This window comes from Winogradskyella sp. PE311, assembly GCF_046545555.1.
Taxonomy (GTDB): domain Bacteria; phylum Bacteroidota; class Bacteroidia; order Flavobacteriales; family Flavobacteriaceae; genus Winogradskyella.
In genome coordinates, this window is record NZ_JBHZTH010000001.1 from 1,260,195 (window position 1) to 1,317,865 (window position 57,671).

Genomic DNA, 57,671 nt, shown 5'->3' on the forward strand with positions numbered 1-57,671 from the left:
TAAAAGCATGGTCTTAAGATTATTAATAATTCGTTTTCTATCATTTAAAATGGCAATCCTGTAGTTAGAATTTGAAAGAAAAAGAGATCCTCTATTAACCATAATTGATGAAATTGAAATGATTCTTACTAATTTTATATAATTTTTATGTAATAAGGGATATCTAATAAAGTAGTTAAAAAGTATATTTTTTGATTGATTATCCAGTATCTCTAAGGGTTTAAAAAAATAATTAAGACTATATATATATCCTATTAATGGCTTTTTTTGTATCTCTTCTGTTAGATGTTTGAAATCATGTTTTTCTAATAATAAAACACTATCGTAAAGGGATCTAAAACTAAATGTTTTATGAAGATGGCCATTATTATTAATTTGATGATTAAGCATGTTATGCAAAAACAAATGTGCTTTGGATGGTGTATTTATAATTGACTCTATATTTTTTTGGTTTAGGATATTTTCAGTTACTAAATTTTTGTTTACAAATTTGTTAAATAACTTATCGTGTAGTTCAATCGCACATATATGATCTTTTGATATTAACCTAGGCATATGTCTATGTGCAATAAAGGTATTTGCTATTGTTGTATCGGCACTAGTGTAACCAGAAGATTCAATTATTTTGGAAGCCTTATGAATATGATTTTTTTCAATCAATATATCAATATCACCTATCATACGTTCAGCTGAATCCTCATAATAATTAGCAGTTAATAATGCCGTTCCTTTTAAAAAAACATGGTTAATTTTATGTTCTTTCAATAGTTGAGAAATTTTAAGTGCTTGTGTTGTTATTGAAACATTTCTATTTCTATTGATGTCTGTCAATATTTCTAAATAATCCTTTAATTCATGTGGTAATTCCTTTAATAAGCCTTTCGCTTTAAGTCTGCAATAAATCGCTGGTAATATGAGATGTTTACTACCTTCCGTAACAATATAATCCCAATTAAATTTAGAGTTTTTAAGCTTTTTTTCTAGATAAGACGGTTGGGTTTCGAAACTGAGTATGTCAGCAATATTTTGATATGTTTCAGTTATATTACCCATTTTGAGCACGCATAATTTAAGATAAATATAGGGTTTATTTATTTTTGCTCAGTTGAATAAAAAGTTGTTTGGTACATTCAATAGCGTCTGGGGTGTTGCTATAAGTCATCTTATATATTTTAATACTTTCTAACCAATCTAAAAATTGTTTGGTGTGTTTCTGATTAGGTGATAACCATGAATCTGGAATGACTGTTTCCAAAAGCTTTTTTATAGATATGTTTTCTAAGGTTATGTCTGAACCTTTTTTGTAGTTAACCATAACTATAGCTTTACAAGGGTAATTATTTACTTGCCAATTTTTATTAGGAACATATTTAATCGGGCCTTTTAATTTATTAAGATACGTTGTTGGTAGATTATCAAAATTCTTAATAATGGGTCGTAGGATATCAAAGGCACCTTCTTTTATAGATATGGCTAATGGATTACTGTAAATATGATTATTTTTAGATAGCATTGGCGAAATGTCATCAGCTACTAATTTAAATCCGTTTGCTGCTAATAACGAACATAAGGTACTTTTTCCTTGTCCTGATTTGCCTACAAATAGAATAGAATTTGTAAAATCTGTAATAGTTGACCCATGAAATGTAGCAATCCAATCACTTTCTTTTTTATTATGAATTGTACACAGCAAATGCATAATAAACTTACCTTGTATAAGGTGATAATCTTTTTTTGCAGCTACTGTAATTAGATGTTCTTCTTTATATATTAGCCAATTATCATTTTCTAAGAAAATATCAAAAATTGAATTATTTTTTGCGTCTACTTTGGTTTCGAGATAAGCAATCGCCGGATGAATTATTTTTAGTGCTAATTCTGAGTCGTAATAAATCTTAATTTTTGTTTTATCAAAACTGTACTGTTTTACAATGTTGCGTTTTGTATTTGAGAATTTAATATTAGCCAGTACTTCTTGCTTTTCAATAGAATTACAGCGTTTTAAGTACGAGAGTATATTCTGAGATACATCAGATTCTGATGCTGTATTTGTAATACCTAACTTAAAATGAAAATCGAGTAATGAGTCTGATTCAAAATACGACTCTAAAATAGTCTTAAACTCTTTAGTTACTACACTATACTTATTTGACTTAGCATACCATAGTATCCATTGATTACCAACTAATTTTTGATACGTTGGAGATAGATCAAACTTCAAAATTTAAAAATAATATTAGCTAAAATCGTCACCTGGATCCGGAATCGAGGATTCTTGAGCTTTAAGAGGATTTAAAATAGCGAAAGTTCCGACAGCAGTTAGAGCTGCATATTTACCCATTTTTTTAATGGCGTCCTTACGAGTGATATTATCGGTATTACTGTCTTTTTTCATGGCTTTGGCCTAGATTTGATTCAAAAATAATAAAATATTTTATTTATTATGAGGTAAAAATAAAAAGGTTTCCGTTAATAAAATTACTAATTCATATAACCTAAACTAAATGAATCTTATAAAGTCTACGTAATTTTTTAAGACAAGGTTCTTTTTCCGTTGCAAATAAAGAACCTTTACGTCTTAAAGTTGAGATGTAATCTATTTTAAAATCACTTTTTTAGATATAGTTTGAGATACATTGCTTAGTTTCACAATATATACACCTGTGCTAAGATTATTTATATTTATAGCATGGTTTCTTTTAGAACTATCAAGTTCCGTCAAATGAACAATTCTCCCTTGTAAATCATATATATTTGCCGTGGTATTTGCTGATAACTGCCCAACAATTATTATTCTTTTCTCAGCGTCTTTTGTGAAAATACTTAAGTCATTTAGTTGATTTTCCGAAGATGATAAGGTGGTATTAGAAAATCTTAAAAAGAAACGTCCGGTACCATTTAAATTGCTAACAGGTGTAAATATGTAATTAGATGTGTTTAGTAATGTCGTTATGTTATTCAACGTATCATCTAAATATACGTTAATTACTCCTGGAATAGCCATTTCAGGTATGCTAAATGTTATTTGCTCTCCTTCATTGGCATTTACACCAATAGGAATTGTTACATCGTTTATATCATTATTGCTTAGCGATTGAATTGCCATATCTATACCTGTATTATTTTCTAATAAGTGAGAGTATATTGAAAATTGAGGTGCAATATCTCCAAAAACACTTGAGTCATATCCGTTGTCAAGACCTTGACTAGCATTGGGTGTGAAATAAAAATCCGTATGATAATTTTTGTCATTGCTAGTAGATTGAAGTCTTAAAAAAGAAATATTATCTGCGCTACTAGTATTTTGAGCATTTCTATTTGCTATAAAATCATCTGTATCACCAAAACTTCTCATTGCAGGTGTAAAGGAAACATTAGCACCACCAGTTTGAGATGCAACAAAAAATCCTTGACCGGGTGCAATTAATGCATCAGGATTCATTTCTAAAAATGCTTGATTCCATATCGCATAATTTGTTATTGAATCATCATAACCATAAACACCAAACGAATTGGTATCGAATACAGAAGTGCTGTTGGCTGCTAAAAATGCGTCTAGTCTAATATATGATGGATATGGATTTCCTATGAGATTCCATTCAGGAGAATTGGTACCACTAACAACAATTGGAGTATTGATGGCATCAGTTGTCATTTCGCCTTCAAAAACTAAGATGCCTACACTACTACTAGCGCTAGCTTCGTCTGTTGCAGCTCTATAACCGATGCTAGGATCTAAAGTTTGCGCTGCATCTGCAGGTACATCCTCATCGTAATTTAAAAATTCACCAATACCAGATTTGTCATACGGTCCAAATAATCTTACCGATGGATCAACCGGATTTGCAAATAAGTTTAATTCATTTTGTTGAAATTGAGCAAAATCTCCAAAAGTAGATCCGCTTAAAGGTGGGGAAATTAAATCATTACCTCCAGAGCCTGTAATAAAACGATTAGTATATCGTCTGTAAATGAGTGTAGAGTTGTTAACAACGTTATCTGCTATAAAGGTTCCAAACCTAGTAGAATTTGATCTAATAGTTAATTCACCATCGTTTGTAAATGTACCAGATAATTTTAAGCCTCCAGTTTGATTGATTACTAGTTTTGCACCGCTTGCTATATTTAGGTTATTTATCGTTGTATTTTCATCAATAATATCGGCATTAGAATTTGCGTTGCCAGAAGTTACAGTAATATCATCAAAAGGATGTGCAATTCCGCTAGGATTTGCAGGACTCCAACCAACACCATCTACATATGTATAATTAGTGGCAGGTGGAGCAACGCCTTCGATTTTAAAATTATCTAATTCGATGGTGTCTGAAGCGCTATTTAATGTTCCAGTTAGCACAAGACCAACTGTTGATGTACCATCTGCAATAGTTTCACTTATTGTACCAGATATATTTCCGTTATAAAATTCTACTGCAGGTTGGGTAATGCCATCTATTACTAGAGTATAGCTGCCAGTGTCTCCTACTGCTATTACATTAAAATCAAAGGAAACAGCTACTGAAGTATATCCAAACACATTAATAGCGTTGAAGGTAAATGTGTAAGGGTCTAAAGATGGTTCAGTATTTTCTCCCTCTAGATCTCTACCAAACGCAGAATTTCCCGAAAAATTAGGGTTATCTGTAGATGCAGTTTGAATAAATAAGCCTTCACTTGGAGAACTTGGATCTACGAACGTTTGGCTAGCGATATCGTTAGACCAACTAGGAGTGGTATTATCAAAATCTTCTATAGCTATAGTTTCTATACCATCATTATCTGCAATCGTTAAATCGAAAGTTGCATTAGTGCCAACAACTGCGTTATCGCCACCTGTAACTCCAGTAATACTGAGCGTTAGTGTTTCGCTGCCTTCTATTAATATATCGTCTGTAATAGTTATTATTACAGTTTTGTCTGTGTTATCTCCTCCTGCAAAAACTACTGCTTGTGTTGTATAGCCATCTATATCTGTATTGTTACCGCTAGTGAGTTCTACATTGAAGTTGGTAGCATTTATTGCATCTTCGTTTGATATAGATATTATTAAATCGAATGTCCCATCATCTTCACTTACAATTGCAGTACTGGTTTGAAATTGTACTGTAGTATTAGAGCTAAATGTTTGCCCATTATTTATAAGACCTCTTGTTTGAGTAGCAGGGCTTTGCCATGTAAAATCTGAGTATTGACTGCCTGTACCGCTTAATTGAAGCGACTGGTCAACAGGTGTATTACTAGGCTCTGAAACACCTATGTCTGTTGTAGTCAGTCCAATTGCTTCGCCATTAGTAGCCACAAATGTTCCATCATAAGATAAAAATTGCACCACGATGCCATTTGTACTACCGTCGTCATAAATTAATGCCATTCCTTCTGGCTCTCCATTTTGTAGAGAGAAGTTAATTGAGGCAATAGTAAAACCATTCACGATAGATTGATTATCTGGCGTGGTGTAGTAGTTTTCACCACCAACTTGAACTCCGCCGCTGTCACCACTATACGGTTGAATATACCAATTTGCTAGTGGGTAAGTAATTATGTCTGTGACGACTATTTCAACGCCTTCATTTACGTCACCACCATTATTATCATAATGTATTTCATTGATCCAAGCGTCAGCTGAAGTTTGAGAAAACCCAAAACTACTTATTAAAAGAATTGCCAAAAAAGCATGTAAATGTCTCATATGTCCTATATATGTGTTATTCGTCGATAAAAATCAAAACTTGGCTAAGCTTTTGAAAATAAAGGGGTTTCAAATATAATAAAACTGTAGAATTAACAAATATGGATCTATTATTATACTGTTAATTGAACCTTATTAAAAGATTGTAATAGGCCTTAATAGTAAATTGAATTGTTTTAGATTTGTAGAATTGCTGTTTTTATAAGTGAAGAAATTAAATTTAGAATACTATGAGCTTAGAATTACAGAAATATGAGTTATAGATTAAATAAGCATCTAAATATTATCTACCTGTTATGGGGTGCTAAATCATTTATTTAATGGAAACATTTTGTCGTAACAATTGTAACGTTTGTGGGTCGAGTAATTATAAAAAGAAATTTGAGTTTAGTTATACAAGCAATTATGTATTAGAAAAACTAGATATAGAAGAAAGTCCTAATACTTATATAATGATTTGTATTGATTGTGGACATAATTATGCATATCCGCAATTGCATCACTCTTTATTAGCAAAATATTATGAGGTTTTAAATTCTGAATTTTTTGATTTAGATAAGTTACCAAAAACAGATGTGTTGTTTAAAGAACACGCAAAAGTTCGAAATCTTGTCGAACAAAATACTACAAATGGTAATATTCTAGAAGTAGGGTCTGGATATGGATTCTTAGTTAATGGTTTTGATACTAAAAAATGGAATAAATATGCAGTAGAACCTTCTCCGCATGCATCAAGATATTTAAGAGAAAACTCTAAAGTAAATATTCAGAATACAACCTTTGAAAATGCTATCTTCAAAGATAATTATTTTGATGTTATTGTGCTTTTTGATGTGATTGAACACATACAAAACCCTCAGTTTTTTTTTAATAGAATAAAAGAGATATTAAAGCCTGACGGTTATGTTTATATTGGTACGGGTAATATTGAAAGTTTAAATGCTAAAATTGCACAAAAGCATTGGGCCTATTTTGGATCTTGGGAGCATATTTCTTTTTTTACAAAAAAAAGTATAAAATTTTTGCTAAGTAGTAATGATATGAAATTAGTAAAAATTGTAAAAAGGCCTTATAAAATAGGTTTTCATAATTACAGTAGTTTTTTTAAAAATATTGTAAAATGTTTTTTAAAACTTTTTAGTTCTGAGCCTAGAGTAAATGTACTTACAAACGATCACGTAACTATTATAGCAAAGAAAATTGAACACTAATAGAATAATTATCCGTTATATAAAGAGGACCAATTTTGATTAATAAACTTAAATCTAAATTAAAAAGATTATTTAATTTTATTGGTGTAGACGATTCTCGCACGATAAATATTAGTAGGCATGTGTTATTGTCTTTTTTTTATAAAGGTGGAAGTATCTTGTCTTCCTTTCTTTTAGTGCCATTAACAATAAATTTTTTGGATACTGAGAATTATGGTATCTGGTTAACACTAAGTTCATTTATTGCATGGTTTTCTTTTTTTGATATAGGACTAGGACATGGTTTAAGAAATAAATTTTCGGAAGCTAAGGCTAGTAATAATGGCCTTTTGGCTAAAGGTTATGTTAGTACAGCTTATTTTACAATTAGTATTATTTCTGTTTTATCATTTGTAGTGTTTTTAATTGTTAACTATTTTGTTGACTGGACTTTATTCTTTAACACTAATAAGATTTTATATAAGGATCTTAGATTATTAATGCCAATAGTCTTTGGTTTCTTTTGTTTACAGCTAATTGTTAAATTGATAACATCAATTTATTTAGCAGATCAGAAACATTCTATCCAAGGTAAAATTGGTTTTATTTCATCTTTTAGTTCATTAGTCATTGTGTGGGTTTTAACCCAAATGACACATAGTTCATTATTAGTATACGGAACCATATTTTCTGCCTTACCTGTATTAATTTTAATAGTGTTGAATTTAACTTCATTTTCAAACACTTATAAACAATATATACCATTATGGAGTAACTTTAAAAAAATCTATTTTAAAGATATTTTTGGATTAGGCCTATCCTTTTTTATTATCCAGATTTCTGGTATCGTTTTATTTTCAACTGATAATTTTATTATAACAAAACTCTATAATCCCGAAGAAGTTGTACCATACAATATTGCGTTTAAATATATGAGTATTTCACAAATGGTATTTTCTATTATCTTAACACCATATTGGTCTAGTGTTACTGATGCCTACACAAAAAAAGATTTCGACTGGGTTAAAAAATCTATGAAGAACTTGTCTAAGTTATCAATAGCCTTTATTTTTATTATACTTTTTATGCTTGCAGTTTCAAAATATGTTTATGAAATTTGGATTGGTCATTTGCTTATAGTACCATTTGAGCTTACATTAAGTATGGCCTTTTATTTTATAGTTACAGTACTTTTTGCACCTTATAATATTTTTTTAAACGGTATAGGGAAAATGAAATTACAGTCGATAATAGCAATTGTTATTTTAATTATTAATATTCCGCTTTCGATTTTTTTGGCTAAAATTTTAGGACTTGGGGTTATAGGTGTTATTTCATCTTCAATTTTATGTATTTCACTTTACTTAATATTTAGCCCAATTCAATATTATAAAATCATGAATAATAAAGCCAAGGGCATTTGGAATAAATAAGTAATAATAGATTCATTTTATTTAATAAAATATGATCATTCGAATATTTAATTATGGCTTAAAGCAAATTGATAAGATATATAATATATATAGCTTAAAAAGAGCGAAGGCTAAATACACTAGCATGCCAATAATAAACGGAAGGCTATTTGTTAAAAATAAGGGAACTATTAATATTGGAAAGGGTGTAAAATTCAACAGCTCATTAACATCTAATTATGTGGGTTTACAAAAGCCATGCACAATTTGTGTTTCGGAGAATGGGAATTTAAAAATAGGTGATTTTTCAGGATTTTCAGGGGTATCTTTGTTTTGTTCTATGCAAATAAAAATAGGTGATTATGTCAACTTTGGCGGTAATGTTTTTATTTGGGATACAGACTTTCATCCAATAGATTATGAGTTAAGAAGAGAGGGTTTTGATGGTGTGAAATCAAGTCCCATTAGTATTGGTAACGATGTTTTTATCGGTGCAAATAGTACAATTCTTAAAGGTGTAACTATAGGCGAGAAATCTATTGTAGGTGCAGGTAGTTTAGTTACTAAAGATATACCGGCAAATGAGATGTGGGCAGGAAACCCAGCTAGGTTAATTAAGAAAATTTGATTTCAAAATAGTGAATACAATACTTAAAATACCTGGTTTTCAAAATATATTCTTTAAAAGAAAGCTAAAGGTAGATATTGTGTTTTTTATAGTTGTTGTTGCTTTGCCGTCAAGCTTTTTTAATTTCATTCCAAAAACTATTTTTATCGACTTACGCCTATTATATTTATTAGTTGGTCTTGTTTATATAATATTGAATATTCAAAACACAAAAAAACTATTAAAGATTGTAGGTGCTAGGTGGTTACTTCTACTAATAGCTTTTCTGTTTTTCCGGTTTTTTTACTCCATAACTTTTCAGGATATTCCATTAATAGAGGTTCTAACAATCTTCAGAACTAATTTTAGCTATCCCATAATAACATTCGGATTTTTGTTATATGCTGTAAAAATGGATAATAATCGCATATTTAGGTTCTTCTTTTGGCTCTTTTTTGTAACCTTAATTACTGGTTTTATATATATATTATCTAACTTAATTGGTGTGAATTTTTATGCGAATGTTAGTAAAGAGTACTATTCCTTTAATGATACTGTCCTTATGCAAAATATGGCATCACTTCCTCTTTATAGTAAATTTCTATTTGTTTTTGGAATTATAGCTGCGGTTGTTATGACTAAATTCAGGAAGTATTATTTTATTTTTATTCCAATTTTAGTTACACTTTTAAGTATTGTTAGGTCAGATTTAATAGTATATATTTCTATTGTTTTGTTGGTGTTTTTTCTATTGAATTTTTCAAGGTTTAAAATTAAAAGTAGAAAGTTGTTGAAATTTTTGTTGATTGGCGTAATCACAAGTTTAGCTGCTTTTTTATTGTTTTCGTCACACATTGGCAGAGTAATAAATAAATTTGGATTAGATAAAAGCTCTGAGTTAAGTGCCGAAACATATACTGAAAAAGGGACTTTTAGAGTTAGATTAAATTTAATTGAAGAAGCAAACAAGCAAATATCTGAGGATATATTACTAGGTAATGGTTATCACAGAGAAGTTAAGAAAGGTCGTTATAGTTATGTTGTGGGAGGTGATACTTTAATTGCACCAGTAATTTATACAGAAGGTTATTTAGGATTAGTGCTAAGATTGGCTCCTGTAATACTGTTTTTAAGTTGGGGTCTTAGAAGAATAAGAAGCAAGTATGTTTTTACTGCCTTTACTTCCATTGTTATTGTAAGCCTTATTTTGGCAGAATTATTAAACATAGTCCAAACACGTATTTTTGTGCACTACAACGAGACCTTATTTATATTTTTTCTATTAGCGATAATAGACTATAATTACAATAACCCTAAACCCAATAGTAGTGGTCTATCCTAAAATATCAATAATTACAGTATCATATAACCAAGGTCAGTTTATAGAAGATAATATTAAATCAGTTATTAGTCAGAACTACCCTAATTTAGAGCATATAATAATTGACGCAGTATCCACTGATGGTACATTAGATGTTTTACACAAATACGATAAACATCTAAATTGGGTTTCAGAGGCAGATAGAGGACAAAGCGATGGGTTAAATAAAGGTTTTAAAAAAGCAACAGGAGATATTATTGGTTGGTTTAATTCAGATGATAGATTGCCGCCTAATGCTCTAAAATATGTTTCAGAATTTTTTAAAAATAATCCAGAAGAAATCGCAGTAGTAGGTGATCAAAAGTTAATTGATACAAATGGCGTAGAAATAAAAATTAATAAATCTAGAGAATATACTTATGATTTTTTACTAAATCATGCTAGAGGTATTACTCAAAATTCAATGTTCTTTAAGCGAAATGTTTTTGATACTACAGGTTATTTAGATGAAGGAATTCATTTCGCTATGGATAGAGATTTATTTATTAGAATAGCAAAGATAAAGAGAATACCTTATCTATCGAAAACACTAGGTGAGTTTCGTATACAGGCTGATGCAAAAACAGCTTTAGGAAGTTATTATTTTGCAAAAGACATGATAAAGATAAGGCGAAAGTATAAAGGTGGTTTTCTTAGTCCAGGTAATAGAAATGATATTTATATCATTATTACAGAACCATTAAGGAGAATAAAATGGGTAAGGCGATTTATCCAAAAACTAAAAGGTGTGAATTAATGAAAGTACTTTACATAATGTCTTCATATAATATCTATGGAGGAACTCCTAAAAAAACGTTAGATTTAATGAAGTTCTTTAAAGGAGATGCTGTATTGTATGTTTATGATAATTCTTATCCTGAATTTAAGCATATGTTTGAGAGCACAGGTGGAAAAGTGTACGAAGGGTTTTTTGGAAAAAATTACTTTAAGCATACTACCATGCTTCTAAAAATAATACGAAAAAATAATATCGATATTGTTCAAACTCAATTTAGTTTTGGAGAAACATTAGGTTTTTTAATTAAAAAATTTGATAAAAATATTAAGCTTGCAGTTGCTTTTGTAGGTTCTCAAAAACCCTCTTTAATTAAGTCCTTATTTTTAGCCAGAGTTTATAAAAAGGCTGATTTCTTTATTTATATTTCTAAATACGTTAAAAAAGAAAAAGAAAGACAATTTCATTTTCTGTTAAATAAGCCAAGTGAGGTGATATATAACGGTACGGAAGTTAGAGAAGATATAGGTGACGATGTAATTTCTTTAAAACGTATTTCATTATTAGATATAGCTGGTTTAACTGAAATAAAAAACATTAAAGTCTTAATTGAAGCTTTAAATATTTTGGTTAACATAAAAGGAATTGACAATATTAACCTTTATGTCGCTGGTGATGGCCCTCAAAAAAATGAGTTATTATCACTAATTAAAAAATATAATCTTATAGATTATGTAGAACTTTTAGGTTATCAACAGAATATAGGAAAACTATTAAATTCTTGTGATATTTTTGTGCATCCTTGTTACAAGGAAGGTTTTGGGATTGCAGTAGCTGAGGCAATGCTAGCCCAAAAACCAATAATAGCTTCTAAAGCCGGAGCTTTACCAGAATTAATTGAAAATAATAAAACGGGCCTACTTGTAGATGCTTTTAATGCAGAAGAATGGTCTAGTGCTATTATAAGGATAATAGAAAACAAGAAAGAAGCAAATGATTTGGCTTTAAATGCTCAAAAAAAGGCAAGGTTAGACTTTTCGATTTACGAGTACACTAGTAATTATAAGCAGTTATATCAAAAACTAATTTCAATTAAATGAAAGTAGTAATTCTGCATCCACCATTATATCCTGTCAACAATAAGTTGTTTAATGAATTAGGTAAATATTGTGATTTACATGTTATATGCTTTGGCAGTAATCCTAGGTATCATAAAGATTGGCCATCTTCTAAATTTATAAAAGATGATAATAAGTATAAACTTATTATTTTAGAAGGGGATTCTGCCGCATACAAACTTCAATTATCTCCAAAGTATATTAAATATATTATAAAAGAAAAACCAGAGATAGTGGTTAGTATAGCTTTTTGGGTGCCTTCTTTATTGAGTTCAATTTTAAAGTATTTTATAAAATTTAAATTTTGTATAATTACTGACGCTACAATTAATACGGATTCAAATATTTCGAAATTTAAAATACTACTAAGAAAATTAATAGTTTTTAATACTAACAAATTAATAGCAGGTTCAAAACTTACATCTCAATATTTAGGAACTTTAACTAAAAAAGCATCAAAAATTGAAGAATCACTTCAAACAATTGATGTTATCGAGTGGCAATCTATATATAAAAGTCTGCCTAATAAAAATGAATTAAGAGCAAAATTAAATTATAATAGTGATGATAAAATTTTGCTATCAGTAGGGCAATTAGATGATAATAAAAATATTGCTTCTTTAATAAAACAATTTCATAAACTTTCTGGTTACAAATTGATTATTGTTGGAGATGGACCTGGTAAAAAGGAATTAAAGCGCTTAACTTTAAAATTGAAATTAACAGATCAAATAAATTTTATCGATAGAAAGACTAATAGCGACCTCATTGAATATTATAAAATATCCGATATTTTTATTTTACCCTCTAAGAGTGATACATTTGGATTTGTAGTTTCAGAAGCTTTGGTAAGTGGTTTGCCTGTTCTTTGCTCAAAATATGCAGGTGCTTCTAGTTTAATAAAGGATGGGTTTAATGGATATATAATAAATCCGAAGGCATCTTATTCTGATAAAATAGGATTGGCGTTTAAAAACTTGAGTGTTCTTTCTACAAATGCGTTAAGTTGTATGTCTACGTATACATTAGAAAATAAGGCTATTGGCTTAAATGAGATATTTAAAAGTGTATTAAGTATCGAAAATGAGAAGGACAAAAAAAATAGTAAGAAGGTATAATTAGTAAATGGAAAATATTTCAAATTCAATTAAAACAAGTGAAGCTGATTTTTTAGTTGCTTTATTTGATGGATTAAATAAAAATGAAATAACCTATTGCGTATTAAGAAATTTTGATACCCTTCCTTATCATCTCAATGGTAGTGATATCGATGTATTTGTTAGTAAAGAAGATTTTGAAAAATTTCATGAAATTTTAATACAAATCGCAACCAAATTTGAAGGAAAAATAATTTCTAAATTAACGACACCAAGTGTAAAAGATGTCGCTATTTGTGGATTTTATAATAATGAATGGTGGGGAATTAGGTTTGATACATTTACATATATCGGCACAAATGAATGCGCAATAGTCTCTAACAAGTACATTATAGATAGAATAGAATTTCATAATAAAATTAAAGTAGTAAACAGAAATGATGCATTAATAATTGGTTTTGTAAAAGAAATTATTGGAGCTAAAAAATATAGTCATCGCTATTCTAAAGGTGCTTTAAAGGCTTACAATGCGGAACAAGAAAATTATACTAGAGCTTTTAGAGAAACTCTGCCAAAGGTTTTAGTAACAGATTGTTTAATACCGCTTTTAAAAGACGAATCAGTTTTCTCAAAGCATATATGTCATAAACTATATAAAGGTTATAGAAAAAAAGCGTTTATTAATAACCCAAAAAAACACATAGTTAATACCATTGGTAGCTTTGGTTATAAATTAAAAAGGTTAATAAAAACTCCTGGTTTTTCAGTTGCAATTATGGGTACGGATGGCTCTGGTAAAACTACAGTTATTAATGAGTTAATTCCTTTGTTAGAAAAACCATTACATAATAAAATTGTTTGCAGTCATATGCGTCCAAATACAATACCAAATATTGCTCAATTATTTGGCAAGCCTAAAGTAGATGGTCTTAATGAGAATCCACATCAAGGAAGTGCTTCTGGATTTCTTGGATCCTTTTTAAGATTATTGTATTATACCTTTGATTATATCTTTGGATATTGGACAAAAGTAAATATCACTTTGGCAAAAAAAACAACCATATGGTTTTTTGACCGTTATTACTATGATTATTTAATTGATCAAAAACGCGCACGTATAAATTTACCAAAATGGCTTATTAATTTTATTGAAGTTTTTATACCTGCACCAGACTTAATAATTTGTTTAGGAGCGGAACCTAATTTAATTTATGCAAGAAAACCAGAGTTACCATTGAATGAAATTAAAAAACAAATAAATAAACTTAAAACATTTAGTAAAACAAAAGAAAATGCAGTATGGGTTGATACAGGTGAAAACTCACTTGAGACTACAATTAACTTAACGATGTTGCACATAATTAATAAAATGTCAAACCGTTACCAATGATTAAATTTAGTGATTTTCTTTCGCAAGGTGATTATTTGTTTTTGCCATCAAAGAACAATTGTAAAGTTGTCTTAAATATAACGAATCAGCGGTTAAGCAATAATTCTTATAAATTATACAATCCCTTTTCTTTAAAAGGAAAGATTTTTAAAAGTGTTTTTAGACAAATAACCTTTGTTTTAAATAAACCGATAAAGCTCTTGTTAGGTAAAAAACATTTTCAATCTTCAGCGTTTATAATTGAATTACAGAAATTATTAGATACGAAAATAAACTCATCCTTATATATTGCTACAGCTAAGGATAAGGTTGTTTTACAACTACAAAATCGAGATAATTATGTAATTGGCTATGTAAAATTCTCATTAAATAATTTAGGTAATGATCATATAAAAAATGAGGTTAATGCAATTCAAATTTTAATAAAAGCTGGTATAGTAGACTCTAATTATTTAATACTTACAAATGAATATAAAGGATCTAATTACTGTGTCTTAAAAAATTTAGAAGGTACTATTAGTAGTATTTCGGAGGTGATTATTCAAGATATTTTAAAATCATTTAAACGTAAAACTCAATACACATTAGCTCTCCATCCAAGAGTTTTGAATATTAGAAAACAATTAGAGTTACAAAAACAATCAGAGATTATTAAAATACTAGATGACACCATAAATGACTGCAAAAGCGATTATAGATTGGTATACGAACATGGTGATTTTGCAGAATGGAATATTATAAAGATTGGTGAAGATTATCGATTATTTGATTTTGAATATTTTGTAAAAGACGGTTTAGAATACTTAGATTTATTTAAATTTTATTTTCAGAAAGCATCTTTGCTTGCTGGTTATAAAGGGCCTAGATTAGTTGCATATTTAGAAAAAAAAATAAATTTGTCGCATCGTTTTAAAACGCTTTTCATCATTTTTTTAATTAAAGAAATTTCTTTAAAAATAAAAGAAAACAAAAATAGTAATAAAGAATACACTATTCTTAAAAGTATACTGTAAATAGACTATTAAAAATGAAAACTATACATACCATTATTGCGTATGCTTGCGAAGATGCTGGTTCTGAGCCTAGTGTAGGATATCATTGGTCTAAATATATAGCACAACTTAAACCTGCAAATAACATTACTGTTATTACTAGGAAGAACAATGATATATCCCTATTAATAGAAAACTATAACATTAATAAAATTGAAATTGATTTACCAAGTAATTTAATTTTTATTAAAAAGATAATAGGGATAAGACTATATTATTTGATTTGGAAATTTCTTGTTTTTATTCATTTAATAAAAAATTTTTCAAGGTACAAACAAGGTATAGTTCATCACATTACATTTACTCCTATTTACTATCCTCCAATTTATTTTTGTTTACCATTTAAGTTTAATTGGGGACCAATTGGTGGTGGTGAAAGTTATCCTTTAGCATATTATAAATCTATGATGCTTGCAGATGTTATAAATGAAATTTTTAGATCCATTTTAAAATATTCCATTTATATAAATCCGTTGTTTTATTTTGGTTGTTATCGCTCTAGTCTAATAATAAGTTCAACAGAAGAAACTACACAATTAATACCCAAATTATATAGAAAAAAAGTGGTCACAGAGTTAATGGTTATTGATAATGATAAAAATGATTTAGTAGACATTGGTAACCAAACAATCATTATAGCTAATAGGCTTATTAATTGGAAAATGACACATTTATTTGTAGATGCTTTTGATGCATTTTTACAAATATCTGATACCCAGTATAAATTAATTATAATAGGTGATGGTAAATATTTTAGTAAAATTAAACCCTATATAGATAGTAAAAACATTAATCATTATAGTAGGTTTAAAGATAGAAATGATATGTTAGATGCCTTAAAGAAAAGTTCCTTATTTGTTTCTATGTCTTTGCGAGATTCTGGCGCTGCATCTTTGTTAGAGGCTATAAGTTATGGAATTCCTTATTTAGTCACCAATTCTGGCGCTCATAAGTTATTCTTAAATAATGGAGTAGGATATAGTTTTAAACCTAGTAATTACGAAGCAGATAAAGCAAAAATCATTAAAATATTATCTTGTGTTTTAAACGATAATGCGGTATTACAAAGCGAGAGGGATAAAGTGAGAGCATTGTATACATCTGTTTTTTCAGAAAAAGTTAAAAAAGAACGATTGTCTAATTTTTTTTAAGGCTCATAAATTGCAAACCTCAATAGAGGTTTAATCATTTAAATATGAAATCGAAGGTACTATTTATTCTTCATTTACCACCACCTGTGCATGGTTCGTCTATTATTGGTAGCTATATAAAAAATAGCTCTAAAATAAATGAGGCTTTTAATACAGTATATATTAATCTTGGTACTTCTAGTTCTATAAACGAAATTGGTAAGAAGGGTATTAAAAAATGGTTGCTCTATTTTAAGATATTAACTCGTATTGTAAAGCAAATGTTAATTTTTAAACCTGATTCTGTTTATATAGCGATGACTGCAAAAGGAATTGGATTTTATAAAGATATATTAGCTATTTTTTTTATAAAACTATTTAGGGTACAATTAATAATCCATTTTCATAATAAAGGTGTTAGCGATCACCAAAATAAAACTATCTGTAATTTTTTGTACAAATGGGTTTTTAAGAATGCTAAAATAATTTTGTTATCTAAATACCTATTTTCTGATATTAAGAAATATGTAAATGAAGACGATGTATATTATTGTCCTAATGGTATTATGAGAATTAAAACTAATGATAGTGCTGTATCTGATAATAACTATGGAAAGTTAAAACTATTATTTTTATCTAATCTTATGACCTCAAAAGGAGTGTTTGTTTTATTAAAAGCGTTATCTATTCTAAAAAAGAAAGGTGTAGAATTTAGTTGTAATTTTATTGGTAGTGCAGGTGACATTAGTGAATTTGATTTTAGAAAAAACCTATCAGTATTGAATCTAGATTCTGATGTTAATTATTTGGGGGAAAAGTTTAATGAAGATAAAGAAGCTATATTTAGAACTTCTGATGTATTTGTTCATCCTAGCCTCAATGATTGTTTTCCATTAGTTTTATTGGAAGCATCACAATTTAAACTGCCAATGGTGTCTACATTTGAAGGTGCAATTCCTGAAATTATTGAAGATGGATTTAATGGGTTTTTAGTACCTAAGAATGATCCTTCCGCATTAGCTGAAAAATTAGAAAAATTAATTCAGAATAAGAATCTTAGAATTTCATTAGGAGACGCTGCTTTTGAGAAGTATGAAAAAGAATATACATTTTCAAAATTTGAAAATAATATGTGTTCAATTTTAAAGTCCATTAATTCAAATTAAGATGTTATTAAGTTTTAATGTTTACTCAAAGATGTTACAAGATATAGATTTAGATTCTGTTCGTGTAATTAATACTTTAAACCCTCATAGTTATTGTATATCTAAAAAAGATAAAGATTTTGAAAACGCCTTAAAAGCATCAGATATTTTGTTGCCAGATGGTGTAGGAATAGTATGGGCAGAAAAATTACTAAATCGTAGTAGAATACATAAAATAGCAGGTTTTGATTTATTTAAGTATTTAATGAATCATTTAAACGTATCTAATGGATCTTGTTTTTTTCTTGGTGCTTCTGAAGCTACATTAAAGCTTATAAAAGAAAATGCCATTAAAGATTACCCTAATGTTAAAGTATATAGTTATTCACCACCGTATAAATCAGTATTTAGTAAAACAGATAGTAAACTAATGTTTACTAAGGTAAACACTGTAAAACCAGATGTTTTATTTGTAGGTATGACAGCGCCAAAGCAAGAAAAATGGGTGCATGATTATAATAATAACTTAAACGCTAAGATTATTTGTTCAATTGGAGCTGTTTTTGACTTTTATGCAGGTACAGTAAAACGACCAAGTCAATTTTGGATTAAACTTGGTTTAGAATGGTTACCAAGACTTCTAAAAGAACCTAAAAGACTAGCTAAGCGTAATTTTATATCTACACCAAAATTTATTTTAGAGGTTATTTACTTTAAAATTTTTAAGAAAGGTTTTTTATAGTTGTGATAATTAGCTTCATCTTTTAAGTATATATCGACAGACAATGGATTGGTATTCTTAAATTTGTTGAATATATTTTATAATTTGTATATTTCGGAACCCCTTAAGTCCTTCTAAAATTCTTATATGTTTAAAATTTTATTTGAAGACTTTTCGCCAGAAAATAATATATTTATTTGGTTATCTGTTGCTTTTATATTTGCCTTTTACATTGCATATCAATCTTTTCCTGCTATTCTATTCGTTGCTAAAGAAAAGCATTTAATGGATGAGCCAGACGGACGTAGTCTTCATAATAATACAACACCAACACTTGGGGGGATTGGTATATTTTTAAGCTTAATAGTTGTAATGACGATAGTAGGAGCTTTTTTAAACACTAAGATTCTATTATTAGTTATGGGAGGTCTCACTATCCTATTTTTTCTTGGCCTTAAAGATGATTTAATTGTATTATCTGCATCTAAAAAAATTGCAGGACAACTTTTAGCAGCTGGTTTACTAATTGTTTTTACAGATACGCGTATTATTGGTTTTTCAAGTATTTTAGACGTTAATACTTTGCCATATTGGGTGTCAATAGGGTTTACTCTTTTTGTTTATATTTTAATTATAAATGCTTATAACTTAATCGATGGTATCGATGGGTTAGCTGGTACTTTTGCTTTTTGCGCTAGTTGTATATTCGTTTATCTATTTGTAAATGCAGGTGATTTAAGTTTGGCCACTATAGCAGTAGCTCTATGTGGATCACTTTTGGCTTTTTTAAGGCTTAATTTTTCTAAAAAAAGTAAAATATTCATGGGAGATACAGGCTCTATGGTTGTGGGCTATTTATTGGCGTTTTTCACTATTAGTTTTATAAATATGACTCAAATTAATGAGTTTTCTGTTTATTATAAATCTTCACCAGCACTGGCTTTTGCTTTAATGTTTTATCCATTAATAGATACACTTCGTGTTTTTTTTACAAGAATTGTAATTCATAAAACAAGCCCATTTAAAGCAGATAAAAATCATATACACCACAGATTTTTAAAGAGCGGTTACAGTCATTTAATGGCAACCTTATTAATTTGTTTAATCAATTTTATTATTGTTTGCATTGCCTTCAATCTATTACACCTTAATCTAAATACACAAATTATTTGTATAATATGTATTGGGTCGATACTGTTTTTACTACCATTTGGAATTAAGAAATTTATACATAATCAAAACAGGATTAACTCAATTTAGTTAATTAGTCAAAGCTTTTGCGAATACTACAAATGCCGTTATATTTGTTACATATAAATGATAACTCAATGAAATTTAAAATAATAACTTTATTAAGTTTTGTGATATTGGCATCTTGTGTTTCTAAAAAAGAGATCCTTTATTTACAAGACGTTGATGTTAATAGCAGTGATTCAGTGAATTATCAATCAGCAACAATTCAACCAAATGATATTTTGAAAATTGTTGTAGAAAGTATTGTGCCCGAAGCTGCGATTCCTTACAATAAAAACTCAGCGCAAAGTACGCAACCTCAAAATATTGAACTCATGCAGTTAGATGGTTATTTAGTGTCTATTAATAATACCATCGGTTTTCCAGTTTTAGGAAAGATTTCAACGGACAATAAGACGCCATCACAACTTGAAGAAGAAATAAAAAGCAGGTTGATAAACGAAGGTCATCTTGCAAACCCTTCTGTTCACGTACGTTTACTAAACGCAAAAGTGACGATACTTGGTGAAGTAAATGAACCAGGAACTTATAATTTTACTGAGAATAGTATTACTATTTTGCAAGCGTTTGGTTATGCAGGTGATTTAACAATCAATGGACAGCGAGATGATATCCTAATTACTCGAGAAGTGGATGGAGTTCGTAGAATTTCTCATATAGATTTAACGACTTCAGCCTTTATGAATACAGAGTTTTATTTTATAAAGCCAAATGATGTCATTGTAGTTAATCCTAATAATCCAAAGGTTAAAACAGCTGGTTTTATTGGTGATGTTGGTACCATTTTAACTATTGCCTCTTTAGCATTGAGTATAACGATTTTATTATCACGATAGCTATATGGACAATTCATTTAACAATTATACCTTTAAAGAAGAAGACAATATTGATCTAAAACAAGAGATTAGTCGCTATCTACGTTATTGGCCCTGGTTTTTATTTGCTTTGACCATTGCCTTGATTAGCTCATATGTTTATTTACGATACGAGCCAAGAATTTATGAAACCTACGCTAAAGTTAAGATTTTAGATGAGTCTGAAGGTTTAGAATTACCTACATCTGCATTTGTATTTAAACGAACTAATATTAATCTAGAGAATGAAATAGAAATTTTAACCTCTTATCTTATAATGAATCGTGTTGTAAGACAGCTAAACTTAAATACAAGTTTTTATGAGGAAGGAACAATTCAAACTACTCAAATAGATGTTTTGCCATTTGATTTTCGGCAAATTATAGAGTCAGATAGTGTGTCAGAGCGCTTATCTTATTTAATAAATATAAAAGAAGATAGATTAGAAATAGTAAATTTAAAAACAGAAAAAACATTTTCTTTTCCAGAATTTTCTACTGAAGATAAAAATATTAGACTCCCTTTTAGTATTAGACTTAATTCTACAGAAGCCAAAGAGACCTTATTAGAAAAATCTTATATCGTTCATTTTAATCCCATTAAAAACACTGCTTTAAGCCTGAAATCTCAGATTAAAGTTGAGGCTATTGGCGAACAAAGTGACCTACTTAAATTAACCATTAAGGGAGAAAGTAAATTACTTTCAGAGAGAATATTAAATACAATAATCGATGTGTTTGATAAAGATGGTATTAATGACAGACAATTGGTTTCAAAACGAACATTAGATTTTATAGATGATCGGTTTGTGTTTTTGGCTCAAGAACTGGACTCTATAGAAATTAGTTATCAAGATTTTAAACAAAACAATAACTTGGTAAACTTAGTTACTGATGCTGAGTTAGGTTTGCAACAACGCACTGAATCTGAAGAAGAAGTTTTTAAGGTCGAAAATCAGTTGGCGTTAGCAAGGCTGTTAGAGAGTTCATTAAAAGATAATTCAGAATCTAGCTTGCTACCAGCAAATATTGGTATCAATAATCCAGGAATTAATACTTTGATATCAGATTATAATTTAGCTGTAATTAATAGAGATAAATTAACAAGTGGTGGTGGAGCTAATAATCCAACTGTAAAAATAGCCGTTAGTCAAGTTAAAGATTTAAAATATAATATAAGTAATTCACTTAGAACATATATTAGTCAATTAGAAGCTTCTCAACGTCAGTTAGGAACCAGAAACCGTGTATTTTCAGGTAAGATGTCTCAAATTCCAGAGAAAGAAAGACTACTTAAATCTATTGCTCGTCAACAAAAAATTAAACAGAGTTTGTATCTTCTATTACTTCAAAAACGAGAAGAAGCTGCCATAAATTTAGCAATTACCGAACCTTCTATAAAGATTGTAGATTACGCATTGTCTGGCTTTAATCCAATATCTCCAAAGCCAAAGGTCGTCTATGCTGTTGCTTTACTTTGTGGATTGCTAATTCCTTTTGGGATCTTATATGTAGTTTTTATGATGGATACTAATCTGCAAAATAAAGACGATATTATAAAGATTGCATCTAAAATACCTGTTATTGCAGAGATACCAGAAATGCGAAGTAAAAATATTAAAGTTTTTACTGATCCTAATGATCGAAGTGTACTCGCGGAAGCTTTCAGGATTTTAAGTTCAAACGTTGATTTTATATTGCCTATAAATAATAATATAAAAAGTAAAGTAGTCTATTGTACGTCTACAATTAAGGGGGAAGGAAAAACTTATGTAAGTCTAAATTTATCTTTAGCCTTATCTAGCATTAATAAAAGAGTATTATTAATTGGTGCAGATTTAAGAAACCCTCAAATTCATACACATATACAAGAAGATAAACATAAACCAGGTTTATCTAATTACTTACATGATATAGATTATGATTGGAGAGATGCTGTAATTAGCGGTTTTGATAAACATCCTAATCATCATATTATTTTATCAGGAAGTATTCCGCCCAATCCAGCTCATTTATTAACCAATGGACGTTTTGAAAGTTTAATCGAAGAAGCTAAACAAGATTATGACTATATAATAGTTGATACCGCTCCTACAATTTTAGTTACAGATACTATGTTAATTTCTCAACTGGCTGATGCAACCATATATATAGCTCGTGCTAATTTTACTGACAAGAATCTATTAAACTATTCTAAAGATTTAAATGATACAGGTAAGATTAAAAACATGGCGTATGTTATCAATGGAGTAGGAGCGAGTAAATCTTATAGTTATAATTATGGTTATGGCTATGGTTATGGAAATGAAAATTAATTAGTATTAGCTATACGTTTTAAGTTATTAATTGTTGCAGTAGGGTCGTCATTCTTAAAAACATGACTGCCAGCAACAAACGTATCTGCACCTGCTTCTACAAGTTTTTCAATGTTTTTATCTGTAACACCACCATCTATTTCTATTCTTGTATCTAATCCTTGCTTATTGATCATCTTACGAAGATTTTTAACGCGCTTATAAGTTATGTCTTCAAATTTTTGACCACCGAAACCAGGATTTATAGACATTAATAATATCATGTAACATTCTGGGAGAATATCTTCTAAAACATTTAGTGGAGTGGTTATATTTAATACAATGCCGGCTTTGCAACCAACATCTTTAATTTGTCTTAATGTTCTATGCAAATGCACAGTAGACTCATAATGTACCGTAATAATATCCGCACCTACTTTTGCGAATTCTTCAATATAACGCTCTGGTTTTTCTATCATTAAATGCACATCTAATGGCTTTTTGGCATGTTTTTTAATAGCAGCAATAACTGGCATTCCATAGGATATGTTGGGTACAAAATGCCCATCCATAACATCGATATGAAACCAGTCCGCATCACTATTATTAACCATTTCAGTGTCACGTTGTAAATTACCAAAGTCAGCAGCCAGCATTGAAGGAGCAATTAATTTTGAAGCCATTTTTTATAGTTTATTTGAGATTTGTGCTAAGGTAAATAAAAAATAAAGTTACTGTATTGAGGAGTTAATAAACTGTAATAAAAAGTGAACCCACGGTAATCAGCCGTGGGTTCTTTCATCAATCAAAAAACGAACAGTTATGTTTTGTAACTGTTGTTACCTTTATTAGTTGGTCGCTAAATATACGAAAAACTAACCTAAATATGTTTTTAAAATTTTACTTCTAGAAGTATGCTTCAATCTTCTAATAGCTTTTTCTTTTATTTGTCGTACACGCTCACGTGTTAAATCAAATGTTTCACCAATTTCTTCTAAAGTCATTGGGTGCTCATTTCCCAATCCAAAATATAAGCGTATGACATCTGCTTCTCTAGGAGTAAGTGTTTCTAATGCACGTTCAATCTCTGTACGAAGAGATTCGTGTAGTAAATCTCTATCAGGGTTTGGAGATTCTCCGCTTCTTAATACATCATATAGATTAGAATCTTCTCCTTCGACTAATGGCGCATCCATACTTACGTGACGCCCAGAATTCTTCATTGATTCTTTTACATCCTTAATTGTCATATCTAATTCCTTAGCAATTTCTTCAGCAGAAGGAGGTCGTTCATGACTTTGTTCTAAAAACGCAAAAGTCTTATTTATTTTATTGATAGAACCAATTTTATTTAACGGAAGTCGTACAATACGAGATTGCTCGGCTAATGCTTGTAAAATTGATTGTCTTATCCACCAAACCGCATAGGAAATGAACTTGAAACCACGAGTTTCATCAAAACGTTGTGCTGCTTTAATTAAGCCTAGATTCCCTTCATTGATTAAATCTGGTAAAGTTAATCCTTGATTTTGATATTGTTTAGAAACTGAAACAACAAAGCGTAGGTTTGCTTTTGTTAATTTCTCTAATGCAAGTTGGTCTCCAGCTTTAATGCGCTGTGCTAGTTCTACTTCTTCGTCTGCTGTAATAAGATCTACCTTGCCAATTTCTTGTAGGTACTTATCTAACGATGCAGTTTCCCTATTGGTAACCTGCTTGGTAATTTTAAGTTGTCTCATTTAATTTTCGATTTGTGCAAATGTTTACAACGTAGGTTGTATTTGTTATACGTAGAAACCCAGCGAAATGTTACATAAAACTGAAAATATTAAATTTTAAGAAGCTTAACAGTATCTAAATTAATGTCATTAATAATGTCATTAGTAAACTTGTAGTGTCCTCTTTTAGTGATTAACCGAAAGCGGTAAGACTTTAACTGACTTAACGTATTTAGAAATAGCCATTTAGATTTTAACAATCTCGGTTTTTGTGATTTAAGACTTAAATCAAAAATGTGTTTCCTTCCTTCTTTTTCGGCAACAATATCTGGTGTAACTTCTATTTTACTTCCTATTTTTAGAAATGATTTTGGAGTTTCATACCCATCAGTATCTGCTTTAATATTATCATAGCCTAAATTTTCTAGATACTGAATTGAATTGTTTAACTCCTCTGCGTAATGTTCTTTATCTTGTGTTATCATATCCTATAAAATAAGTAAAATAAGGCGATTCCCCAATAATTTAAGATAGTTTAACGTCTTAGAAACGATATTCTAAGCCTGTTTGTATGGATAAAATATAAGGTTTAATCTCGTTACCTACTGTAAATGGTTTCATTTGATAATTAAAGTTAGGTTCGAGGTTGATATAAAATTTATTAAACAACTTTGTTTCTAATCCTAAACCTAAATTAAAAGAGATTGTAGCTCTATAATCGCTAGTATTTAGATTATTTGAATTGACTTCTTGTAAAACAAAATAGCTCAAGCCACTTGTAAAATAAGGGTTTATTTTTCTGTAAAAAGGCGCATATTTAACTTCTATTGGAAATTCTAAATATTTTAAATTATTAATTGTGCTGCCTATTGTCTGTTGTAAGTCTAACTTTCTAACGCCTATTCTTAGATATGTCGATTTTGTCATTCTGTAGTTAGCTAGTATGCCGTAATTGATTGTAAATTCCTTTGTGGTAGTTGCATTAAAAGCTCCATAATTGGAGCCAATAATTTGAGGCATAACACTCCATTTAGAAATGTCATCTTTTAGATTTTTATCTTTTTCTTCTTCTATTAAAATAGCATTCTTAATGTCATTATCGTTTACAACCTCGTTAGATATTTCGCTGATATCTTCTTCCATCGACTTAATTAAACCTGTCTCGTTATTAGATTTTGACGCCTTAATTTGGGTAGGATTTGTGGTTGAGCTTTTAGATATGTTGCCTGAGCCTGATTTTTGGTTTATAGAATATGCACTAACTTCTGTATTCTTAGACGAATTTATAGATTTTTTCTTATTTGATTTGGAGCTATATGGATTATTGTAATTGCTAGCTTTGTAGATTGCTATTTTATGTGTTTTCGTAACCTTTTTAAAGTTAGAATCGCTTAAAACCTTATTTGTAATTGTAGTTTTCGTTTTGGTAGGATAGTTTTTATTTGGTTTACTCTCATAATTTACCTCTATATTCTCTATTGTTTGTGAAAAAGGATACATAGCTAAAAATAAAATAAGCAGTAGTCCTAGTGTGCCTGAAAACAACCAAATAATAATGCCTCGTCTTTTCTTTTTCTTCTTAAGATGTGCTTCAATATTTGTCCAAACTAAATCATCAGGATTATCCTTTAGATTATTTAGTTTGTTTTTTACAGCAGATCCTACATCTTGTTTAAATTCCATTTGAGGTTAGGTTTTTTTTAGATACATATGCTGATCCTTGTATCTTGGTTTTTAATATGCTTTTGGCTCTATGTAAATTAGATTTTGATGTATTAATACTTATATCTAGAATATCAGAAATTTCTTTGTGAGCGTAGTTGTCTAGTTCGTATAGATTAAAAACTAATCGGTATCTTGGTGGTAATTCTTGTATATGTTTTAAAATTTCATTTAATGGTATGCTTTCGATACTAGAAGTTTCAATTTTGTAATCAGATAGTATGTTATCGTTAATTAAAACATTCATTTGATTATCTTTTTTATACTTATCAATAGCCTTGTTTATGGCTATACGTTTCATCCAACCCTCAAAGGAACCATTGCCTTTAAATGATTTTATTTTTGTAAAAATTTCAATAAATGCATCTTGCAAATTGTCTTGGGCTTCTTCCTTATTCTTGCAATATTTTAGACATAAAATGTACAGGTCATCTTTATACAATTGGTATAATTGACTTTGTGCCTTTAGGTTTTGCTTTTTACAAGCTTTTATTAATTGATCTATATTCAAGTACTTCGCTAGATTTAACTCTTTGAGATAATATAGTGTTTAATTAAATATAAATTCTTGTGAAAATCTTGAAAAAAGATTTCCAGAAATAATAGTTTTAAAATTGGTGAAAACATTAATATTATCATTGTTTGGTACTGTTGAAATTTCAAATTCTGCAAAAGAATTTCCCCAAGTGCTTTCATATGTGTCTAACCTGTAACCAGAAATACTTTTTGCATTTATATTATTAATAGCGCTTGGTTGTAAGTGGTAAAGTAACATTAAGTTTTTGCGAGAATACGTATTACTGAGAATTCGATTGTAATAATTTACAGCATTACTTGTAGTGTAGTTGTTTTCAAAAGAGAGTACTTCATTACCATTGTTAAGAATTAGATATTTAGACTCGTTTAATATATTAAAACTACCTTCATAAGTGCTAATTTCATATTGTGTATCGTCATTTAAATAGCTATACGTTTCTAAATAGGTTCTATTGTTATTCTCAACTAGAACTATTTTAAAGTCTGAAACTTGCTCGTCGAAGGTTATACCATCATTGCTACGTGTCCAACTAGAGAAAATTGTATCGGTTGTATGCGTAAACGTATGGCGCTCAAAACTAGATGAAGCATCATTGGTATTTATATTTTCTATTAGGTACTCGGTAAGTTCTTCATTAGTGTTATACCCAAAAGATTGAATTCTTGTAAGTGTACCGTTACTGAAAGATTGAATTTTATCAATTTTACCATTTAAATAAGAGTAGTTTGATGTTTTTTCAGATAAAGTCTCTAAGTTTAATCCTGAGGAACTGATAATTTTATTATCTGAGATCATAAAATTTGTTGAGTCTATAACTGTATTTGGAGAATTAGAAACATTATAAGTTTTATAAATATAATTGGTCAATAAGGAAACATCATCAATAAAAATTGGTTCGTCATTGTTGTCTTTCGAACAAGAGAAAGACACTAGCGTAAAAAAAATGATAATTATAAGGCTTGATTTATTCATAATTGTTTATTGATTTAAAGTTTAGCAACTGATTACAGAAAGTGTAATTGGTATGTAATACTGAATATTATTCTCAATATCATTTATTCGAACATAAATGGTTTGGTTTAGTTCTATGTTATTGTATGTTTCTTCAGAATTGATTGGGTTGAGTAAAGCTATGGCATCCTCTTCAGTTTCGTAATAAGAGATGCTGAAGTTGTCATCTTCATTATCAAACTCAAGTGTATCAAAAATACAGTACGTGTAATCGTTTAAAATAAAATCTCCAATCTCATTTCCTGATTCGGTTTCACAGACTTCAAAGTTAAAATTGTCACAGTCTGCAAAATCAGGGTCACAGCGCTGATTTAATATAAGTTCACGGTCTTCAAAGGTAAGTTTCAAAGAGTTTGCATCAATGTATTCTGCCTTCCAGTCAAAATTGAAGTAGTCACCTATTGCAGTGGTATCAACAACGTTAATATTAATATGTAGTTCATTTTCTATTACGAGAGGTGTCCAAGATCCTACAACAATATTTTCTTCTGTATTTAGAGTTAAAAATCCATCTGATTCTTGCATTATGTTCCCTAAATAAGTGTTGTCACCTTCAAAACTGTAACCCACTTTCCAAAGACATTCTCTAAGAATTGTTTCGCATTCTCCAATCCTCTCAATATTTAAACACGTATCAATTGATTCTTTTAACTCTTCCTTATTCTCAATAATTAATTCTTCACCTGAGTCTAATATACTTGTTATAGGAAAGCTTATACTTATTGAATATGAGCTTTCTATAGGTTCTAGGAAAGCACTAAATTCGTCGTCATCGCTAAGGGTTGAAGTATATAGAAATTCTTCGTTCTCATCAAATACAAAAAGTGTAATTGGATAGATGAAATCTATGCAAACAATAGATTTGTCTGGTCTCTCATTATCTGTGGTAATGTCTTTTAAATTTTCAAATAAATCTGAGTCGGCTGGTATAGCTGATTGCGCTCCGAAAATTGGTTTTATTCCGAGGTTGTCATCAATATCAGATGAACAAGATGTTATTAGAATTAATAAAAATAGCGATAGTGATTTTAAGCTTTTCATAGAGACTGTTTTCTTTATAGACTCTAATTACTTAAAATGGTTGCGTAAATAATTTATGTTTTAATTTTTTTTATGTGAATACATTAAATAAAACTATTTTAAGTTGAATTAAATTATTCAAAATCAAAAACCTCATTGTCTAATTGTATTCTGGCTCTTAACTTATTAATTTTTTGATGCATTCTATTAAAAAACAAGGACCTATCTTTTTCTCCTGCATTAACTAACAGCTTAGAAATACTCATTTGCTTTTCAAAAAATTCAAACATTAAATCGCAGGTTTGTTGATGCTCTATTTTAAAATAACTAATAACAGTAAATGGTGTAAAAAACACTTTTTGTGTTGGTGTTTTCACCATAATAGTGTTGCTCATGGTATGAATATCATTAACATAAAGTTCGTATTTGGCTTTTGTTTTTGAACCGATTAAGGATTGTTGAATAGCTTGTTCTTCAACATGTCTTATAACATCCTCTATGTCATTGCATATTAGAATTGCTAGTTCTTTAGAGAGTAAACCTGCCTCAAAATAATAGAAAACTTGTTGCAGAGAGCCATTTATTGTTGTGTTATTCCAAATTTCGGTAATATTAATGTCTTTATATACTTCACCCAGCTTAAAGGCACTCTCTAATAAAGATTCGGGTATGGTTTTTATAAAATCATCAAAAGATAGTTTTTGTTTAGTTATACTAGTATCAACATCTTTTAACCAAACATAAATTTTGTAACGTGATAAGTAAGAGTCTTTAAGTGTGTGAAATAATGGAATGTCTTTTGCTGAATATATAACTGAAGAGTTTTTGAGTTTAGTTAATGGGAAAACACTATTATAAGATTCGTTTAGCCATCTTTCTAAGCCTTCTTTATTATGAATTGGCGGAGATAATTCGGTTAAAATAGTATTTGTATTTCCTACTTCAAATAACTTATTGAGAGACACATCATAATACTTAGCTAATTTTATCCCTTCCTCAAGGGTAAGATTTGTTTTTAAGTTGACTCTTCTATATGCAGCGTCATAACCAATATCTAAAATAGTAGCTATTTCATCTACAAAACCCGTGGTTGCTGAGTTTTTTTCTTTTAGGTAAGCAATAAATTGACTTTGCATAAAATGATATTTTTAACTTATTTAAAATATAATATTTGCATAAAATGCAAAATTTTATTCTTAAAATCGATATTAATATAAGTCATATATTAAATATCACAAGTAATTTCGATTGTAAATTAAAAAACCAAGATTATGATTGTGATTAAAAATCGAGTGCAAACGGTAAGCATTTTTCTAATCTGTTTAGTTCTATTTCAAAGTTGTCGCGTATACCATAGAGAAAACGTGTCATTAGATAAAGCAGTTACCGAACAAAAAAGGGTGAAAATAAAGACTATTGATGGTCAGAAAATGAAGTTTAAAAAAATTGTTTTAGACAATCGTCAATATTTTGGTATTGAAAAGATAAAAGGAGATGATGTTCGGATTTTAATAGATCCAAATACTATTCAATCGGTCAGATTGCATAATAAGACCATGTCGATTATCTATGGTATTGGTGTTGGTATAGTAGCAGGAATTGTTAGTGTGACGATTTTATTTATTGCTGCTTGGGATGGTATCGGCTTTGCTATCGCACCAATTGGTGCATGGTAAATAAAATAAAACCCATCGAATTTCGATGGGCTTTAATATGCTATCTATAAAGATAAAAAAGAATTAATCCTCTTTTTTATCTTCTCTAGGTTTTCTATCGTCTCTGCGATTGTCTCTTCCGCGATTATCTCGGCCACGATTGTCTCTACCTCTGTTATCACGACCGCGATTGTTATCTCTTGGTGGACGCTCTACATAGCCTTCAGGTTTTGGTAAAATCGCCTTACGAGATACTTTTTCTTTGCGTGTACGCTTGTCTATACCAAAGTACTTAACATCAAATACATCTCCCATATTTACAACATCAGATACATTTTCTGTGCGCTCCCAAGCTAATTCAGATACGTGTAATAATACTTCGTTCCCTGGTGCCTCCATATATTCTACAACAGCTCCAAAATCTAGCATCTTAATTACTTTTACTTCGTAAACGCTGCCAACTTCTGGTTTAAATAAAATAGCATCAATTTTTGCCATAACAGCATCAATACCAGTTTTACCTACACCTAAAATTTCAACAATACCTTCTTCAGTAACTGGATCTTCGTTAATAACGATAGTCGTTTCAGTTTCTTTTTGCATTTCCTGAATTACTTTTCCACCAGGACCAATTAAGGCTCCGATAAATTCATTAGGAATACGTCTTGTAATCATTGTTGGTGCATGATCCTTAACGTCAGCGTTAGGCGTAGCAATTGTATCCGTCAATTTCTCTAAGATATGTAAACGACCATCACGAGCTTGTTGTAATGCATTTACTAGAATCTCATAAGAAAGACCTTTTACTTTAATATCCATTTGACATGCTGTAATACCATCTGCAGTACCTGTAACTTTAAAGTCCATATCACCTAAATGATCTTCATCACCTAAGATATCAGATAAGACAGCGTACTTTCCAGAATCCGCATCAGAAATTAACCCCATTGCAATACCAGAAACTGGCTTAGTCATTTGTACACCTGCATCCATCATAGCCATTGTACCAGCACAAACTGTTGCCATAGAAGACGAACCGTTAGATTCTAATACTTCAGACACCACTCTTACTGTATAAGGACAATCATCTGGTACCATTCCTTTTAATGCACGTTGTGCTAAATTACCATGACCTACCTCACGACGAGATGTTCCACGGATTGGTCTAGCTTCACCTGTACAAAATGGTGGGAAGTTATAGTGTAAATAAAAACGCTCTTCACCTTCTTGAGATGGCATATCTATTTGGTTAGCATCTCTAGATGTACCTAAAGTTACTGTTGCTAATGCTTGAGTTTCTCCGCGTGTAAAAACTGAAGAACCATGTGTAGATGGTAGATAATCAACTTCACACCAGATTGGTCTAATTTCGGTAGTCTTACGACCATCTAAACGTAAACCTTCATCTAAGGTTAAGTCTCTAATCGCAGCTTTTTCGGCTTTACGATAATAATCAGATACTAAACCGCCATAATCTTCTAATTCTTCTTCAGAAAAAGTAGCTTTAATATCCTCTTTTATTTGTTGAAAAGCAGCACTTCTTTCGTGCTTAGCAGAACCTGCTTTAGCAATGGCGTATACTTTATCGTATGCCATGTCGTGTACCTTTTTCTCTAAATCTTTATCTTCTCTTTCTGGTTCGTATTCGCGGACAGCTTTTTTTCCAAATGCTTCTGCTAGTTTTACTTGAGCAGCACATTGTACTTTAATATGCTCATGAGCAAATTTAATAGCATCTGCCATTTCTTCTTCAGAAATTTCATCCATCTCACCTTCTACCATCATTACTGAATCAGCTGAGGCTCCAATCATCATATCGATGTCAGATTCTGCTAATTGAGCAAATGTTGGGTTAATGATAAATTCTCCGTTGACACGTCCAACTCTTGCTTCAGATATAGCACATTCAAAAGGGAAATCTGATAATTGAATAGCAGCAGAAGCGGCTAAACCTGCCATTGCATCTGGCATAACTTCTGGGTCATGAGACATTAACTGAATCATAACCTGCGTTTCTGAGTGGTAATCTTTTGGAAATAATGGACGTAACACACGATCCACTAAACGCATTGTTAATACTTCTCCATCACTAGGTCTCGCTTCTCTTTTAAAGAAACCGCCTGGATAACGTCCTGCAGCAGCAAATTTTTCTCTGTAATCTACTGTTAATGGAAGGAAGTTGACATCTTTCTGCTCATAGTTGGAAACAACTGTACATAATAACATACATTTTCCTGACTGTACAACAACAGAACCATGAGCCTGTTTTGCTAGTTTTCCGGTTTCGATAGAAATTTCTCTACCATCACCAAGGTCAATGACCTCTCTAAATACCTTTGGAATCATAAATTTTTAATTCTTGATCTGACTTTATTATAAACATCAGAATCTTGTTAAACAATGGTCGCTGTGTTGTTGTGTAGTAGTTGTTGTGAGACCAATGAAAAACTGTATAAGCTTCTTCAATTTTTGGTTTTTATACTCGTCCAAAATCGAGTTATATTATATCAAAAAACCACGCTGTTAGGCGTGGTCTTTTTATTGAGATTATTTTCTTAATCCTAATTCTTTTACTATTGCACGATATCTTAATATATCCTTCTTAGTTAAGTAATCTAGTAGTGATCTGCGCTTACCTACTAATTTAACTAACGAACGCTCAGTATTAAAATCTTTACGATTGTTTTTTAAGTGTTCTGTTAAATAATTAATTCTGTAAGTAAATAATGCAATTTGGCCTTCTGCAGAACCAGTGTCTTTTGCATTTTTGCCATGTTTTTTAAAGATGGCTTCTTTTTCTTTTTGATCTAAATACATGCTAATATTATTGTAAATGATTTTTATGTACTATGAAAGTTTTTCTTTCAAGCCGCAAAGATAACAAAAATTACGTATTTTCAATTATTAGTAAGGCTCTTTTTACATAAGAGAAAACTTGAAAGTCTAAAATGGTATTAAGTGCTTCAGAATTTGCTAGGATTCTTTTGAAAAACTAGAAATTTACAATACTTTATTTTACGCTCTTAAAGGTTTATTTTTAACTAGGTCTATATATAGATTTACCTTTTGTTTTAGATCTTTTCTATGCGTAATGAAATCTAAGAAGCCATGTTCTAACAAAAATTCCGAGGTTTGGAAACCTTCTGGTAATTCTTGGCCAGTAGTGTCTCTAACAATTCTTGGACCAGCAAAACCGATTAGCGCCCCAGGTTCAGCAATATTTATATCTCCAAGCATTGCAAAAGATGCTGTTGTACCTCCAGTAGTTGGATCTGTACACAAGGAAATGTAAGGAATTCCTGCATCTGCTAGCTGTGCTAATTTCACTGAAGTTTTGGCAAGTTGCATCAAAGATAAAGCAGCTTCCATCATACGTGCACCACCTGATTTGCTTATAATCATTAGTGGAGTTTTCTTTTTAAGTGAGTAATCAGCTGCACGCGCTATTTTTTCACCTACAACACTACCCATAGAACCACCTATAAAACTGAAGTCCATACATGCTATAACCAAATCTTCACCATTAGATTTACCAACAGCGCATCTCACCGCGTCTTTTAGATTTGTTTTTGCTTGAGCCGCTTTTAAACGTTCTGGATATTTTTTTGTATCGACAAATTTAAGAGGGTCTTTAGAGGATAGGTTCGTATCTAGTTCTTCATATTTGTTATCATCAAAAAGAATTTCAAAGTATTCTTTGCTTCCAATTCTTACATGATAGCCATCTTCGGGACTAACATAAAAATTCTTTTCTAGCTCTTTTGTATCTATAATTTTACCTGTAGGCGATTTGTACCATAAGCCTTTAGGAGTGTCTTTTTTTTCTTCAGTTGAGGTCTGAATCCCTTTATCTTTTCTTTTAAACCAAGCCATATTGATTTATAGTTTTAGATTCTCAATTTAAGACTTTCCAATCTTTTATTGATAGTTTAGTTAGTTAGAACAAAACTACTACTAATTAATTAAACTCAAAAGTAGACCTGCTAAGTATTTTTTAAATAACAAACCCATTAAAAACTAGTTGGTTAGCTTTTAATGAGTTGTGTTATATAGCAGTTTTACTTACAGCGTATCTACGTTGTTTAAATCTTCAAAAGCTTTTTTAAGTCTTTCAACAAAAGCATCTTCTCCTTTTCTTAACCAAACACGAGGATCATAATACTTTTTATTAGGAACATCAGCTCCGTCAGGATTTCCTATTTGAGTTTGTAGGTAATCTTTTTTATCTTGAACGTAATCTCTAACGCCACTTAAGAATGCATACTGCATATCCGTGTCAATATTCATTTTTATAACGCCATAGCTAATACCTTCTCTAATTTCTTCAACAGTCGAACCTGATCCGCCGTGAAAAACAAAATCTATGTGGTTATGCTCAACACCATATTTCTTAGTAATGTGGTCTTGTGAATTCTTTAAAATTTTCGGTGTTAATTTAACATTGCCAGGTCTGTAAACACCATGAACATTACCAAATGCTGCTGCAATTGTAAATTGGTCACTTACTTTACTTAACTCTTCATAGGCATAGGCAACCTCTTCTGGTTGTGTGTATAACTTTGAAGCATCAACATCACTGTTATCAACACCATCCTCTTCACCACCTGTAATCCCAAGTTCTATTTCTAAAGTCATACCCATTTTACTCATTCGAGCTAGATATTGCTTGCAAATTTCTATATTTTCTTCGATTGGTTCTTCAGATAAATCAATCATATGAGAGCTATATAGAGATTTTCCTGTTTCTTTAAAATGTTGCTCACTTGCGTCTAATAAGCCATCAATCCAAGGTAGTAATTTTTTTGCACAATGATCTGTATGTAAAATCACAGGTACGCCATAAGCTTCTGCCATTTGGTGTACATGTTTTGCTCCGGCAATAGACCCAGCTATAGCTGCTTTTTGACCTTCGTTACTTAAACCTTTACCTGCGTTAAATTGTGCTCCTCCATTAGAAAATTGAATAATAACAGGCGCATTTAGTGCTTTAGCTGTTTCTAAAACACCATTAATAGTGTTAGAACCAATAACATTTACAGCTGGTAAGGCAAAGCCTTTTTCTTTAGCATAATTGAAAATATTTTGGACTTCTTTTCCTGTAGCAACGCCAGGTTTAATATTATGACTCATAATGATATAGTTGAAATTTTATGTACCAAAAATACGCAATTTTGAATATTATATGATAGGATTTTCAAGATAAATAGGGCAAAAGTTGCCGAAAACGATGTAGTATTATGCGATTAATTTTTTTTAAAATGGATAATTTATACCGATATTGTAAACAGCATTTCTAAAGTTATAATCTCTAAACCATCTATTGCCTTCAATTTGTGATGGGTCATAGGTTTTAAAACCAGTATCAAACCTCAATACGAAGAAGTTGAAGTCGTAACGGATACCAAACCCAGAACCTACAGCAATATCTTTTAAGGAACTAAAATTAGTAAATGTTGCAGCTTCATCTTCTACATTATCTAATACATTCCAAATATTACCAGCATCCACAAATAGAGCTCCTCTAAAACCTCCAAAAAGCCCAAATCGTTGTTCTGCACTAATGTGTATTTTAAAGTTAGCTTCATTAAATTCATTTGTAGTATTAGAACTTCCAGGTCCTAAATTATAGGCAGTCCATGCTCTGTTATCATTAGGGCCACCACCAAAGAAACTTTCTGCAAACGGAATGCTATTAGAGTTGCCGTAAGGTATTGCAATACCAGCATAACTTCTAAAGGCAAAAACACTTTTTCTACCTAAATGAAAATACTTTACATAATCAATCTCAGTTTTAAAATACTGCGAAAATGCAACTCCAAATACTTCGTTATTGCCGTTTTCATTTTTTGTAGATCCTATAACATCTGATAACGTAGAAAGAAAATTACCTGCTAATTCTATACGCCATTTAAATATTGAAAAATCATTATCAAAAATGTTTGTTCTTTTATCTTTTTTATAGTCAAAACTTGTGGAAAAAATAAGGTTATTTTCAGTTAGTCGTTGCTTTCGTTCATCAATATTATTAACAACAATGAAGTCATTGTCTTCAGTGTTTAAAGTAGTGTTGCCGCCTATCACATCATTAATAAATATATCTGCATCACGGAACCTATTAGGTTGTCCTGGTGGTGCTGCAAGTGTTTCGTTTTCTGTTATATAGCCAATATCTCGCGCAATATCATCTAGTCTTCTAAAAGAATTAGAGTACACTCCAAAATAATTACTCGTATTAAGATTTTTTACAAACTGAACATTAAAAAGTTCTAAGGTGTTTGTAACAGTTTTTGACGGTTGCCAATTGTAACTTAATAGACCAGAAATCGTTTGCTTATCTAAACCTATATTTTGCTGACTTGTCGCAGAAAGATTTATTGCAGTGCTAGGCGCCATGTATTTTGGTATAATACTATCAGTTTTAAATGGGGTAAATAATCGAGGTATAGTTAATCTAATATTACCACCAAATTCATTAATATCAAAGAAGGTACTAACATCATCGGCTCTGTCTTTTGAAGCACCAATAGCTGCAATACCGCTAATCTCTAAAGTTTCAGCACCTCTAAATACATTTCTTATTTTCAAACCCGGCGTAACTGAAAAACCTATACTTTGTATATTACTGATACTCGCATCGAAATCTAGACCTAATTGATATTTTTTTCTACGCTCTAAATAGATGTTAGCCGTTAAAGTAGTATCAGTTTCATTTTCAACATAGTCAATACTTGGATATCTAAACATTTGAAGGTCATTTAGATATCGTGATGTTCTACTACGTGCTAAATCACTATAATTATCTCCTTTATTAATGAAAATTGCATCAGTAAGCGCTCTTGGTCTAAATCTTAATTTGTCTTTACTATAAAGATTGTAGTTTTTAAAAGTCGTTGTATCTGATATGGCTTTAAACCGGTTTTCAAAATTATCGTCAGTATAGATATTAACTTCCTTTATTTTGTATTTTTTAAATGGTACAATAGCCGTAGAATCATCTCCTCTGATCGAACGATTGTCTATAATTAATTCTGTATTTATCTTATGATTAGTACCTATTGTATCTGTTATAAATCTAATATAGTCTTGCCCAAAATAGTAGAAACCTGCATTTCGTAAATAGTTATTTATACGTTCGCGCTCCTTCGTATAATTTTGTTCATCATATTGCTCGCCCTTTTTTAGTAAAGATGACTTACTGAATATTTTATAGAGTGTATCAATCTCGGGACTACTAATTATAGGTTTTAAAGAATCTAAAACGTAAGGCTTATTTTTTGTTACTTTATATGTGATTTTTGCACGTTTATTGCTATCTCTTACTATTTCATAATCTACCTTATTATCAAACCAACCTTTACTGTAATAATATTTTCTAAAATTATTTACGGTTTTAATTGTTTTCTCTTCATTAAGTATTCTTGGTGCTTCACCAGTGCGTTTTAACCAGCTATTAAAATTTTTCCTCGATTGTATTTCTTTATCAAATTGTTTTCTTGAAAGTAAAGCCGTTTTCCACTTTATTTTAGAAGTATCACTTAATACCTTCGCTTGAAGTATGGAATCTATATTTGGTCGCGCAAGATTATAAACATGGAGACGCAGCGGAAACCCTAAAAAGCCATCTATACCAAGATTTGTTTTTTGAATAATGATGTTATTTACCCGTTCTTCTGTATTAACCTTTCCATCTTCAATGATGGTATTTTTTGTAATTAAATGCTCGTTATCCTTTACGCGTTTTACAACGTTACATGAGCTTAAGACAAAAAGAATAGCTGCAAAAATCAATATATAACAAGAAGGCTTGTAATTATTAATTGATGATAAGATGCGGTATGGCAGTCTCAAAAGCTCTATAATTTTTTTGATATTGAATGTTATAAACAAAAATTAGTCCAAAAAAGGTTTACTTTGTAATAACGCTAACAAATGTAAAGACATTTTAATGTTATCAAAGAATCAAATAAAGTTAATTAAAAGTTTATCTCAAAAAAAGTATAGGCAACAACTTGGCTTATTTTCGGTAGAAGGTATAAAAGGCATTGAAGAGTTTTTAAACTCTCACTTTGAGTTAGAATCACTTTATACAACAAAGACTAAATTTAATGCGCCAGAATCTCAGGTAATTGTTGTTAACGCATCTGAGCTACAACGTATTTCTTCTTTGAAAAATCCAAATACAGCATTGGCTCTTTTTAAGATTCCGGAGTCGTTAAAGGTAGATACTGAAGGGTTAATAATAGCATTAGATGATGTTAGAGATCCAGGTAATCTAGGCACTATAATTAGACTTTGTGATTGGTATGGTGTTTCAGATATAGTCTGTAGTAGTAACACCGTAGACTGTTATAATTCAAAAGTTGTACAAGCAAGTATGGGTTCTTTGACACGTGTTAATATTACTTATTTAAATTTAGAAGATTTTATAGATAATCAGTGTAGAACTATTTTTGGCACTTTTATGGAAGGGGAAAATATTTATTCATCTAATTTGATAGATAAAGGAGTAATAATTTTGGGTAATGAAGCCAATGGAATATCTGAACAAATTCAGAAGAAAATAACTAAGAAATTAACTATACCGCAGTTTGGAACGATTAAAGAAACCGAAAGTTTAAACGTAGCTAATGCGGCTGCGATTGTTTTAAGTGAATTTAAGCGTCGTTCTATTGAAATGTAAAGTTTATAAAAACACCTCTAGTTTGCATTTTTGCTATGTTGCCTGTCCATGGACTATTAGGATCGGTATCTCTAATTATCTCATCATTAAAAGCAAAAATAGCACGTATTGATGGTGTAAATTTAAAGTATAGAAGGTAAAGATCTATACCAAATCCAAGTTCATAAAAAAAGGTGCCTTTTTTCATTCTAAATTCACCAGAACTATTATCGTCAGGATTATCTTGATTGCTAGATAGATTTAATGCTGTTGAAAAACCACCAAGAATAAAAGGCTTAAAATTATTTATGCGTTTTGTAGAAATTTTCAATAGTAAAGGGACATGTATATATGTAGATTTTACCTCTCTTAATAAGTCAGCATCATTAAATTCTGTTCCGTTGAAATAACTTTCATCATAACGTAAATTACGTGTTGTAAAGAAAACACCAGGCTCTAGTCTAAGATTCATAAAATCATTAATACGCATATCACCAACAAGACCTAGATGAAACCCAAAGGAGTCATCCACGAGAATATCTTTTAAATCTTCGTTATAATTAAATTTAAAGTCATATTGATTAAAACCAAGAAAATAGCCCCAGGATAAGCGCTTTTGATCAATATTATCAATGTTGTTCGCTACTTTCTCATTAGTGAATAATTGAGCAGATCCATTTTGAAATGCCAATAAAAATGCTAAAATGATTATGATTTTTTTCATATTACCCTTTAGATGCTGTATATATTGTTGCCACACCCATAGTTTGTGGTTTGTCTTCGACATTTATAAACCCAATTTTTCTTAAAATATTGTTTAAAACTTCACCATAAGGGAAAACCGAAGCCGATTCACTTAAATATTTATAAGCGACTCTATCTTTTGAGAATATTTTACCAATAGCTGGTAATATAAATTTAGAATATGTATTGTAGCCAAATTTGTAAATAGGATTTGTAGGTACTGAGGTCTCTAAAATTACAAATATACCGCTGGGTTTTAATACGCGTAGTATTTCGGCCAGCCCTTTCTCTAAATTTTCAAAATTTCTAACTCCAAAAGCAACTGTTATAGCATCAAAAGTATTATCACCAAAAGGTAAATCTTCAGAGTCGCCAATGACCATAGATATAATTCCGTCTAAGCTTTTGGATTTTATTTTTTGTCTTCCTACTTCCAACATGCCATCGCTAATGTCTAAACCAATAATTTCTTTAGCGCTTGTAGAAGTTAAATTAATTGCTAAATCACCCGTACCTGTTGCTATATCTAAAATATTTCCCGGACTCTTTTCAGAAACAAGTTTAACTACTTTATTTCTCCATTTTACATCAATACCGAAGGAAATTACACGATTTAGGCCATCATATTCTTTAGAGATAGTATCGAACATCTCTGTTACTTGAGCCTTTTTAGAAGCTTCACTATTCTTATATGGTTTAACTTTTTCAGCCATGAAAATTTTTTTGCAAATATACTGATTAGTTATAAGTACTTAAAGCTGTAAGACGTTTAAAGTTAAGAAGACTCTCGTTTTCTTCAACTTTAATCACTTTAAGCACTTCTTAGTATTTAACTTTAGTTACACTTGTAAGTTCTTAGTATATTTGCATGTCTATTTTAATAATAAACAATGAAGATAATTATCGCAGGTGCAGGAGAGGTAGGATTTCATTTAGCTAAATTATTATCTTACGAGTCTCAAGAGATAACGCTAATAGATACAAAGAAAGATAGTCTTACTTATGCAGGAGAGCATTTAGATATTAAAACTATAAAAGGGGACGCCACTTCAATATCTATTTTGAGAGAAGCTAGAATTGATACAGCCGCTTTATTTATAGCAGTGACGTCTTCAGAAACTACAAATATTACGGCCTGTGTTTTGGCCAAGCAACTCGGAGCGAAACGAACTATAGCCCGTATTTCTAATACAGAATTTATTGACGAAAAAGAAACCATTGGATTCTCTCAGTTTGGGATTGATGAATTAATTTCTCCAGAATCTTTAGCTGCTTCAGAAATTGAGTTACTACTTAATCAATATGGTTTTAATGATACCTATGAATTTGAAGGTGGTGCATTGACAATGTTAAGTTTGCGCCTATCTAGGACAGCTACGTTTGTGGGTAAAACGGTAAAGGAAGCAGCAGATATATATCCAGAGTTACATTTTATTCCAATTGCAGTGCAGCGCTATGGTACACAATATACCATAATACCAAGAGGAGATACACAATTTAAAGAAGGTGATAATGTTGTCTTTATGACCTCCAAAGGAGGGGATGAAGAATTGTTTGACCTTTCGGGAAAGGTTAAAGTAGATATAAAAAGTGTAATGATACTAGGTGGCAGTAAGATTGGGTATAAGACGGCAAGAGATCTGTGTGCAAGTAAGTTTAATGTAAAGTTGGTTGAAGGCAAAAAAGGTGTAGCTGAAGATTTAGCGGATAGATTACCAAATGCCTTGGTTATTTGTGGTGATGGCAGAAACGTAGAAATATTACAAGAAGAAAATATTTCTGATACAGATGCTTTTATTTCAGTAACAGGTAATTCGGAAACCAATATAATGTCATGTTTGCTCGCCAAATCAAAAGGAGTTAAAAAGACAATTGCATTAGTTGAAAATATGGATTATTATCAACTCTCTCAGTCTATAGGAATAGACACATTAATTAATAAGAAACTTTTAGCAGCAAATAATATATTTAGATATATAAGGAAAGGGGAAGTAGTAGCTATGACTAAGCTTACCAATATGAATGCAGAACTTTTAGAGTTTGTAGTAAAACCACATTCAAAAATTACAAATAAGTTAATTAAGGATTTAAATTTTCCTAGATCTGCTATTTTTGGTGGTGTTATTAGAGATGGTATTGGTCTAATTCCTTTGGGTAGTTTTAAAATTGAATCTGGTGATCGTGTCGTTGTATGTTGTCTACCACGTTCTATATCTGAAGTTGAAGCATTTTTCTCTTAGTAAGTGTACATTATGTCGCGAATGCATTTAAATTATAAAATCATTTTTCATTTCTTTGGGCTGTTATTGTTGTTTAATGGTGGTTTTATGATGATCGCTACTTTAATTAGCTTAATTTATAAAGACGGGGAAACCTTAAACCTACTTTCTGCAAGTTTAGTTACGCTTTTATTAGGTGTATTAGCTATGATTTTAACTAAGAACCATCGCAAAGAAATGAATAAACGCGAGGGTTATATTGTGGTTGCATTTGGCTGGATAGTGATGTCTCTGACAGGAACATTACCTTACCTAACTACTGAAGCAATCCCATCCTTTACAGACGCATTTTTTGAGACCATGTCAGGTTATACTACTACTGGAGCTAGCATACTAAATGATATAGAAGTTATTCCGGAAGGTGTGTTATTTTGGAGAAGTACGACACATTGGATTGGTGGCATGGGAATTATTGTTTTAGCTATTGCCATTTTGCCATTGCTCGGTGTAGGAGGAATGCAACTTTTTGCTGCAGAAGCTCCTGGACCTGGTGGTGATAAATTACACCCTAGAATAACAGATACTGCTAAGCGTTTATGGCTAATTTATTTCGGTTATACTGTGGCTGAAACTATCTTACTACAAGTTGCAGGTATGTCATTTTTTGACGCAATAAATCATGCATTAAGTACCTTGTCAACAGGCGGTTTTTCTACGAAAAATGCTAGTATTGCCTTTTGGAATGATAGTCCAGCCATTCAATATATCATAATATTTTTTATGTTTTTAGCTGGTACAAACTTTGTTTTAAGTTACTACCTCTTTAAGGGTAATGTACTAAAGATTGTTAAGGATGACGAATTTAAACTTTACTTTAAATTTATAGCAATATTTACAACTATAGCAGCACTTCTAATTTACTTTAAAGCAGATGTTTCTCAATCTTCTATAGCACATCCTATGGTCTTTGGTGAAGGAGAAAGTGCAATTAGACATGGTTTGTTTCAGGTCTTAGCCATAGTTACTACTACAGGATTTGTTACGGCAGATTACACAATGTGGACACCCTTTCTTATGGTTTTCTTTTTTGGACTAATGTTTTTAGGTGGTTCAGCAGGTAGCACGTCGGGTGGTGTAAAAGTAGTAAGACATTTAATCTTAATTAAGAATGGATTCTTAGAGTTCAAACGAGCATTACATCCAAATGCAATTTTACCTGTACGCTACAATACAAAATCTGTCTCAAAAGATATTGTGTTCAATATATTAGGATTCTTTATACTTTATATGTTGTCTTTTATAGTTGGTGCTCTTGTCTTTTCTATGATGAAAATTGACTTTGTTTCGGCAATTGGTCTTTCTGCATCTAGTCTTGGTAATGTCGGACCTGCTCTTGGTGATTTTGGACCAGTAAATAACTATGCGTCTTTGCCATCTTTAGGTAAATGGTGGGCTTCGTTTTTAATGCTCCTTGGACGACTTGAATTATTCACAATTCTAATATTATTGACCCCTTTTTTCTGGAGAAATCGATAAACAGCAATAGTTTTTTTGTTTAATACGTTGCATAAGTATATAATAATGAAATAATTATGCTAATTCATAAGTTCAAAAACTCAAAGGCTTATTTTATTTCATCTGTTTATAGTAAAATCTGTTTACTCAAAATAGACAAATTCTATCTGGTCTAGCTGATATACCACAATCTATTTTAAGTAACCTTAGTACATCTCAAAGTAATGGCCGGTTTATTGTCTCATTTTACAACATAACATTAGATTTTGTATTTCTCCAGATATTGGGTCTTTAAAATTTTATCTTTTGGTAGATAATCTTCTCGAATATCAAAATTTGGCAAAATCGCATAGTATCTTATTACAATTTGATCTCAATCTGGTATTTAAAAAAGACAAATAATTAAATTTTTAAGTTTTTTTAAAAATATTTTGAATTTTAGCTGGCCTATATTTCTACTGGTATTTTTTGGGTTTTACGGTGTAAACTCCCGATATAGTTGAAACACAGAGTGTAACATTTTTAATTATTGAACGTCTTATAAGCATAACCAATTAAATATATCAATCATGGAATTAGTATTAAATCAAAATTTAGAAACATTACCAGAACCCATTGCGGTAAATCATTTTACAACTCAAGGATTATTAAACTCTAATTACAAATCAGTTGTAAAGCAGAACTTTAGCAAGTCAACTACAAAATCAATATTTGGAATTAGACAACGCATAAAATCTTCTCAATTATATATGGTGAACCATACAGCTGTAATTTTAAAATTATCTGTTTTTGCCATGGTGTTAGTTGCCATATTTTAGAATTTAAAAACCACATATTCTGATCTTTTAACTGGCACTTTTAAAGAGTGCCTTTTATTTATGTTAACGCTCAATTAATTTGGATGATGGTAACCTCTTATATCTAATTTTAAAACCAAGAAATTATGCCATCAAATTCAATAAATATTATCAATTACAACAGGAAACAACTAGCTCAACGCGATAAGTTTGTTAATCGTCTAGGTGGTTATGGAAAAAATAGAAAACCTGAATATAACTTCCCTAAAGCATCTCCTAAACAATTAAGAGATATAAGACAGAAACTTAAAAAAGAAAATCAATTACTCTGGATAAAAATAATTGGGTTGTCAATTGTAATAATAATCGCTTTGGTTTGGATGCTTTTTGCATCATAATGAAAAAGCTATAACACAAAAGTTGTGTTATAGCTTTTTTAAATAAAGGCGATTGATAAAATTGATACTAACTTAACGCTAGTTTTATCCTTTTAATTGCCTCAATAATATTGTCTTGCGACGCTGCATAAGAAATTCGTATACATTCTGGATTACCAAAAGCTTCACCAGTTACAGTAGCAACAAGTGCTTCTTCTAATAAAAATAAAGACATATCAGAGGCATCATTAATAGTTTTACCTTTTATTGTTTTACCAAAATAAGCGGATATGTTAGGAAATACATAAAATGCCCCTTCAGGTTCGTTGGTTTTAAACCCTTCAATCTCTTCTAATAGACCCAATATAAGTTTACGTCGCGTTTTAAATTCATCAACCATATATTGCACGCTAGAGGCAGGTGCTTCTAGAGCTGCAATTACTGCACGCTGCGCTATGCAATTTGCTCCACTGGTGACTTGACCTTGCATTTTGTTACAAGCTCTTGCGATCCAATCGGGTGCTCCAATATATCCAATTCTCCAGCCCGTCATTGCAAACGCTTTAGATACTCCATTTACAGTGATCGTTCTGTCGTACATATCTTCAAATTGCGCCATACTATAATGACCACCAATGAAATTAATATGTTCATAAATTTCATCCGAAACAACATAAATATTTGGATATTTTATTAAAACATCAGCTAACGCTCTTAATTCATCCTTACTGTAAACAGACCCACTAGGATTACATGGAGAACTGTACCAAATCATTTTAGTATTTGGTGTAATCGACGCTTCAAGCTGTTCAGCTGTCATCTTAAAATCATTCTGAATATCTGTTTTTACTTCTACTGGTACACCGCCATTTAATTTTACAATATCGCTGTAACTGACCCAGTATGGACAAGGTAAAATAACTTCATCACCATCATTAAGCATTACAGAGGCAATATTAAATAGTGCTTGTTTTGCTCCTGTTGAAACAACGATTTGAGGTAGCTTGTAACTGAGATTATTATCGCGTTGAAACTTTGTGATTATCGCATCCTTAAGGTCTGCATAACCATCTACAGGTGTGTAACTATTGTAATTTTCGTTTACAGCTTTAATAGCTGCGTCTTTAACAAAATCGGGTGTATTAAAGTCAGGTTCCCCTAAACTTAGTCCAATAATATCTTTTCCCTCTGCTCTAAGCTCTCTGGCTTTTGCTGCCATGGCAAGGGTTGCTGAAGTCGATAGATTATTAATTCTATCTGAAAGTTGGTTCATGGTAATCAGTTATATTAAATATGCCATTGCATTATGCCATACTTGGCTTTTTGCCTAATTCTTTAAGTTGCTGATAATGCTCAGAAATAGCTGTCCAAATAGAATTATATTCGTTATATGGCAAACTAAACTCGTGGGCAGTTTCTCTTACTATTTTAGCTATGTTTTTATAATGTACATGGCTGATATTTGAGAATAAATGATGCTCAACTTGTCTGTTTAAACCACCAGTATAAAATTCTACAATCCAACTTTTAGGTGAAAAATTAGACGTTGTAAATAATTGGTGAATAGCCCAAGTGTTTTTCATATTACCATTTTCATCTGGTAACGGCATATCTGTATTTGGCATTACATGCGCAAGTTGAAAAATTACACTTAGAATCATACCTGCTGTATAATGCATAATTAGAAAACCAATTAATACTTGCCACCATGCATAACCTAAAGCTAAAGGTAGAACTACCCAGATTGAGTAATATAGTATTTTACCTATTATTAATTTGGTCCACTGTGTAGCGGGATTTGGGAAATCACCATAGGATAATTTTCTTTTAAGGTATTGGTAAGTTTGTTTGAAATCTGTTGTAATTGCCCAATTAACAGTCAATAGACCGTATAATAAGAAGGCATAATATTTTTGATACTTATGAATTTTCAACCATTTTGCATGTTTAGAAAAACGAATAATTCTTCCCGCATCTATATCTTCATCATGGCCTTGAATGTTAGTGTATGTGTGATGCAAAACGTTATGTTGTACTTTCCAGTTGTAATCATTTCCAGCTAATATATGTATGCTACTTCCCATAAGTTTATTAACCCACTTTTTACTAGAGAAAGAACCATGATTTGCATCATGCATTACATTCATACCAACTCCAGCCATACCTATTCCAATAACCATCATAGATATAATTTGAAGCCATGTGGGTACATCTACAGTTAGCAAAATAACTAAAGGTCCAAGTAATAATGTAAACATTATTATAGCTTTAATATATAGTTTCCAGTTACCGGTTTTTTTGATATTGTTTTCTTTAAAGTAGTTGTTTACTCGTTTATTCAGAGTTTTAAAGAACTTAGCCGAATCCGTTCTTGAGAATTTTAAGGTTTGTTTTGCCATTAATCAGATTTTTTTAGATATAACGTAAGGGATTAAAAAACATTATGACTGTGCCAAAGATAGTTAATAATTAAAATCGAACATATGAGAATACGATAAATTATACATGTTAAAATTAAGTATTTTTGGCAAAAAATAAAGTTATGGAGTTAATCCTTAAATATTTTCCAAATTTAACAGATATTCAGATTAGTCAGTTTAAAGCTTTAGAATGTTTATATAAAGATTGGAATACTAAGATTAATGTAGTTTCGCGTAAGGATATTGATGAATTATACCTGAGACATGTCTTACACTCTTTAGCTATCGCTAAGGTTATTTCCTTTGAAGATAATTCTTCAATACTAGATGTTGGAACAGGTGGTGGTTTTCCAGGTATACCTTTAGCTATTTTATTTCCTAATTGTCACTTTCATTTAGTCGATAGCATAAATAAGAAGCTTAAGGTTATAAATGCAGTGGCTGAATCAATAAAACTGACAAATATTAAAACAACCCATAGCAGAGTTGAAGCCATTGACGAGACGTATGATTTTATTGTGAGTAGAGCAGTTACGGCTATGCCAGAATTTACAAAATGGATTAAAGGTAAAATATCTAAAAAGCAACAAAATAAAATTAAGAATGGTGTACTTTATCTTAAAGGTGGAGATTTAACGGAGGAATTAAAACAATACAAAACAGTAAAGGCGTTTTTATTATCTGATTATTTTGAAGAAGATTTTTTTGAAACTAAAAAAGTTATTTATTTACCTTTAAAACATAAATAAAAAATAGCCCCTCGAAAGAAGGGCTTTTTTATTCAAAACATCTATTTAACTAAGAACTTAGCCGCAAAACTAGTATTATTTTCACTAGTAATATTTAGCAAATAAAAACCTGAATTTAAATTAACAGGAATTGTTGTTCTATTAGAAATAACCTGTGTGCTGCTAAATACAATTTTACCGGTAATATCAATAACATTTACGGTTGCATTAGAGTTATTGTTAGAGATTAAAACTATTTCATTGTCAATAGGATTCTTTTCTAACTTAAATTGAAGTTTCTCATTATTACTGATTCCTAATACAGGATTAAAGATTTCATCTAAAGCAAAAGTTACATTATTCTGTGTTAATTGAACATGTGGTTCGTTGTTATCCGGTAAAAATGTATTGTCAAAAGGCGTGTTATTTGTCGTAGCTCTTCCTGCTAAATCGATATTGTGAAACCAGTCGATATCATCGTTAGTAATTTCTAATGCCAATGCACTTACTGCTGGTATATAGCTAAATTTATCAATTTCTAATGCTGCAAGAAAATCTGCAGCTAAATCACCACCAGCAGTAATCTCTCCAGTTAATGCAGAAATATCAAATAATCCACCTGGTGCAGCGTCAACTCCATCAAAGTTTAATCTCTCTGAACTTGCAATAGATTCTACATCTGGAAAAACAGGAATTGGCGCGAAAAAACGACTTACTTGTGCAGGTGATCCAGCAGCTGGAGTCATATTTACATCTATTTCTACATCAATATCAACATTACCGAATGGCGTTGGTACAGATACAGGTATTACGGTACTAATTATTGTAAATCCATTACTAACAGTTGTTCCGCTATCGCCCATAGCGAAATAAGGATTGCCAATACCACTACCATTAATTATTGCAATATTTCTTGTGCCTTGAGGGAATCCATCGGTTGTGAGGCTATTAATATTACTGTCAAAAGTCACCCTAAATGGATGAGGTTCGGGTAATGTTGAATTAAACTCAACTAAACTCCCATCTGCCAAATGCGCATCTAAATGATCTATTAGTAATTGTCGTGATGCTGGTGACCTAAGAAGATCATCTATAATAGGCTGTACTTCTGGCACAGGATTGGTGTCATTAAATGCTAAATAGTTTAATTGATGTTGCAAACCAATAGGTATGTTGGCACCAAGATGAGGTACATCAAATGAAATATAGAGTCTCGTATCTGTATTTATATTTTCAGATTCCATATAGTTTAAAGCATATCTAGTAATTAAACCTCCCATACTTGGGCCGATAATCACATTTTGCTCAGGGCTATTTGTTGCTTTTGCAGTATTAATTACGTCAAGTAGCTCTACTAATATCATAGCGTTGCGTTCAATGAAATCAGCCCCGCCATTTACCAAAGTGCTACCTGCAGGAAAATCAGCTTCGTCAATTATCATATCACCATTGGTATCAGCTACATTGTCTATATTTAATAAAGAGTTGTCACTTAATCTTAAATATTCTGGAAAATTAAGAATTACAACATCAAAATCTTGAGCTCTAACTAAGTCTGCCAGATTATCATCTCCAGAAGTTCCTGTAAAATCGAGTAAACTATAAATACCTGCAATATCTCTAACATCTCCTGGGTCAAATCCATCTACAACTATTATCGGTTTGTCAAGAATATTATCGGCACTTAAAAAAATTTCATATTCACCTAAACCTGGATAAGTTGTAGTTTCTCCATAAGCAGATAAATCGGATACTTCAGTTGAAGTTATTGGTAAGACTTGGCCTGTTAGAAAAAGAGGCAACATTAATAAAGTATAAAAGTATTTTTTTTTCATAGCAGTAGATTCGAAATATTTAATGGAAAGATACAAAGTTTACATAATCATATTTGGTATTTAACTTTGATTTCTATTAAGTGCAAAAAAAATCCTTAAAAGTATTACTCTTAAGGATTTAGTTTTTCATAATTTAAATTTTTTAACCTAAGAAAGGATACCTGTAATCTGTTGGTGTTACAAATGTTTCTTTTATTAATCTTGGCGAAACCCAACGCAATAAGTTTTGAGCGCTACCGGCTTTGTCATTTGTTCCGGATGCTCTTGCACCACCAAACGGCTGTTGGCCAACAACAGCACCAGTAGGTTTATCATTAATATAGAAGTTGCCAGCTGAATTTTGTAATGCTTTAGTAGCCTCTTCAACAGCATAGCGGTCTCTAGATATTATAGCACCCGTTAATGCATACTCACTAGTTTCGTCCACTAGTTTTAATGTCTCAGAGAAAGCATCGTCTTCGTAAACGTATATGGTCATTACAGGACCAAAAAGTTCAGTGCACATTGTTGTATACTTAGGATTAGAAGTAACAATTACTGTAGGTTCTATAAAATAACCTTTAGATTTGTCATAACCACCACCAATTATAATTTCCGCATCACTATCTGCCTTAGCGCCATCTATATATTTTGCTAATTTATCAAAAGAGCTTTCGTGAATTACAGCCGTAATGAAATTGCTCATATCTTCAGGAGAACCCATTTTAAACGATTTAATATCCTCTATTAGATAGTTCTTTACATCTGCCCATATGCCCTTTGGTATGTAAGCCCTAGATGCTGCACTACACTTTTGACCTTGAAATTCAAAGGCACCGCGAGCAATGGCTGTTGCTACTTGTTTAGCGTCTGCTGTTTTGTGAGCCACAATAAAATCCTTTCCACCCGTTTCCCCAACAATTTTAGGATAGGTTTTATAGTTATGAATATTGTTTCCAATCTGTTTCCATAACTCTTTAAAGATAAATGTAGAACCCGTAAAATGTAATCCTGAAAAATCTGGACTTGCCATAACAGTGTTTGTAATCATAACAGGATCACCAAACACAACATTTATTACGCCAGCTGGGACACCAGCTTCTTCAAAGACATCCATAATTACTTTTGCGGAATAGACTTGGCTATCGCTTGGTTTCCAAACGACAACATTACCCATTAAGGCCATGCAAGCTGGTAAATTTCCGGCTATAGCAGTAAAGTTAAAAGGTGTAACTGCATAAGTAAAACCTTCAAGAGGCCTGTATTCAACTCTGTTCCATGCATCACTGGTACTTTCTGGTTGTTCCATATAAATGTCCGTCATAAACTGAACATTAAATCGTAAGAAATCTATAAACTCACAAGCCGCATCAATTTCAGCCTGATGTACTGTTTTAGATTGTGCAATCATTGTTGCAGCATTAATCTTAGCTCTGTAAGGACCAGCAATTAATTCAGCAGCTTTTAAAAAAATACCTGCACGTTGTTCCCATGGCATTTGCGACCAAGATTTACGTGCTTCTAATGCAGTAGTAATTGCATCTTCAACATGACTTTGTTCTGCTAGGTGGTATTCGCCAACACTATGTTGGTGATCGTGTGGAGGTGACATCGTTCTAGTATTCCCTGTTTTAATAGCCTCTCCGTTAATGTATAAAGGAACTTCAACTTTGCTATTAAACATTGCTTTGTAAGTGTCTTGTACTGCTTTACGTTCTGGTGATCCAGGTGCGTAAGATTTCACAGGCTCATTGACTGCAATAGGCACATTAAAGAATCCTTTTCCCATAATATATTTAGTTTTTTAGTTTAAATTTTGAAAATGCGAAGGTACAATATTTATAAGAAATTATTTATTAGAAACGTTATAGTTGTGTGAAGATTACATCTATATTTTTTTGTAAGTTGCCGTCTGAATTTCGACAATTGTAGTATGTCAAAAAATGATGCATTTATTTTAACCCTCGCTTATCCTGAAACAATTGTGTCTCATGCAGAAGAGTGGTATTCTAGGTTTTTACGTTTTCTTTTTGTAGGAAATAAAAAGCACGTTAGAGCTGGCCACGCTGCTTTGGTCTTAATAAATAAAGTAACAGGTGTTTTAGAATATCATGACTTCGGACGTTACATAACATCATCTCCAAATGGAAGAGTACGTGGAAGAGAAACAGATTTTGAATTAAATTTTCCAATTACTGCTATAATAGAAAATGATAAAATTCAAAACTTGGATGAGATTTTAAAATTCTTAGCAACACATCCCAAATTAACACATGGTGATGGTGATTTATATGCTTCAGTTTGCAATACAACAAATTACAATTTAGCAAGAACTCACATAGCTGATATGCAATCTCAGGGTTTTATAAGATATGCAGCTTTCGCTAAAATCGCTTGCAATTGTGCACGCTTTGTAACTGATACTTTAATTGCCTCGGTAACTGATTTGAAAATTAAAAAGCATTTAAAAAACTCTAAGTGGTTTACGCCAAGCACAATTGGTAATGTGGTAATTGCCGATACAGAAAATTTTGTTTACGTAGTTTCTGATAAAGGAGTCATTAAAGAATTTGATTCTTCGGTCAGTAAAGAAAATAGACGTCTTTTCTTAGATGTGCTTAAAGGTTATAACCCTAGTTTAGTTGGAACACTAGAGCCGAAAGAGAATGATGATAAATCTGAGCACGCACAATGGCTTGGTGGTATAGCTGCTGGTGCTTGGTTTGAATTGTATAGTTTAGACAGCAAATCAGAATACAGATTTAGACGTATTTCGCCATATGGAAATATAGATTGCGATGGGATTTATATGGTGAATGATGAGAGTTTTGATATTAATAAAAAATATCAGTTTGTACATTACTCTAACTGCTTGTTCTTTCAAATAGAACAAAATTCTAAAGCATATAAATTTGATTTTATAAAAAACCTAAAAGGCTAATTAAGGGCAAAAGGAGCACTTAATTTAAAAGAAGGAATATAAACTTTAAACTTATTAGTTTTGGTAAAATTCACCATGTTATAATGACCTTGCATTGCTCCAAAAGGCGATGTTAACAAACATCCAGAATTATAAGTATGAGACTCTCCAGGTTTTAAAACTGGCTTTTTACCAATAACACCTTCACCTTCAACAATCTCTTCATTATTTAAAGCATCTAGTATTTTCCAATGTCTAGAGTTGAGTTGGACAGAGTCCTTACTTTGGTTTTCAATAGTTACTTTATAACCAAAAGCAAAGTGCACTTTATAATTTTTATAAAATGTACCTTCAAAATTAGTTTCTACAGATATTTTAATCCCGCTTGTAACTTGTTGTACCATTAATCCTTGATAATTCTATGCTAAAGTAACATTATTTTTGAATTGAACCTTTTAAATTCGGTCAATTGACTCATATTTTAACATATGTTCATTTACAAATACTTCTAAGGTTTTAAAAAACCTAAGTATATCCTCCTTCTCTATTAGACTGTTTATTGTAACCATCCTTACAAATTCGATATCATTAAATTTACCGAACCCAACCATTAATTCCGAATTTTCATATAATGCCGTACATAATTCTTTAGCAGAAATTCCCTTATAGTTAAAACAAACTGAGATAGAGTCTTTAAAACTATATAACGTGTAATCTTCATTTTTATTAATATAGTCTATTGCTATTTGAGCCATTTCAAATTGTTTGTCTACAATCTTTTCTAGACCATTAGTACCAACTGACTTCCATAAGGTCCATATTTTTAATGCATCATTACGTCTTCCGCACTGCATTGATGTTTTACCTAAATTAAAATCATCACCATCGGTTTGGTATAAATAATCAGCTTCATTAGAAAATGAATGATATAATTGTGCTTTGTGTTTTGTAATAATTATTGAGCAACTCAGAGGTGTGCCAAGCATTTTATGTGCATTAACGCTAAATGAATCTGAGTGTTCTAATCCATTTATTAAGTGTTTGTAGTTTTGGCTAAAAATAACTCCACCACAATATGCACCATCTACATGAAGCCATAAATTATGGGCTTTACAGACCAGGCTAATTTCACTGATGTTATCAAATGCTCCGAGTACAGTTGTACCTGCGGTAGCATTTACAAAGAAGGGTTCAAAACCATTAGACAAATCCTTTTTAATCAATGTATCTAAATGATCTGCTTGCATTTCTCCTTTTTTATTAGTCTTTACAAGTCTTACTTGATTTCTGCCGATACCTGTTAAAGCAGCGTTTTTTGAAATAGAATAGTGTGAAGCTTCAGAAGTGTAAAGAGTCATTTTAGATAATACTCCGTCTGTTCTAATTGATTCATTTTTATGGTCTCTAGCCATAATCAAAGACATCATGTTACTCATAGAACCACCTGGGGCAAATGTACCATCACTGTTTTTTGGGTAGCCAGCTAAATCACAAATATTCTCCAATACTTTCTTTTCTATACCAACTTGTGGTCCTGCTACTTTATAGGTATACATGCTATTGTTAAACATAACAGCTAGTAAATCTCCAAGTGCTGCTTTGCCGATTCTGCCACCAAATAATTGATTAAAAAATGATCTGGAAGCAGTCTTTGGTGTACGCTTTATGATTTGTTTTAAAATTGTTTTTAAATCACTATCAACTAAGCCATTGGCTTGTAATGATAGGTCTAATTTGTCGAATAATTCTGAAGTTGGTATAGGTTGAGCAACCGGTTGATTTTTTTCAGCATCAAAGAGAATGTCGCATAACTCAGAAAATAAGGCAATATCGTTGTGCATTTCAATAAAAATTTGAGATGGTAAGTTAAAAAGAAATTTAGTCTAAATAGTGAAAAAACTTACAGAATTAATTAGATATATTTACTGAGGTTGACTCTCCATAACCTATTAATCTATCGAAACGTGCTCCTAGATCTCTGTAATAGACCAAGACTTTATAGTTGTTTTCGGTTTGCCAATAGTCACCACTTATGGCGCCTTCATCTAATTGACCTGTTTTTTTGTCTACAACGACATGCTTGTAGTTATAGAAACCCTGTTTTAGGCGCATACTAGTCTCGTATTTACCGCTTTCAGAATTAAATGACATTTTAGTTAATGGTTCAATAGCAAAAGCATTGAAGTTGCCATAGATGTGAATGTCTTTATCCTTTAATTCTGGTTGTAATAGAGAAAAATGAACCATTGTATAGTCCGCTTCAATATCAATATTTTCTACACGTTCATTTGCAGTAATTTGAAAGTTTCCGTTTAAATCAGGATTATATGTATAAGGTCTTCCTGTTCGAGGTGAATTAGTAAATAAGTAACTTTGATAAATGTCTTTTAAATCAATAAATTGAACACCAATATTAGAAGTTCTAACATCCCTATTTTCAAAATAAAGGTATTCATTACCTCCCCAAAATGCAGACTCGGTATCATACCTGTAGATAAGTTCATTTCCTAATGTGTATTGTGGTTTTAAGTCATCAATAGAAGTATTTAAATTATTATTCTGAATAATGAGAGTTTTAATAGTCTCAAGCGGATTATTAAAATTTATACTATTTGTGGCAATAACTAAATCAACAGATTGTTTTTCCGCAATAACTTTTACGTCTCTAGAGCGTTTTACTTTTGCACCAACATTAACCAAATCTTCATAAACCATAAATTTTCTACTAAACATGAGTTCATCATAATCATCGTAAATAGAAATCATATAATTTCCGCTTTTTAATAATTTTCGGGTCTGAATATTTGGTATTTGAAGTTTGTAATGCGAATAGACTTGATAGGTGTTAAACGAATTATAGTATTCTAAGATGCGTTGATTATCTAAGCCTTTTAAGTATTCACCTTTAGCTAAAACAGACGGAGTCCAATCAAAATTAAAATGTTCTATAACATAATAAAAGTCTTCTTCATTAGCGTTAAGGGCATCAAATTCTAAAATTAAAGGTTCACCCAATCTTAAAATAGGTAATTGACCTTGGGTGGTATTACTTTTAAACTTAATTGTTTTTATAAAATCTGGAGCAGCAACTTCTTCAACTTGAGAAACTAAAATTGTCGGTATTAGTAAAAGTAATAGGAGGCTGTAAAAGTTCTTTTTCATCATTAAAAGTCTGTAGTGTATAAAGGTAATCAAAATCTATGCCTAAGCATAATACTACTTTTTATTTAGCTCTTTGTTTATAATAGATAAGATTGCATTTGTTTGATCTAACATTAATTGTTGTCTTGTTATTCTATTTTCTTCTAATATGGATTTTAAATATAGATTCCCGAAATAACGGTTTTTTGAAAAAAAAGATTCAGAAATTTCAGCAGATTTAATTTGTCTTGGTTTATAATTCAAGCGATCTCTAAATTTGTTACTGGCTATTTTAAGAATAAAATCTGACGTATCGTCTATGAGTTTATCTAATATTTGCATTGAAATTTCATGATCTTCAAATCCAGATTCTAAATCTGCAGAAAACTGTGCTAACAGATGCCTTAAATCTTCATTTTGAATTAAATCAATTTTCCCTGCGCTTATTAAAGACTTGTAGGCTCCTGTAACTGGTTCTGCTCTATACCAAGATGTACCATAGCTAATTAGGTAATCTAAAGAATCTAAATTTTTATCTAAGTATTCAAAATCTTTTGGGTCTTGACGTTCATGAATGTCTATTAAAACTTGACTATAGTCCATAACTTTATTTTGCATCACCATAGTTTCTTCAATTCTCTTTTTTGAGTCTTCAAAATCACTATTTAAAGCAGTTAGAATTTTTACCTCTTCATTTGTAGCTTTGCGATTTTCATTCCAGGTATTAATCTGAAGAGCAATTAAAATTCCAATAACCACAAGGATGATTTCGCCTAGTGCATATTTAAAATAACGTTGTGTTTTGTTTTCGTTCAGTGTTTTTTTTCGGAATTTTCGAAATAATTTAATCATATCCAATAATAGCTAACGGTGTTTAAAGATAACTATTAATGTCTCAGCCTATCCATTTAACTTATTTATAACCACTATAAATAAAAAAGATGTTTTAATATGAAAAATATTTAATCATTAATTCGTAAATTTGCATCGATTTTTAGATAACTAATCTTTAATTATATGTCAAAAGACATCAGAATAAAAAAGGGTTTAGATATAAAGCTAGTTGGCGAAGCTGAGCTAGCTACAGAAAATGCTATTATTAGCAATTCTTATTCTATAAGACCTGAAGATTTCCATAGTATTATTCCGAAATTAGTTGCAAAAGAAGGTACGCATGTTAAGGCAGGTGAAACTTTGTTTTACAATAAGGACAATGATGCTATGAAGTTTGTTTCGCCAGTTTCTGGAGAGATTACGGAAGTACAACGTGGACCTAGACGTCGAATAGACGCTATTAAAATCAGTGCTGATAAGGAACAGAAGTACATTGACCATGGTAAATTTGATTTAACTGCTGACGCAGAAAAAATGAAATCACATTTATTAGTTTCTGGTTGTTGGGCTTTTATTAAGCAACGTCCTTATGATGTTGTTGCAAAAGCAGATAAAACACCAAAAGCAATTTTTGTTTCGGGTTATGCAAGTGCGCCTTTAGCCGCTGATTTAGACTATACTTTAGCTGGTAAAGAAGCTGAGTTACAAGCCGCTGTTACTGCTTTATCAAAATTTACAGATGGAGGAGTTCATATTTCTGTAGGAAGTTCAAATTCACCATTGTCCAATTTAGA

51 protein-coding genes (2 of these 51 cut by a window edge) are annotated in these 57,671 nt (G+C 30.9%); 24 read left to right on the top strand and 27 right to left on the bottom strand.

What is annotated here, in order from left to right:
• The 4 genes from ACFWU4_RS05275 to ACFWU4_RS05290 all read right to left on the bottom strand — a co-directional run.
• Positions 1-1,053, bottom strand: the 5' portion of a protein-coding gene (locus ACFWU4_RS05275) for a nucleotidyltransferase family protein (protein WP_411125581.1). It extends 12 nt beyond the left edge of the window; the window shows 1,053 of its 1,065 coding nt (coding positions 1-1,053); its start codon is at positions 1,051-1,053; the stop codon falls past the left edge of the window.
• A gap of 34 nt (positions 1,054-1,087) precedes the next feature.
• Complete coding sequence (locus tag ACFWU4_RS05280) at positions 1,088-2,221, bottom strand: hypothetical protein (protein ID WP_411125583.1); 1,134 nt, start codon at positions 2,219-2,221, stop codon at positions 1,088-1,090.
• A gap of 15 nt (positions 2,222-2,236) precedes the next feature.
• Positions 2,237-2,395, bottom strand: a complete 159-nt coding sequence (locus ACFWU4_RS05285) for a hypothetical protein (protein ID WP_411125585.1) — start codon at positions 2,393-2,395, stop codon at positions 2,237-2,239.
• 201 nt (positions 2,396-2,596) lie between these two features.
• Complete coding sequence (locus ACFWU4_RS05290; protein WP_411125587.1) at positions 2,597-5,686, bottom strand: T9SS type A sorting domain-containing protein; 3,090 nt, start codon at positions 5,684-5,686, stop codon at positions 2,597-2,599.
• Positions 5,687-6,006: 320 nt separating this feature from the next.
• On the opposite strand from ACFWU4_RS05290, the gene ACFWU4_RS05295 reads away from it, so the two are divergent.
• The 15 genes from ACFWU4_RS05295 to ACFWU4_RS05365 all read left to right on the top strand — a co-directional run bounded on the left by ACFWU4_RS05295 (position 6,007) and on the right by ACFWU4_RS05365 (position 23,066).
• The gene (locus tag ACFWU4_RS05295) at positions 6,007-6,897 is read left to right on the top strand and encodes a class I SAM-dependent methyltransferase (protein WP_411125589.1); all 891 of its coding nucleotides are present in this window, start codon (positions 6,007-6,009) and stop codon (positions 6,895-6,897) included.
• 35 nt (positions 6,898-6,932) lie between these two features.
• Positions 6,933-8,309, top strand: coding sequence for a lipopolysaccharide biosynthesis protein (locus ACFWU4_RS05300; RefSeq protein WP_411125591.1), 1,377 nt, complete (start codon positions 6,933-6,935; stop codon positions 8,307-8,309).
• Positions 8,310-8,433: 124 nt separating this feature from the next.
• Positions 8,434-8,916 (top strand): acyltransferase, encoded by a 483-nt coding sequence (locus ACFWU4_RS05305; protein ID WP_411125593.1) that lies wholly within the window; start codon positions 8,434-8,436, stop codon positions 8,914-8,916.
• Between the two features lie 10 nt (positions 8,917-8,926).
• A complete protein-coding gene (locus tag ACFWU4_RS05310) occupies positions 8,927-10,237 on the top strand; it encodes a hypothetical protein (RefSeq protein WP_411125595.1) in 1,311 nt (436 codons plus the stop codon).
• The gene (locus ACFWU4_RS05315; protein ID WP_411125597.1) at positions 10,224-11,012 is read left to right on the top strand and encodes a glycosyltransferase family 2 protein; all 789 of its coding nucleotides are present in this window, start codon (positions 10,224-10,226) and stop codon (positions 11,010-11,012) included. The genes ACFWU4_RS05310 and ACFWU4_RS05315 overlap by 14 nt, the downstream gene beginning before the upstream one ends.
• Positions 11,012-12,091: a glycosyltransferase family 4 protein gene (locus tag ACFWU4_RS05320; protein ID WP_411125599.1), complete on the top strand. Its 1,080-nt coding sequence runs from the start codon at positions 11,012-11,014 to the stop codon at positions 12,089-12,091. Before ACFWU4_RS05315 ends, ACFWU4_RS05320 begins: the two co-directional genes overlap by 1 nt.
• Positions 12,088-13,227, top strand: a complete 1,140-nt coding sequence (locus ACFWU4_RS05325) for a glycosyltransferase (protein ID WP_411125601.1) — start codon at positions 12,088-12,090, stop codon at positions 13,225-13,227. The genes ACFWU4_RS05320 and ACFWU4_RS05325 overlap by 4 nt, the downstream gene beginning before the upstream one ends.
• A gap of 7 nt (positions 13,228-13,234) precedes the next feature.
• Entirely contained in the window at positions 13,235-14,596 is a 1,362-nt protein-coding gene (locus tag ACFWU4_RS05330) for a hypothetical protein (protein ID WP_411125603.1), read from the top strand.
• Entirely contained in the window at positions 14,593-15,609 is a 1,017-nt protein-coding gene (locus tag ACFWU4_RS05335) for a hypothetical protein (protein ID WP_411125605.1), read from the top strand. The genes ACFWU4_RS05330 and ACFWU4_RS05335 overlap by 4 nt, the downstream gene beginning before the upstream one ends.
• A gap of 14 nt (positions 15,610-15,623) precedes the next feature.
• Positions 15,624-16,799, top strand: a complete 1,176-nt coding sequence (locus ACFWU4_RS05340) for a glycosyltransferase (protein WP_411125606.1) — start codon at positions 15,624-15,626, stop codon at positions 16,797-16,799.
• 44 nt (positions 16,800-16,843) lie between these two features.
• A complete protein-coding gene (locus tag ACFWU4_RS05345; RefSeq protein WP_411125608.1) occupies positions 16,844-17,944 on the top strand; it encodes a glycosyltransferase in 1,101 nt (366 codons plus the stop codon).
• A gap of 31 nt (positions 17,945-17,975) precedes the next feature.
• On the top strand, positions 17,976-18,665 hold the full coding sequence (locus ACFWU4_RS05350; RefSeq protein WP_411125610.1) for a WecB/TagA/CpsF family glycosyltransferase: 690 nt from the start codon (positions 17,976-17,978) through the stop codon (positions 18,663-18,665).
• 126 nt (positions 18,666-18,791) lie between these two features.
• Positions 18,792-19,904: an MraY family glycosyltransferase gene (locus ACFWU4_RS05355; RefSeq protein WP_411125612.1), complete on the top strand. Its 1,113-nt coding sequence runs from the start codon at positions 18,792-18,794 to the stop codon at positions 19,902-19,904.
• A 68-nt stretch (positions 19,905-19,972) separates the two neighbouring features.
• Positions 19,973-20,734: a polysaccharide biosynthesis/export family protein gene (locus tag ACFWU4_RS05360; RefSeq protein WP_411125614.1), complete on the top strand. Its 762-nt coding sequence runs from the start codon at positions 19,973-19,975 to the stop codon at positions 20,732-20,734.
• A 4-nt stretch (positions 20,735-20,738) separates the two neighbouring features.
• The gene (locus tag ACFWU4_RS05365) at positions 20,739-23,066 is read left to right on the top strand and encodes a GumC family protein (RefSeq protein WP_411125616.1); all 2,328 of its coding nucleotides are present in this window, start codon (positions 20,739-20,741) and stop codon (positions 23,064-23,066) included.
• On the opposite strand, the gene rpe is transcribed toward ACFWU4_RS05365, so the two are convergent.
• From rpe to ACFWU4_RS05405, 8 genes are all read right to left on the bottom strand, one after another.
• Positions 23,063-23,728 carry a ribulose-phosphate 3-epimerase gene (rpe, locus tag ACFWU4_RS05370; protein WP_411125618.1) on the bottom strand — a complete coding sequence of 222 codons (666 nt, stop codon included), beginning with the start codon at positions 23,726-23,728 and terminating at the stop codon, positions 23,063-23,065. The genes ACFWU4_RS05365 and rpe overlap by 4 nt on opposite strands.
• Before the next feature lie 192 nt (positions 23,729-23,920).
• Positions 23,921-24,784, bottom strand: a complete 864-nt coding sequence (locus tag ACFWU4_RS05375; protein WP_411125620.1) for an RNA polymerase sigma factor RpoD/SigA — start codon at positions 24,782-24,784, stop codon at positions 23,921-23,923.
• A gap of 89 nt (positions 24,785-24,873) precedes the next feature.
• A complete protein-coding gene (locus ACFWU4_RS05380) occupies positions 24,874-25,248 on the bottom strand; it encodes a hypothetical protein (protein WP_411125622.1) in 375 nt (124 codons plus the stop codon).
• Positions 25,249-25,306: 58 nt separating this feature from the next.
• Positions 25,307-26,446, bottom strand: a complete 1,140-nt coding sequence (locus ACFWU4_RS05385) for an outer membrane beta-barrel protein (protein WP_411125624.1) — start codon at positions 26,444-26,446, stop codon at positions 25,307-25,309.
• The gene (locus ACFWU4_RS05390; protein WP_411125626.1) at positions 26,436-26,996 is read right to left on the bottom strand and encodes an RNA polymerase sigma factor; all 561 of its coding nucleotides are present in this window, start codon (positions 26,994-26,996) and stop codon (positions 26,436-26,438) included. Before ACFWU4_RS05390 ends, ACFWU4_RS05385 begins: the two co-directional genes overlap by 11 nt.
• 39 nt (positions 26,997-27,035) lie before the next feature.
• On the bottom strand, positions 27,036-27,995 hold the full coding sequence (locus ACFWU4_RS05395) for a hypothetical protein (protein WP_411125628.1): 960 nt from the start codon (positions 27,993-27,995) through the stop codon (positions 27,036-27,038).
• A gap of 21 nt (positions 27,996-28,016) precedes the next feature.
• Entirely contained in the window at positions 28,017-29,075 is a 1,059-nt protein-coding gene (locus ACFWU4_RS05400) for a hypothetical protein (protein ID WP_411125630.1), read from the bottom strand.
• A gap of 113 nt (positions 29,076-29,188) precedes the next feature.
• Positions 29,189-30,190 carry a hypothetical protein gene (locus ACFWU4_RS05405; RefSeq protein WP_411125632.1) on the bottom strand — a complete coding sequence of 334 codons (1,002 nt, stop codon included), beginning with the start codon at positions 30,188-30,190 and terminating at the stop codon, positions 29,189-29,191.
• 141 nt (positions 30,191-30,331) lie between these two features.
• Here ACFWU4_RS05405 and ACFWU4_RS05410 point away from each other — a divergent pair, with 141 nt between their 5' ends.
• On the top strand, positions 30,332-30,730 hold the full coding sequence (locus ACFWU4_RS05410; protein WP_411125633.1) for a hypothetical protein: 399 nt from the start codon (positions 30,332-30,334) through the stop codon (positions 30,728-30,730).
• A 63-nt stretch (positions 30,731-30,793) separates the two neighbouring features.
• Here ACFWU4_RS05410 and ACFWU4_RS05415 read toward each other — a convergent pair whose 3' ends face one another.
• From ACFWU4_RS05415 to ACFWU4_RS05435, 5 genes are all read right to left on the bottom strand, one after another.
• Positions 30,794-33,055 (bottom strand): polyribonucleotide nucleotidyltransferase, encoded by a 2,262-nt coding sequence (locus ACFWU4_RS05415; RefSeq protein ID WP_411125635.1) that lies wholly within the window; start codon positions 33,053-33,055, stop codon positions 30,794-30,796.
• A 201-nt stretch (positions 33,056-33,256) separates the two neighbouring features.
• On the bottom strand, positions 33,257-33,526 hold the full coding sequence (gene rpsO, locus ACFWU4_RS05420; protein WP_411125637.1) for a 30S ribosomal protein S15: 270 nt from the start codon (positions 33,524-33,526) through the stop codon (positions 33,257-33,259).
• A gap of 198 nt (positions 33,527-33,724) precedes the next feature.
• The gene (gene accD, locus ACFWU4_RS05425; protein WP_411125639.1) at positions 33,725-34,582 is read right to left on the bottom strand and encodes an acetyl-CoA carboxylase, carboxyltransferase subunit beta; all 858 of its coding nucleotides are present in this window, start codon (positions 34,580-34,582) and stop codon (positions 33,725-33,727) included.
• 189 nt (positions 34,583-34,771) lie between these two features.
• Positions 34,772-35,839 (bottom strand): class II fructose-bisphosphate aldolase, encoded by a 1,068-nt coding sequence (gene fbaA / locus ACFWU4_RS05430; RefSeq protein ID WP_411125641.1) that lies wholly within the window; start codon positions 35,837-35,839, stop codon positions 34,772-34,774.
• A 123-nt stretch (positions 35,840-35,962) separates the two neighbouring features.
• On the bottom strand, positions 35,963-38,557 hold the full coding sequence (locus ACFWU4_RS05435; RefSeq protein WP_411125643.1) for a BamA/TamA family outer membrane protein: 2,595 nt from the start codon (positions 38,555-38,557) through the stop codon (positions 35,963-35,965).
• Positions 38,558-38,654: 97 nt separating this feature from the next.
• Between ACFWU4_RS05435 and ACFWU4_RS05440 the strand changes: the two genes are divergently transcribed.
• Complete coding sequence (locus tag ACFWU4_RS05440) at positions 38,655-39,389, top strand: TrmH family RNA methyltransferase (RefSeq protein WP_411125645.1); 735 nt, start codon at positions 38,655-38,657, stop codon at positions 39,387-39,389.
• Here ACFWU4_RS05440 and ACFWU4_RS05445 read toward each other — a convergent pair.
• Both ACFWU4_RS05445 and ubiE read right to left on the bottom strand, forming a co-directional pair.
• Positions 39,376-40,092 (bottom strand): porin family protein, encoded by a 717-nt coding sequence (locus ACFWU4_RS05445; protein WP_411125647.1) that lies wholly within the window; start codon positions 40,090-40,092, stop codon positions 39,376-39,378. The genes ACFWU4_RS05440 and ACFWU4_RS05445 overlap by 14 nt on opposite strands.
• 1 nt (position 40,093) lies before the next feature.
• Entirely contained in the window at positions 40,094-40,825 is a 732-nt protein-coding gene (gene ubiE, locus ACFWU4_RS05450) for a bifunctional demethylmenaquinone methyltransferase/2-methoxy-6-polyprenyl-1,4-benzoquinol methylase UbiE (RefSeq protein ID WP_411125649.1), read from the bottom strand.
• Positions 40,826-41,002: 177 nt separating this feature from the next.
• Here ubiE and trkA point away from each other — a divergent pair, with 177 nt between their 5' ends.
• The 4 genes from trkA to ACFWU4_RS05470 all read left to right on the top strand — a co-directional run bounded on the left by trkA (position 41,003) and on the right by ACFWU4_RS05470 (position 45,041).
• The gene (gene trkA, locus ACFWU4_RS05455; protein WP_411125651.1) at positions 41,003-42,352 is read left to right on the top strand and encodes a Trk system potassium transporter TrkA; all 1,350 of its coding nucleotides are present in this window, start codon (positions 41,003-41,005) and stop codon (positions 42,350-42,352) included.
• Between the two features lie 21 nt (positions 42,353-42,373).
• Entirely contained in the window at positions 42,374-43,867 is a 1,494-nt protein-coding gene (locus tag ACFWU4_RS05460; RefSeq protein ID WP_411125652.1) for a TrkH family potassium uptake protein, read from the top strand.
• A 548-nt stretch (positions 43,868-44,415) separates the two neighbouring features.
• Positions 44,416-44,664, top strand: a complete 249-nt coding sequence (locus ACFWU4_RS05465) for a hypothetical protein (protein ID WP_411125654.1) — start codon at positions 44,416-44,418, stop codon at positions 44,662-44,664.
• A 125-nt stretch (positions 44,665-44,789) separates the two neighbouring features.
• On the top strand, positions 44,790-45,041 hold the full coding sequence (locus tag ACFWU4_RS05470; RefSeq protein WP_411125656.1) for a hypothetical protein: 252 nt from the start codon (positions 44,790-44,792) through the stop codon (positions 45,039-45,041).
• Between the two features lie 67 nt (positions 45,042-45,108).
• Here the strand turns inward: ACFWU4_RS05470 and ACFWU4_RS05475 are convergent, their stop codons facing one another.
• Together ACFWU4_RS05475 and ACFWU4_RS05480 are read right to left on the bottom strand one after the other, a co-directional pair.
• Complete coding sequence (locus ACFWU4_RS05475; protein ID WP_411125658.1) at positions 45,109-46,293, bottom strand: pyridoxal phosphate-dependent aminotransferase; 1,185 nt, start codon at positions 46,291-46,293, stop codon at positions 45,109-45,111.
• A 31-nt stretch (positions 46,294-46,324) separates the two neighbouring features.
• Complete coding sequence (locus ACFWU4_RS05480) at positions 46,325-47,419, bottom strand: fatty acid desaturase family protein (RefSeq protein WP_411125660.1); 1,095 nt, start codon at positions 47,417-47,419, stop codon at positions 46,325-46,327.
• A gap of 143 nt (positions 47,420-47,562) precedes the next feature.
• Here ACFWU4_RS05480 and rsmG point away from each other — a divergent pair, with 143 nt between their 5' ends.
• A complete protein-coding gene (rsmG, locus tag ACFWU4_RS05485; protein ID WP_411127232.1) occupies positions 47,563-48,189 on the top strand; it encodes a 16S rRNA (guanine(527)-N(7))-methyltransferase RsmG in 627 nt (208 codons plus the stop codon).
• A 41-nt stretch (positions 48,190-48,230) separates the two neighbouring features.
• Here the strand turns inward: rsmG and ACFWU4_RS05490 are convergent, their stop codons facing one another.
• Together ACFWU4_RS05490 and pruA are read right to left on the bottom strand one after the other, a co-directional pair.
• Positions 48,231-50,003 (bottom strand): T9SS type A sorting domain-containing protein, encoded by a 1,773-nt coding sequence (locus tag ACFWU4_RS05490; protein ID WP_411125662.1) that lies wholly within the window; start codon positions 50,001-50,003, stop codon positions 48,231-48,233.
• Between the two features lie 142 nt (positions 50,004-50,145).
• Positions 50,146-51,771, bottom strand: a complete 1,626-nt coding sequence (gene pruA, locus ACFWU4_RS05495; protein WP_411125664.1) for an L-glutamate gamma-semialdehyde dehydrogenase — start codon at positions 51,769-51,771, stop codon at positions 50,146-50,148.
• A 144-nt stretch (positions 51,772-51,915) separates the two neighbouring features.
• Here pruA and ACFWU4_RS05500 point away from each other — a divergent pair, with 144 nt between their 5' ends.
• Positions 51,916-52,923: a DUF6695 family protein gene (locus ACFWU4_RS05500; RefSeq protein ID WP_411125665.1), complete on the top strand. Its 1,008-nt coding sequence runs from the start codon at positions 51,916-51,918 to the stop codon at positions 52,921-52,923.
• On the opposite strand, the gene apaG is transcribed toward ACFWU4_RS05500, so the two are convergent.
• From apaG to ACFWU4_RS05520, 4 genes are all read right to left on the bottom strand, one after another.
• On the bottom strand, positions 52,920-53,306 hold the full coding sequence (apaG, locus tag ACFWU4_RS05505; protein ID WP_411125666.1) for a Co2+/Mg2+ efflux protein ApaG: 387 nt from the start codon (positions 53,304-53,306) through the stop codon (positions 52,920-52,922). The two genes, ACFWU4_RS05500 and apaG, sit on opposite strands and share 4 nt — an antisense overlap.
• A gap of 51 nt (positions 53,307-53,357) precedes the next feature.
• A complete protein-coding gene (locus tag ACFWU4_RS05510) occupies positions 53,358-54,743 on the bottom strand; it encodes a pyridoxal phosphate-dependent decarboxylase family protein (protein WP_411125668.1) in 1,386 nt (461 codons plus the stop codon).
• 67 nt (positions 54,744-54,810) lie between these two features.
• A complete protein-coding gene (locus tag ACFWU4_RS05515; protein WP_411125669.1) occupies positions 54,811-56,067 on the bottom strand; it encodes a DUF5103 domain-containing protein in 1,257 nt (418 codons plus the stop codon).
• A 51-nt stretch (positions 56,068-56,118) separates the two neighbouring features.
• Positions 56,119-56,895, bottom strand: a complete 777-nt coding sequence (locus ACFWU4_RS05520) for a DUF6090 family protein (RefSeq protein WP_411125671.1) — start codon at positions 56,893-56,895, stop codon at positions 56,119-56,121.
• A gap of 165 nt (positions 56,896-57,060) precedes the next feature.
• Between ACFWU4_RS05520 and ACFWU4_RS05525 the strand changes: the two genes are divergently transcribed.
• Positions 57,061-57,671 carry the start of a Na(+)-translocating NADH-quinone reductase subunit A gene (locus tag ACFWU4_RS05525; protein ID WP_411125673.1) on the top strand. Its footprint extends 739 nt past the window's final position, so the window shows 611 of its 1,350 coding nt (coding positions 1-611); it begins with the start codon at positions 57,061-57,063; its stop codon lies off the right edge, out of view.

What these genes read in the sequence shown, in the direction of transcription:
- ACFWU4_RS05445 (WP_411125647.1), bottom strand. Translation starts at nt 40,092, where the DNA reads ATGAAAAAAATCATAATCATTTTAGCATTTTTATTGGCATTTCAAAAT.
- ACFWU4_RS05480 (WP_411125660.1), bottom strand. Translation starts at nt 47,419, where the DNA reads ATGGCAAAACAAACCTTAAAATTCTCAAGAACGGATTCGGCTAAGTTC.
- ACFWU4_RS05490 (WP_411125662.1), bottom strand. Translation starts at nt 50,003, where the DNA reads ATGAAAAAAAAATACTTTTATACTTTATTAATGTTGCCTCTTTTTCTA.
- ACFWU4_RS05355 (WP_411125612.1), top strand. Translation starts at nt 18,792, where the DNA reads ATGTTTAAAATTTTATTTGAAGACTTTTCGCCAGAAAATAATATATTT.
- ACFWU4_RS05290 (WP_411125587.1), bottom strand. Translation starts at nt 5,686, where the DNA reads ATGAGACATTTACATGCTTTTTTGGCAATTCTTTTAATAAGTAGTTTT.
- ACFWU4_RS05465 (WP_411125654.1), top strand. Translation starts at nt 44,416, where the DNA reads ATGGAATTAGTATTAAATCAAAATTTAGAAACATTACCAGAACCCATT.
- ACFWU4_RS05385 (WP_411125624.1), bottom strand. Translation starts at nt 26,446, where the DNA reads ATGGAATTTAAACAAGATGTAGGATCTGCTGTAAAAAACAAACTAAAT.
- ACFWU4_RS05520 (WP_411125671.1), bottom strand. Translation starts at nt 56,895, where the DNA reads ATGATTAAATTATTTCGAAAATTCCGAAAAAAAACACTGAACGAAAAC.
- ACFWU4_RS05415 (WP_411125635.1), bottom strand. Translation starts at nt 33,055, where the DNA reads ATGATTCCAAAGGTATTTAGAGAGGTCATTGACCTTGGTGATGGTAGA.
- ACFWU4_RS05440 (WP_411125645.1), top strand. Translation starts at nt 38,655, where the DNA reads ATGTTATCAAAGAATCAAATAAAGTTAATTAAAAGTTTATCTCAAAAA.
- apaG (WP_411125666.1), bottom strand. Translation starts at nt 53,306, where the DNA reads ATGGTACAACAAGTTACAAGCGGGATTAAAATATCTGTAGAAACTAAT.
- ACFWU4_RS05380 (WP_411125622.1), bottom strand. Translation starts at nt 25,248, where the DNA reads ATGATAACACAAGATAAAGAACATTACGCAGAGGAGTTAAACAATTCA.
- ACFWU4_RS05375 (WP_411125620.1), bottom strand. Translation starts at nt 24,784, where the DNA reads ATGAGACAACTTAAAATTACCAAGCAGGTTACCAATAGGGAAACTGCA.
- rpsO (WP_411125637.1), bottom strand. Translation starts at nt 33,526, where the DNA reads ATGTATTTAGATCAAAAAGAAAAAGAAGCCATCTTTAAAAAACATGGC.
- fbaA (WP_411125641.1), bottom strand. Translation starts at nt 35,839, where the DNA reads ATGAGTCATAATATTAAACCTGGCGTTGCTACAGGAAAAGAAGTCCAA.
- ACFWU4_RS05515 (WP_411125669.1), bottom strand. Translation starts at nt 56,067, where the DNA reads ATGATGAAAAAGAACTTTTACAGCCTCCTATTACTTTTACTAATACCG.
- accD (WP_411125639.1), bottom strand. Translation starts at nt 34,582, where the DNA reads ATGGCTTGGTTTAAAAGAAAAGATAAAGGGATTCAGACCTCAACTGAA.
- ACFWU4_RS05500 (WP_411125665.1), top strand. Translation starts at nt 51,916, where the DNA reads ATGTCAAAAAATGATGCATTTATTTTAACCCTCGCTTATCCTGAAACA.
- ACFWU4_RS05510 (WP_411125668.1), bottom strand. Translation starts at nt 54,743, where the DNA reads ATGCACAACGATATTGCCTTATTTTCTGAGTTATGCGACATTCTCTTT.
- ACFWU4_RS05360 (WP_411125614.1), top strand. Translation starts at nt 19,973, where the DNA reads ATGAAATTTAAAATAATAACTTTATTAAGTTTTGTGATATTGGCATCT.
- ACFWU4_RS05325 (WP_411125601.1), top strand. Translation starts at nt 12,088, where the DNA reads ATGAAAGTAGTAATTCTGCATCCACCATTATATCCTGTCAACAATAAG.
- ACFWU4_RS05400 (WP_411125630.1), bottom strand. Translation starts at nt 29,075, where the DNA reads ATGAAAAGCTTAAAATCACTATCGCTATTTTTATTAATTCTAATAACA.
- ACFWU4_RS05285 (WP_411125585.1), bottom strand. Translation starts at nt 2,395, where the DNA reads ATGAAAAAAGACAGTAATACCGATAATATCACTCGTAAGGACGCCATT.
- pruA (WP_411125664.1), bottom strand. Translation starts at nt 51,771, where the DNA reads ATGGGAAAAGGATTCTTTAATGTGCCTATTGCAGTCAATGAGCCTGTG.
- ACFWU4_RS05470 (WP_411125656.1), top strand. Translation starts at nt 44,790, where the DNA reads ATGCCATCAAATTCAATAAATATTATCAATTACAACAGGAAACAACTA.
- ACFWU4_RS05475 (WP_411125658.1), bottom strand. Translation starts at nt 46,293, where the DNA reads ATGAACCAACTTTCAGATAGAATTAATAATCTATCGACTTCAGCAACC.
- ACFWU4_RS05305 (WP_411125593.1), top strand. Translation starts at nt 8,434, where the DNA reads ATGCCAATAATAAACGGAAGGCTATTTGTTAAAAATAAGGGAACTATT.
- ubiE (WP_411125649.1), bottom strand. Translation starts at nt 40,825, where the DNA reads ATGGCTGAAAAAGTTAAACCATATAAGAATAGTGAAGCTTCTAAAAAG.
- ACFWU4_RS05335 (WP_411125605.1), top strand. Translation starts at nt 14,593, where the DNA reads ATGATTAAATTTAGTGATTTTCTTTCGCAAGGTGATTATTTGTTTTTG.
- ACFWU4_RS05405 (WP_411125632.1), bottom strand. Translation starts at nt 30,190, where the DNA reads ATGCAAAGTCAATTTATTGCTTACCTAAAAGAAAAAAACTCAGCAACC.
- ACFWU4_RS05365 (WP_411125616.1), top strand. Translation starts at nt 20,739, where the DNA reads ATGGACAATTCATTTAACAATTATACCTTTAAAGAAGAAGACAATATT.
- ACFWU4_RS05295 (WP_411125589.1), top strand. Translation starts at nt 6,007, where the DNA reads ATGGAAACATTTTGTCGTAACAATTGTAACGTTTGTGGGTCGAGTAAT.
- ACFWU4_RS05350 (WP_411125610.1), top strand. Translation starts at nt 17,976, where the DNA reads ATGTTACAAGATATAGATTTAGATTCTGTTCGTGTAATTAATACTTTA.
- ACFWU4_RS05395 (WP_411125628.1), bottom strand. Translation starts at nt 27,995, where the DNA reads ATGAATAAATCAAGCCTTATAATTATCATTTTTTTTACGCTAGTGTCT.
- trkA (WP_411125651.1), top strand. Translation starts at nt 41,003, where the DNA reads ATGAAGATAATTATCGCAGGTGCAGGAGAGGTAGGATTTCATTTAGCT.
- rsmG (WP_411127232.1), top strand. Translation starts at nt 47,563, where the DNA reads ATGGAGTTAATCCTTAAATATTTTCCAAATTTAACAGATATTCAGATT.
- ACFWU4_RS05330 (WP_411125603.1), top strand. Translation starts at nt 13,235, where the DNA reads ATGGAAAATATTTCAAATTCAATTAAAACAAGTGAAGCTGATTTTTTA.
- ACFWU4_RS05460 (WP_411125652.1), top strand. Translation starts at nt 42,374, where the DNA reads ATGCATTTAAATTATAAAATCATTTTTCATTTCTTTGGGCTGTTATTG.
- ACFWU4_RS05320 (WP_411125599.1), top strand. Translation starts at nt 11,012, where the DNA reads ATGAAAGTACTTTACATAATGTCTTCATATAATATCTATGGAGGAACT.
- rpe (WP_411125618.1), bottom strand. Translation starts at nt 23,728, where the DNA reads ATGGCTTCAAAATTAATTGCTCCTTCAATGCTGGCTGCTGACTTTGGT.
- ACFWU4_RS05345 (WP_411125608.1), top strand. Translation starts at nt 16,844, where the DNA reads ATGAAATCGAAGGTACTATTTATTCTTCATTTACCACCACCTGTGCAT.
- ACFWU4_RS05340 (WP_411125606.1), top strand. Translation starts at nt 15,624, where the DNA reads ATGAAAACTATACATACCATTATTGCGTATGCTTGCGAAGATGCTGGT.